Consider the following 57,671-nt stretch of genomic DNA (forward strand, 5'->3'; position numbering starts at 1 on the left):
GCACGCTCGCTGCGTTGTCGGGCTCGCCCCGATACGCCCAGTATCGGGGCGACCCTCCGCCTTGCGATCGCACGCACCAGACGCCGCCCGGCCCGCCCTACGGCCGGACGACGCCACTTTCGAAACACGCCCTAGCGGACCTCACAGCGAAGGCTAGCGCCTGCCCTACCCGGCGCGACCCGCAGGACCAGGCGGCGGCCCGTGGCGCGCACCTCGATCCCCGGGTCGGTGGAGACAGCCTCGCGCACCGGACGCTCCCACACCACGTCCACGGGCGCCCCGCTCCGGTCGGGCCCGCTCACGCACACCGTCGACGAGTGACGCCTCTCCCGTACGAGCACGCTCGCCGGGGCCGTGACGGAGAGCGGGCCCGCCGTGCCCGGCTGCCAGAAGTTGGCGGCGGTCAGCCCCAGCGAACGGACGGCGACGCCCTGCCGGTCCGCGGTGTTGGCCAGGACGGTCAGCCATGATCGGTCCGCCGCGCGGGCGGCGAGCGTGCGGCGGGAGGCGCCCGGCATCAGCAGATAGAGGTACGTGGCGTCGGTGGGGTCGGTGCCGTGGTCGAGCCAGAGGGTCTGCCAGTGGCGGGTCCGCTGCTCGGTGGAGCTGGTGGTGTTGATGTCGGACCAGGCTCCGGTCCTGGCCTCCCGCAGCGTCCGCAGGGCGGCGCCGCCGGGCAGCACCCAGCCGCCGTGTCCGTCGAGGTGTGCCCAGCGCGGACGGGTCCCGCCGTCGAGGGTGAACGCGGCGGAGGGTTCAGGACCGAGGTTGCGGTTGTCGACGATCGTCTCGACCGGGACCCCGTCGGCGGCGCTGATGCCCGCGCCGAGACAGATGACCGTATCGGCGGTGCAGAACCAGGATTTGCGGGCCTGCAGGGTGGATCCCAGGCCCTTGACGTGCTGTCCGACGGCGGCGAACTCGCCGTCGTGCGTGCCGCCGACCCACTGGACGGCGGGCCGGGGTTCGCCCCATTCGCCGCCCGCGCGGTCGGTGAGGCGCTTGGTCGAGACGGTGGTGCCGGGCAGGCGGTACCAGTCGACGGTCGGCCAGAACCAGTCGGTGTACTGGTCGCCTCCCGAACGCCCCTGCCACCAATAGAGCATCCCGGCCCCGGTGTGCCAGCCGCGCGGGTTCTCCCCGTTGCCGCATTCGTACGAGCTGATCCGCTCCGACGCCATGGAGAGGCTGGCGACCCAGCCCGGGCGGCGGTGCACGGCCCGGTCCATGGCGGTGAAGAGCGTGTGCCCGACAGGTTCGGGGGCGGCGGGGACGGCGTCGGCGGCGACGGCCGCCAGCCGGGACAGATCGGCGACACCGAACTGCGGCGCGGTGAGGATCGGGGCGACGGTGTCCCGTTCGATCCACCCCTTCACCATGGCGTTCCACCGGTCGCGCTCGGCGGCTGAGGCGCCACCGGCGAGGAGCGCGATGGCGGCGATCAGCCCCTGCCCGTGGAAATGGTCGCTCCGCATGACCTTGCGCTCGTCGCTCTTGAGCAGCCCCCGGCTGATGGCGCGGCCGTTGACGCTGTCCATCATCAGTCCGTCGTGGATGAGTGGCGCGTAGGCGTGCTCGACACTGTCGAGGATGATCTGCCGGTTGGGGTCGGTGACGGCCCAGCTGGACCCGGCGAGCAGTGCGAAGAGCCGGCCGAGGCCGTCGAGCATGACCTGCCCGTACGTTCCCGAGTAGGCGACCCAGGTGTGCTGGACGAACGACCCGTCGGCGTAGAGGCCGTCCCCCTTCGTCACGTACGGGAAGACGGGCGAGAGGGCGTCGCGGGCCAGGGCGTTCTTCACGGGGTCGCGGCCGAGGATGCCGCGCAGGGCGACGGAACGGCAGAGGTCGACGCGGTTGGCGCCGGTGGACGTGCCGCTGTAGTCGCCGAGCATGGCATCGGGGATGAAGTGGTCCACCGCGGCGCAGGCGGCCTGCCGCTGTTCCTCGGTGAGGTGGTCGTGGAGGACGGCGACGATGTCCATGAGGAGACGTGGGCTGCCGATCTGCCATTCCCACCAGTTGCCGTACCGGGTGGTGGCGGGGCTGTAGATCGTCGCGGCGAGGTGGTCGAGGCCTCGGACGATGTCGGCGAGGAGCGCGGTGTCACCCGTGTGGCCGGTGCCCTGCTGGGCGTACGCCTGGGTCATCACCCACAGGCGGCTGTAGCTCGCGGTGATGCCGGACGGCGGGTCGAAGGGACGGTCGGCCCAGAGGGAGGCCGCGGCGGGGGCCATGGTGGCGCGGAACCCCGCGGCGAGTCCACCGGTCTCGGCGAGCCGAGAGGCGTAGGGCTCGGCTGCGGCGTCGTATCCGGTGCCGAGCGCGAGATCGACCCAGCGCAGCCGGAGGGTGTCGAACTCGTCGGCAGGTGCGTCGGTGGCGTGGGCCTGTCCAGGGAGGGCCAGGCCGAGTGCGGTGGCAGTACTGGTGGCCAGAAAGGCACGGCGTGACCAGGCGGGCAGGAGTGACACGACAAGACCTCCGGAACCTCAGTGGTATGGACCGGCCGCACGCCGGTTCAGATCGACCGGCACATGGGGGGCGGCGTCGCGAGCCCCATGTGCCGGTCGCTCTTGGCACGCGCCCGTGGGAACGGGAAGGGGGTGGGACCGAGACCGCCCCCACCCCCCTCGCCGCCTATTGCTCAGTACTCACCGATCGCCCGGTCAACTCCCACAGTGGAACCGCGCGTTGCCCCAGTCGGCGTGGTCGTTTCCATTACCGTCGCCGCCGTCCCCGACGACCAGCTCGACGTACTTCGCTCCGGTGACGTCCGCCGTGAGCGACCAGGCGGTGTCGGCCGCCCTGAGCACCGGTGACTTCACCTTCTCCGTGCCGTCGGCCGTGACGCTGAACTGCACGCTGCCCGCGCTCTTCTGGACATCGTCCACGCCGACCTCGGCGGTGAACGAGGTGCACTGGCCGCCCAGGTAGTAGCGGATCTTCGCGGGGGCGTGGCTGCCCAGGCCCTTGGCGTAGACGGTGCCACCGATCGTCAGCGGGGAACCGTCGCCGGCGCCCGTCTCACCGTTGGAGATGTCACGCTCAACCGGTCCCCAGCCGTTGCTGGCAGCGGTCCAGTCCAGGTCGCTGGCCCAGCTGTCCGTAGTGGGCGGCGGCGGCAGTGTCCGTACGGACGTCTGCGCGCCGAGGGTCCGCTGCGCGCTGCCGACCGTGTAGGACACCTCGGAACTCAGGTTGTACGTCTGATACTTGGCGTCCACCGGCGGAGTGACCCGCCAGCCGGCGGTGGCCTTGGCGCCCGCCGCGACCGAGTCGAAGGTGACCGCGCCCACGGGCTCCGCCTTCCAGCCGTCCGGGACGGTGAGGCCCACCGAGACGCCGGTGACCTGCGTCGCCTCGTAGTTGGTGAAGCTCACCTCGACGACGCCGGCGACGCCCGGCTCCAGGGTCTCCGCGGCCGGGTCGACGCTGAGCGTTCCGCAGGCGGCCATCTCACCGGCCGGGGCGGCGCCGAGGTCGGTCACGGTGAACCCGTCCAGGACGAAGTCGGCACGGTCGGGTGCGTCGTCACGCTTGCGCAGCCCGGTCCAGGTGTCACCGCAGCCCGCCGTGACGGTCTCGGAGAAGTGTCCCGTGGTGCGCTGCTGACCGATCGCCGTGGTGCGGGTCTCGACCGAGTCGGGGGTGCCGTCGGCCGAGATCCGGTCGTACCCGTCGACCCACTCGTAGGCGCCGGCGTGGCTGGACTGGTAGTCGTACTCGACCTTGTAGCGGTGGCCGTCGGTCATCGGTACGGTCCAGGGCGCGGTCCGGTAGACGAGCCCGCCGTTCTCCTCGTGGGCCTTGAGGGACTCCTTGCCGCCGATCACGTCGTCGACGAGCTTCCCGTTCCAGCCGGCCTGGGTGTACGGGGCGTGCAGCTGGGAGATGACGGTGCGGGGGTCGGTGGAACCGCCCGCGTCGCCCTTGAGGAAGGGGCCCCAGCCCTGGTCGACGTCCTCGAAGTCCTCGGAGACGACGGTGTTCTTCTTGCTCTCCGGGGCGTTGGCGACGATGCGTACGTCATCGGCCCGCACGCTCGCCGTACTGCCTCCGGCCGCTTCGATACGGAACATGGTGTGGCCGCTCGCGGGCGCGGTGAAGTTCACCTTGGCGCGCTGGAAATACGTGCCGTGCCAGTCGGACGCGGCGACGTAGTCCTTGGCGGTGGAGCGGTCCACGACGACGGACTTCCCGCCGGCCGTGAGCGTCGTGTGCCGGGTCTTTCCGGGCTGGACCTCGATGAGTGCGGACGCGGTGTAGCGCTTGCCGGGCGTGAGGCCGGAGATGCGCTGCGAGAGTGCCGCCGTGCCGGTGCCGGAGAGCTTGGCGCTGTTGCGGCCCCGGCCGTCGGTGTCGCGGGCGACGGTGCCGGTCTTCGACCAGGCGGTCAGCCCGTCGTCGTTGAAGCCCGGGTCGTGGACCGGGGTGCCCTCGCCCCACTTGGTGTCGGCGGCCTTCGGCGCCTCGTCCGGGTAGAGGACGTACGGCTGACCGGCCTCGGCCTTCAGCGTGATCCTCCCGTCGACGGGCTTGACCGTTCCGGCCTTGACTCGGCCGTTGTCGGTGAGCTTGTAGACGGTGTACGCCCCCGTGGACGGCACGGCCCAGCTGCTCGTACCACCGGACTTGCTGTAGTGGTAGAGCTTCTTCCCGCCGTCCCACGGAAGCAGGTAGTCGGTGCCGCTCAGCACCTTGCGGCCGTGGTCGTAGAAGGTCCGCTTGCCGTCCTCGACGGTGCCCCGGACATCACCGGTGAAGGTGATGTCGTTGCCGTCCCAGCGGGTGATCTTCTGGTGCTGGAGGTACTTGGCGGGCAGGTTGCGCTGCCAGATGTTGTCGTAGAAGGCGTTCCAGTCGGTCTCGCCGGTCCAGCCCTCGAATTCGCTGATGGCGGTCTGGCCGAGGACCGGGTTGTTGTTCCAGACGTCCTTCTCGCTGTTCCGGATGAACCGGATGATCTGCGAGTTGAGGCCCTTGTTGGCGGCGCCGCCGTAGTCGAGGTCGTTGGCCCAGTGGGACCAGAGCGTGCCGCGCTCGAACTTGTCGGACCACTCACTGCCGACGTTCCAGCCCTGCTTCTGCAAGGTCTGGAGGGTCTTGTCAGCGATCCAGCCGTGCGTGTAGTAGACGTCGACGTAGAGGAAGCTCAGGTTGCGGTCGGTCTCGTCGCGCAGTTGCTGGAAGCGCTTGGCCAGGTCGCCGCTGTTGATGTCGCGGCGCTGGTCGATGTAGTAGCTCTGGCCGAGCCAGTTCCAGCCGGGCCTGGTCTTGTCGACGAGCTTCTCGTCGAAGGCGTTGGCCTCCGGGTACGCCTCGGTGGCGTTGACGTGGACGCCGAAGGTGGCACCCCACTTCTTGCCGTCCTTGAGGAGCTCGTTGAGGTCCTTCAACCCGCCGCCGCGCTTGTTGTAGTTGCCGCCGTAGTCGGGGTGGGCGGAGTCGTGCCCCTCGGAGGCGTACCCCTTGAGGATCGCCCTCTGCCCGAGACCGTCCGTGGACAGCGAGACCCGCTTGACGTCGTCGAGGGTCCGCAGGAAGGGGTGGGTGGCCTGGCTGGCGAAGTTGAACGGAATGTGGGTGATGACCCGGTCCGCGGTGTCGTCGCTGCCGGGAGCGATCACGCCGATGGTGCGGAACGCGACCGCGCCGTCCTGCCAGTCGACAGTCTTGTCGCCGTTGGCGTCGGGCGTGATGACGACCTTCGCCCAGGGGAGGTTGTCCCCGCTCTCCGGCTCCGGTGCTCCGGCGCCGCGGTAGGTCCACTGCCCGGACCAGACACCGACCCGGACGCTGCCGTCGTCGGCCTTGCGTGCCTGGTGCCAGAACCGGGCGCCGTCGCCGCCGGTGGCGCCGGACGGCTTGTCGTACGAGGAGTTGGACTCGATGGCCGCCGCGAGCGAGCCAGTGTTGACGATCGCGTACGAGGCACCGACCGGCGCCTTGTCGGCGGCGGTGTCCGCGGTGACCTTGGCGAAGACGTCGGCGGACCGCGTGGAGTTCGTGTCGAGCCGGGTGAACGCGGTGGCGGCGCCGGTGTCGGTGGATCCGACGGAGACCAGGTCGTGGCCGGGGATGTCGAGGGTGCCGACCCGGAACGCCTCGGTGTCGCGGACGGCCGTCACCTTGAAGGTGGTGGCGCGCCCGGAGACCGAGAGCGAGGCGTCGATCTCGACGCCGGGCAGATCGGGGAAGGTCAGCGTGTACCGGGCGGTCGAGTCGGTGACCTCGGGCGCGTCCTTGAGCTTCACGGCGTGTGCGGTGCCGTTGAGGGTGACCTCGGTGACCGGTTTCGTGGAGCCGGACAGCTGGTTGCCGCTGGCCCGGTCGGTGTACGACAGGACGCGCGGGAAGTCGTCTGCGACGGCGACCGAGAGCTGCGGCGATCCGATGACGCCGGCGTCCGCGGGAACGGCCGCGCCGACTGCGGCGGGTGACTGGGTGGCGGCTGTGGCGGGGAGCACGGTCCCCACCAGCGCCAGGACGGCGGCTGAGGCGGCGGCGACAGCGCCCGCCGAAGTGAATCTTCGCGACATGTGCCCTGAGTAGTCCCCGTGTCGGCACACCGTCAACGACGTATGGCCCCGTGGGGCCCTCCAGTCCAACAACCGCGATGCGTAAGTCCAAGTGGACGGTTGGCATCCACGCGGGGCGGCGCCCCTGTGCGTGATGTGCGGGACGCTCACTCCGCCGCGCATGACCTGGCCCCATGTCGGGCGGCTTGGCGAGATTGCGGGGTTTCCCGGCCGTGACCAGCGACCACCTGCGCAACTTACGGAATCACACTTTCCAGAAGTACGTTTCCGTTAACGATTGCGTCTGGCTCGGGACTTGGGGCCGGCCCGCGCACCGCGAATTCGCACCACACCACTTTGCCGGGACTCCGCTCCCCCGTACGGCAGGCAGGCCAGCATCGCCAAGCTGATCGCCACCGACGCCGCGATGCGGGTGACCACCGAAGCGGTCCAGATCTTCGGGGGCGCCGGCTACACCCGCGACTTCCCGGTCGAGCGCTACATGCGGGAAGCCAAGGTCATGCAAATCTTCGAGGGCACCAACCAGATCCAGCGCCTGGTCATCAGCCGGGACCTCGCTCGCGGCAACTCCGGACCGGCCGCACATGTTCTGTCCGCTGCGCACACAAAGGTATGCCCATGAACCCCACCGCATCAGTCGCCCTGGTGACCGGCGGCGCCAGTGGTCTCGGCCGTGCCGTCGCCACGGAGCTCCTCACCGCGGTAGCCCACGTCGTCGCGCCGCGCTGACCCGACCGAGGTCCCCTGCGCCCAACAGGCACGACAGAAAGCCTGTGCCGCGCCTCGCTATCGGGGCGCGGCGGCACCCGCCTCGCCCGGGTGGATGACACGGGCGAGGAAGGCGCGGGTCCGCGGATGCTGCGGGGCCCCCAGTACCTCATCGGGGCGGCCCTGCTCGACGACCACGCCGCCGTCCATGAAGACCACGCGGTCGGCGACCTCCCGTGCGAAGCCCATCTCGTGGGTGACGACCATCATGGTCATGCCCTCATCAGCGAGACCACGCATCACGCTCAGCACATCGCCGACGAGTTCCGGATCGAGTGCGCTGGTCGGCTCGTCGAACAGCATCAGCTCCGGTCCCATCGACAGCGCCCGGGCGATCGCCACCCGCTGCTGCTGTCCGCCGGAGAGCTGCGCGGGGTAACTGTCCGCTTTGTCGGCGAGTCCGACCCGGGCGAGGTTCTCCCGTGCCACGCGTACGGCATCGTCCTTCCCGCGCCGGAGCACCCGTCGCTGAGCTATCGTCAGGTTCTCCAGCACACTCAGGTGCGCGAAGAGGTTGAACTGCTGGAAGACCATGCCGATGCGGCGTCGTACCCGGTCGATGTCCACATCCGGGTCGGTGGTGTCCGTGCCGCCGACGACCACCCGTCCCTCGGTCGGCTGTTCAAGGAGGTTCGCACAACGCAGCAGTGTGGACTTCCCCGACCCCGACGGGCCGATGACGCAGACCACCTCGCCGGATTCGATGGTGAAGTCGACGCCCCGCAACACCTCCAGATCACCGAACGACTTGTGCAGTCCTTGGATCTTGATCGCTGCCGTCATGTGTGTGCCTTCGCCTCTTCCGGTTGTGGTATCGCTCAGGGCCTGCGTGGCTTTCACCGGTCATCTGGCTTTCGCGTGGCGCGCCTCCAGGCGACGCACCACATATCCCAGGGGGATGGTGATGAGCAGATAGCACAGACCGGCGATGAAGATCGGAGTGGTGTTGGCGGTTTCACTGGCCAGATCACGCCCGAACTTGGTGAGTTCACGGGTCTCCAGCGTGACGCCCAGAAACAACACGAGAGAGGAATCCTTGAACAGCAGCACCAGTTCATTGGTGAGAGGCGGCACGATGATCCGGAAAGCCTGCGGAATGACGATCGAGCGCATGGCCAGGCCGCGTGACATACCAAGTGTCCGCGCCGCCTCCATCTGGCCGCGCGGCACGGCCTGGATGCCGGCCCTGATGGTCTCGGCCATGTAGGCTGCCGCGACCAGGCCGAGAGCGACGGCCACCTGCCCGTAGGCGCCGCCGGGAATCATCACGCCGGGGAAGGCGAGCGGAACGCCGACTCCGATGAAGATGAAGATCAGCAGGGCGGGCAGGCCGCGGAAGAACTCGATGTAGACGCAAGCCAGCCAGCGGTACGGCGCCACCGAGGACAACCGCATCAAGGCGATCACCAGGCCGAGGACGAGACCGACCCCGAATCCGGACAGGGTGTACGCCACGGTGTTGGTCAGCGCCACGGTGATCAGGTCCGGAAACATCTGCCGGGCCACGGAGAGTTCGAGGAACTGGTGCTGCAGCTGGTGCCAGTCGGCGAGGGTGCCGACGAGGAGCACGGCGACGGCCAGGAGCGCGTACTGGATCCCGCGGACGATGCGGCGCCGGAGGCGTGGGGACAGTGCGGGCCGCGGCGCGGTCTGCTTCTCCCGCCGGGTCGGCGTGGTGGAGGTCTGGGCGGCGCTCACCGGGTCATCGTCTCCTCGGACATCGGGCCGATCCACTGCTCGTAGAGTTTCTTGTACGTCCCGTCCTGTTTGGCCTTCTCGATCGCCTTGTCGATCGCCGCGAGCAGCTTGGGATTGCCGCCCTTCTTCACCGCGAAGCCGTACCGTTCGCCGGTCTGCACGGTGCCGACCAGCTTGAGCCGGGCTGCGATCGCGGGGTCCTTGAGCCAGTTCTCAACCACCGGATAGTCCTGGATGACCACATCGACCTGCCCGGTGCGCAGCCCGTTCAGCACGGCGTCGGAGCTCTCGAACGACTGGGGGTCCAGACCGTGCGCGTGCGCCTGGTCCTCGCCGGTCGTGGCCGACTGGGAACCCAGCTTCACCTTCCCGGCCTTGATCTCGTCCAGTGACCCGGCGGTCACCCCCTTCCGCGCGAGCAGCGCCTGAGTGGCGTTGAAATAGGGGGTCGAGAAGTCGAGGTTCCGCTTGCGCTCGTCGGTGATGGTCATGCCGGCGGCGGCCACATCGCAGATGCCGGCATTGAGGTCGGCACCCGTCTTGATGGTCTCGAAGGACTTGTCGACGATGGTCTGCTTGACGCCGAGGTCCTTGGCGACCAGGTCGATCATGGCGACGTCGAAGCCGACGACCTTGCCGTTCCGCTCCGACTGGAAGGGCGGGTAGGGCAGGTGGGTGCAGGTGGTCAGTTGGCCGGCCTTGACCAGCTTCACCCCGCCCGCTGTGGTCGCTCCCCCGCTGCCGCCGCTGCAGGCCGTGGTCGCCAGGGCCAGGCAGGCGACGAGTGCGAGGGGGGCGGAGCGGCGGGCGAGTCTTCCGTACGAGTTCACAGGGCTTCCCCTTGTGCGTGGAGGGACGGTCACGCTGCTGGTAAGGAGCCGCAGCCAGACGTGGGCAGACATGGACGTACCGAGAGCGCACGGATCGGAGTGGCGACCCGATGCCGCGATCTCGAGGCGAGCGGTAGGTCGGCCCACCGTGGCGCAGGTCAGAAGGAAAGTCCAGCGTTGATCTTCTTTACCCCTCCCCAAACTCTCCTTACTGTTGGCGCATGTTTGACTCACGGCACGTCCAGACGTTCGCCGAGGTCGTGCGCACCGGCTCCTACGCGGCAGCGGCCCGGAGTCGGGGCTACACCCAGCCGGCCATCAGCCAGCAGATGAAGGCCCTTGAACGAGCCGTCGGAACGCCGCTGTTCGTCCGAGTGGGCCGCAAACTGCGGCTGACGGACGCCGGCGAGGTGCTGGCGCGCCACGCCTCAGGCATCCTGGGGCAGATCGAGGCCGCGCACGAGCAGATGAACGCGATCACCCGCCTGAAGGCCGGGCGGATACGCGTCTGCGCGTTCCCCAGCGCCAACGCGGCCCTGCTGCCCGCTGCGGTCGCCCGCATCACCGCACACCACCCGGGGATCCGCATCGAGCTGCAGGAACAGGAGCCGCCGCTGTCCCTCAACGCGCTCGGCCGCGGCGACTGCGACATCACCCTGGCGTTCTCCTACGGCGGCGCGGCCGAGCAGCAGATCGAACAGGACCTGATCGAAGTGCCGTTGCTCGACGATCCGTTGGTGGTGTTGCTGCCTGCCGGGCATCCGCTCGCACGGCGCCGCACCGTGGAGCTGCAGCAGTTCACGCACGAGCGTTGGATCGCGGGATGTCTGCGCTGTCGCGGTCACTTCGTGGCGGCCTGCGCCGAGGCGGGTTTCGAGCCGGACATCGCGTACACCACCGACGACAACCTCGCGGTGCAGAGCCTGGTGGCCGCGGGAACGGGCATCGCGCTCATGCCCGGCATGGTGCTGTCGTTCATGCGCCACCCCAAAGTCGCAGGACGTCCGGTCGTCCCCGCGGACCACCGCAGAGTGTCCGCCTACACCCTTGCCGGCCATCAAGAAGTACCGGCCATCAGGGTCATGCTGGACGCGCTGCGACACGCCGCGGCCGAGCTTCGCCCCGGCTGCCGGATCACGCATCAATAAGCAGATTCTTGATGGATCGCAAAACTCCCTCACTAGACCGTATAGATGCGGGCAGGCACGCTGCTGAGCATGGATCAGCCTCATGCCTTCGAAACCCTGGCCATTCACGCCGGTCAGGCCCCCGACCAGACCACGGGAGCAGTGGTCCCGCCCATTCACCAGACCTCGACCTACCAGCAGGACGCGGTCGGGCGGCTGCGCGGCGGCTACGATTACAGCCGCGCGGGCAACCCCACTCGCACCGCTCTCGAGGAGTGCCTCGCCGCCCTGGAGTCCGGCACATGTGCGACGTCCTACGCCAGCGGACTCGCGGCCGAGGACACCGCGGTCCGCGCCGTCTGCGCACCCGGCGACCATGTGGTCATCCCGGACGACGCCTACGGCGGCAGCCTGCGGCTGTTCCGCAAGGTGCTCGCGGGCTGGGGGCTGTCGTACACCCCCGTCCCGCTCCGCGATCTCGACGCGGTACGGGCCGCCGTGCGCCCCGAGACCCGGCTCATCTGGTGTGAGACCCCCACCAATCCGCTGCTCGGCGTCAACGACATCGCCGCGCTGGCCGGCATCGCCCATGAGGCGGGCGCGCTGCTCGCGGTCGACAACACCTTCGCCTCGCCGTACCTGCAGCAGCCGCTGACGCTCGGCGCGGACCTCGTGATGCACTCCACCACGAAGTACATCGGCGGCCACTCCGATGTGATCGGCGGGGCAGTGGTGGTACGAGACGAGGAACTCGGGGAGAAGATCCGCTTCCACCAGTTCGCGGTCGGGGCGATCCCCGGTCCCTTCGACGCCTGGCTGACGCTGCGTGGCGTCAAGACCCTGGGTGTACGCATGGACCGGCACTGCGACAACGCCGAACGGGTGGCGGCGATGCTCGCCCAGCACCCGCGAGTGACGCAGGTCCTCTACCCCGGGCTGCCCGGCCACCCGGGCCATGAGGTCGCGGTCAAGCAGATGCGCCGCTTCGGCGGCATGGTCTCCTTCCGTCTCGCCGGAGGTGAGCGTGGCGCGCTCGACGTGTGCGAGCGGACACGGCTGTTCACGCTGGCGGAGTCCCTCGGCGGCGTGGAGTCGCTCATCGAGCACCCGGCCCGTATGACGCATGCCTCCGCGGCCGGGACCCCGCTGGAGGTTCCGGCCGACCTGGTGCGGATCTCGGTGGGCATCGAGAACGCCGACGATCTCATCGCCGACCTGGCCCAGGCGCTGTCCTGAGCCGCGAGGGCGCCGGTCCCGCAGCCGCCCACACCGCCCATCGTGTCCGAGCCACTCCCCCCAACAGCCCCAAAGGAGAGGGACAACATGGCATTCCCCATCGCCACTGCGCCTTCGACGCGACTGGACGAGCTCGTCGAGGCGGTACGCGACACCGTGCGGCTGGAACGCACCCCGGCCGAGACCGCACACCTGGTCGCGGCTCGGCTCGAGCCGTTCCTGGCCCTGCCCGACCTGGTGCCGCCGCAGTTCCGTGCCGGCGACCCCGACCACTATCGCCAGCATGTGGTGCACGCCGAGGACGACGGAAGTTTCTCTCTGGTCGTACTCGTCTGGGAACCCGGGCAGCGCACCCCGATCCACGACCATGTGGCGTGGTGCGTCGCCGGGGTCCACGAAGGCGCCGAGACCGAGGAGCGCTACGAAATGCGCGGCCTCGACGGACCCATCCGGCTCGTGCCCGCCGGGCGGACGGTCAACCCGGCCGGTACCGCCGCCGGTTTCGCACCGCCGGGTGACATCCACTCGGTGCGCAACTCCGGTGACTCCACGGTCATTGCCATCCACGTCTACGGCGCCGATATCTCACGGCTCGGTACCAGCGTGCGCAGGCTGTACCGGTACCCGGTAGGAGATGCGGGGGTGCACGACGAGTCCTTCGGATAAACCGCATCCGGTATGCCGCCGACGGGCCGCGTCCGGCTGCGAACCCGCCAACCACGGTTTCACCGAACCGTGGGCCGTTGACCGGCAGGTTTCGGTCATGGTCAACGGTTGCCTCGTCACAGGGTTCGCCCCGGGTTCCAGGTTTGTGCGTCGGAGGGCGCGGCTATGGTCTGGCCTTCGACTACGCGAGCAGGCCGCGACCGACGCCGCGCTGGCCGAGCACGCGGATCTGAGCGAGCGTCTGGGGAAGGACGAGATCGCGCTCCGGGAGTTGATGGTGCATCGGGTCGAGGAATACGCCTGTCACTGCGGGCACGCCGACCTGTTGCGCGAGTGCGTCGACGGAAGGGTGGGCCAGTGACGAGGGCGAGCGTGAGAGCCTGAGCCCGGGTCGGGGCGGCCCGCGGTGCCCCGCCACCGGAGCACCGCTCGCCCGCCCCGGCCCCGGTGGCGGCGCGGACCAACGGGCCGGGCGAGGGCGACCCAGCGACCTGGTCGCTGTGCCCGAGCCCTCTCCTCAGCGCTCCCGCGTGTACGTCACGATCCACGCAATGGTGAGAAAAACTCCGAGAACCCCCACGCCGAAGATGCCGAAGGACGTCCAGATCCCCTTTCCGTCCACCGCGGAGCGCACCCCGCCGGCGAGCCCGCCGAGGGCCATGCAGATGCCGAGGACGAATGCCCGTGAACTCCGGGGGCGCAGCCAGTGCCACAAGTCCGGACGGCGGCGACCGGGCGGCGGCGGGCCTGCGGAGTGCTTCACCGGTACCTCACCTTTCCTGGTTCTGCTGGTGCTACCACATGGGTGTCACCGGGTTCCTTCTTCGACGGGGTGTAGGAGAAGTCGATTCCCGTCGCCACCACGGCGACCGGCGCACCGAATATCTTCCCCCGAACTTACCGATCGTGTTGATGAACGTGGGGCGATGGCGTTTCCCCTTTACGTCGCTCGGGATCGATCCCTTCTCAAGGTGCTTGCTGGCCTCGCCGACGGCGTACGCGGGCGTGCCACCGGTGAATCCCTGCACCGCGCCGTTGATGTCTCCGCGCACGAGTGCCTCACCGCCGCTCATCCAGGATCGGTAACTGAGGAACTCGGCAATGGGCTTGATGGTGCCGCTGCCCCACTTCTTGGGGGGCTCGCACTCCGTCTTGCCCAGCTTCGCCGAGCCCGGCGCACGACCGCCCCCGTTCCGGTGGAACGGGGGCACCCGTGCAAGCAGATACAGTGCGCGGTCAGCAGCCGCCGCAGTTGTAGTACGTCACGTCCCAGTGATTGCCCTCGTCCGCGTAGATGTTGCCGGAGGCGGACTTGTACTGGGGGGCGCCGTCACCGCGGAGCCCTATGTAACTGAAGACACCATGGACGTAGTTGGTGAGACAGGTGGACTTGCCGAAGTCGAGCTTGTAGCCGTTCCAGTGCGAATACGTACCGCTGGCGTGCCCGGTCTCGGTGCCGCCGGTGATGTTGAGGGCGCAGCCCGTGGCGCTCTTGAGGGTCTGGGCGCCCTGGGCGGTGGCCAGGTTCAGCTGTTCGAACGAGGTGCAGGTGGAGTTGTTCCGGTCGGAGCAGCCGCCCGAGGACGACCAGGTGATGCCCGACGCGCGGAACATCGACGTCGCCTGCGCGTGCGTGAGCTTGGTGACGGCGTGCGCCTCGGTGGCGCCGCTGCCGAGGGCGCCGACTCCGGGGGCGAAGAGGGCGCCGAGGACGAGGGCGAGGGCGGTCAGGACGGGGCGCAGGGTCATACGGGACACCATGGGGAACTCCTCCTGCTCATGACAACTAGGGCAGGGAGATAGTGCCCGAGTTCTACGCGCGTCCGCCAGAGGGCCTCGCGTGACCGCGAGGTGAACGTCGCCCTTCCGGAAACGGATCGGCTCCTCGATGTTGAACTTTGAACAAGATGGGTCTACAGTCAATCTCGTTGAAGGTTAAACATCCACTTCGACCGCCGCTCGATCACGCCCCCCGAGGAGGAGCCATGGCTCTGTTCAACCGCAAGGCCACCGCCGCCCCGTCCGCCCCCGCCACCGTCGCCGTGGACCCGGCCCTGGCCGCCCTGACCGGCGAGTACGCCATCGACCCGGCCCACAGCAGCATCGGCTTCACCGTGCGTCACGCCATGGTCACCAACGTGCGTGGCTCCTTCGGGGAGCACGAGGGCACCCTGAAGCTGGACGGTCACAATCCCGCGAACTCGGCCGCCTCCATCGACGTCAAGATCGCCAGCGTCGACACCGGCATCACCGACCGTGACGGCCACCTGGTCAGTGGCGACTTCTTCGACGCCGAGAAGTTCCCCCTCATGACGTTCCGCTCCACGCAGGCCGAGCAGCTCGGCGGCGACAAGTACCGGATCACCGGCGACCTCACCATCAAGGACGTCACGCGCCCGCTCGCCATCGACCTGGAGTTCAACGGCTCCGCCACCGATGTCTACGGCAACGAGCGCGTCGGCTTCGAGGGCAGTGCGGACATCCTCCGCTCCGACTGGGGCCTGACCTGGAACGCGGCGCTGGAGACCGGCGGCGTGATGGTCAGCGACAAGGTCAAGCTGAACTTCGACATCTCCGCGATCAAGGCCGCCCCGCAGGCCTGATACCCGGAAGTCCTCGGACCCGAGCGCGCCCGCCTTCCACTTCCCCGCCGGGGAGGAAGGCGGGCGCTCGGCTTTTCCTTCCGCTGCGGGTCTGACGCCGTCCGGGCCGGGAGCAAGAGGATCTGCGGCGTGGCCGAGCAGTCCCATCTGCGCGAAACCCGGGCGTCGTGCGACACCGTTGCTGTCGACCATGCCGAGTTCGTACGCCCCGCGTTCGAGGGCGATCTGCTGGGGCGCGCGATGCTGGGCGCATTCGCCGAACTCGTGCAGGCCATCGGCGGCGGCCCGGTCACCGGCCACCGAACCCTCCGCCGTCCCTCTCCCAAGGGGACACGGGGAACGACACGGGATTCGCCGGGAAGTTGACCCCATTGGGCTCTCTGGAGTCGCTGATTGCCCGCACACAGTGTGATCTGGCATTGCGCACCGCGACGAGAAGCGGGCGCCGGACGGGGCAGCCCGGGCTGAAGAGCCGGGGCGGCCCTTGCCAGTCAAGATCGAGAAGTGGAGAAGTCAATGCAGCACAACGAGGGTCAGCGCGTGGAGTACCGGGACGCGGACAACAAGAAGTGCCAGGGCGAGATCACCAAGGTCAGCGGCACCGGCCCGTCGACGACGTACACCATCAAGAACGACAAGACGCACCGTGACGACAAGGTCCGGGAGATGCAGATCGACCAGAACCTGTAGGTGCGACTCCCCGCTGATCCGCTGCCCCTGCCCCCCGTAGGCCGGGCTCGGGCAGGACGCTGATCCAGGGAGTACAGGGGCGCCCGCCACCGCGGCAAAGCGGCCGTGCGGGCGCCCTCACTGCTGCGCAGCAGGTGGTCCGCGTCGGACCGCGCAACTACTCCGTGGGCTCGACCCCGGCCCGCAGCAGGCCGTAGGTGTACGCGTCCTCCAGCGCCTGCCAGGACGCGGCGATGACGTTCTCCGCGACACCGACAGTCGCCCAGTCACCGGTGCCGTCGCTCGTGGTGATCAGCGCGCGAGTGGTGGACTCGGTGCCGGTGCGGCCCTCCAGGATGCGGACCTTGTAGTCGACCAGCTCCAGCTTGGCGAGCTGCGGGTAGATCCGCTCCAGGCCGACGCGCAGCGCCCGGTCGAGGGCGTTGACCGGGCCGTTGCCCTCGGCGGTGGCGACGATCCGCTCGCCCTTCGCCCAGAGCTTCACGGTCGCCTCGTTGGCGTGCGTGCCGTCGGGTCGGTCCTCGACGATCGCGCGCCAGGACTCCGTACGGAAGTAGCGGCGTACCCGGCCCTCGGCCTCGGCGCGCAGCAGCAGTTCGAAGGAGGCGTCCGCGGCTTCGTACGTGTATCCCTTGAGCTCACGTTCCTTGACCCGCTCCACGACCCGGCCGACGAGCTCGCGGTCACCCCCGAGGTCGATGCCGAGCTCCTTGCCCTTGAGCTCGATGGAGGCACGGCCCGCCATGTCGGAGACGAGCATCCGCATGGTGTTGCCGACGAGCGCCGGATCGATGTGCTGGTAGAGGTCGGGGTCGACCTTGATGGCGGAGGCGTGCAGTCCGGCCTTGTGGGCGAAGGCGGAAACACCCACATAGGGCTGGTGAGTGGAGGGCGTGAGGTTGACGACCTCGGCGATGGCGTGCGAGATACGGGTCATTTCGGCGAGTGCGCCCTCGGGGAGGACGCTCTTGCCGTACGTGAGTTCCAGGGCGGCGACGACGGGGAAGAGGTTGGCGTTGCCGACCCGCTCGCCGTACCCGTTGGCGGTGCACTGGACGTGCGTGGCGCCCGCGTCGACGGCGGCCAGGGTGTTGGCGACGGCGCAGCCGGTGTCGTCCTGGGCGTGGATGCCGAGCCGGGCGCCGGTGTCCGCGAGGACGGTGGAGACGACGGCCTGGACTTGGGCGGGGAGCATCCCGCCGTTGGTGTCGCAGAGGATGACGACATCGGCGCCGGCCTCGTGGGCGGCCCGGACGACGTCCTTGGCGTACTCGGGGTTGGCGCGGTAGCCGTCGAAGAAGTGCTCGCAGTCGACGAAGACCCGGCGGCCCTGTTCGCGCAGGTAGGAGACGGTGTCGCGGACCATCTCCAGGTTCTCTTCGAGGGTGGTGCGCAGGGCGAGTTCCACATGCCGGTCGTGCGACTTGGCGACCAGCGTGATCACCGGGGCTCCGGACTCCAGCAGCGCCTTGACCTGGGGGTCATCCGACGCCTTGGCACCGGCCCTGCGGGTCGCGCCGAAGGCGACCAGCTCGGCGTTCTTGAACTCGATCTCCTGCTGGGCCCGGGCGAAGAACTCCGTGTCGCGGGGGTTGGCGCCGGGCCAGCCGCCCTCGATGAAGCCCACGCCGAAGTCGTCCAGGTGCCGGGCAATGGTCAGCTTGTCCGCGACCGTCAGGTTGATGCCTTCACGCTGTGCACCGTCGCGCAGTGTGGTGTCGAAGACATGGAAGCTGTCGTCGGTGGGCTTGGCCTTGGTGGTCATGCTGGTCTGACTCCTGTCGGATGAGTGGATCCGGACGATTGGGCTCCACTTGCCCCCATCATCCCGCGCGCATCGCCCCGGCCGAGGTGAGGGCCGGAAAACGAAAAAACCCCTCGCGTGTGCGAGAGGTCTGCGCGCGGGTCTGGGGCACGGTGGCCGCTCCGTATCTGGTGGTACGGGACGGTCACTGCGGACCGGCGCGCCTGTTGCCAATAATCATGACGAACGAGGACACGGAGGCAGTCTCGCACAGCACTGCCTCCGCGCCCTCGACCGTCTCAGGATGCGGGCGTGACGCTCGTCGCTCCGGCCGGCTCCGTCCGCCCGCCCTCGGCAGCCATCGCGCCGCCCCGGCCCAGGTCGATGTCGCGGGTCTCACGCATCGTCAGATAGACAACCAGGGAGATCGCGGCGCACCCCGCCACGTACCAGGAGAAGCCGGACTCGATGCCGGCCTTCTTGAACCAGAGCGCCACGTATGGGGCGGTGCCGCCGAAAAGGGCGTTGGCGAGGGCGTACGGGAGGGCGACACCCAGCGCGCGGATGCCGGTCGGGAAGAGCTCGGCCTTCACGCAGGCGTTGATCGAGGTGTAGCCCGTGACCACGACCAGGGCGAGCAGCGCCGGCCCGAACGCAGGCCAGAAGTTGCGTACTTACGTGCGCTTCGTTCACGGTCGGGGGGAACGGCCGCTTCGGTACGGGCAGTCCGCCGCACCCGATCGGCGGCGGGATGTTGCCGGACGCGCTCGCGCTCGGCGATGGTGGCCATGGCTGCGGCCGGCACATCCTCGCGGGGCGGGGCGGTGTTGCGGCGGCGCGGGACGTCCAAGAGGAGCTCACAAAGGTGGGGCGGCGTCGCGCGGCTCGTCGAAGGCGCACAGCATGACGCCGTCGTAGCAGAGGCAGGGGGACCGTCTCGCGGGTGATCTCGAGCTCGGGGTGGGCCGGGTCCGGCTGCACGTGGGCGACGACGGTGCCGGGTCGGGCGAAGGCGGCGACGATGCCGACCGGCCGCCAGACGTCCGCGCACGACATTCAACCGAGCGTCTCGTCGATGAACTCGCCGATATGGGCGAGGACTTGGGACCGGTCGGAACCAGGGAGACCCATCGCCACATGGGTGCTGAAGCCGTCCAGCAGGGCCCGTATCCGAGTGGCGTACCTGTCCGCGTCGACCGCGCGCAGCTCGCCGCGGGAGGCTCCCTCGACAAGGAGGGCGACCAGGTCGCGGTGCCAGGAGAGCTCGATGTCGAAGAGGCGGTTGCGGGACTCCTCGTCGACCCCGTGGGCCCGGTTCCACAGCTCCAGCCAGAGCGTCCAGTGCGGATCGCGGGGGCCGTCCGCGACGTACAGATCGATGTACGAGTCGAGACGCTCGCGGACCGGGACCTGGCGGGCGAGGGCGGAGCGGCGCTGCGCCCCGAGCTGTTCCTCGCTCCACTCCAGGGTCTGGAGCAGCAACTCGTCCTTGGTGCGGAAGTAGTAGAGCAGGTGCCCGCTGCTCATGCCGACCTCGCGGCCGAGGCCCGCCATGGTGAGCTTCTCCAGCCCGTGCTGGGCGATGTTCTCCATCGCGGCGGCCAGCACAGTCTCCCGCGGCGGGGCGGCGTTCCGCCGCCGCGTGGTGCGGGCGGGCTCGGGCATGGGATTCTCCGTGGTCGGCGGGGATCTCAGCATACGGGCAGGCGGTACAGCGCCGCCGGGGCCGGACGGGGTGAGGACCCCGTCCGGCCCCGGCGCTGTGCCGTGGGGGTGATGGGCGTGTCAGACGCGCGGCTGCTGCTGGGTGATGCAGTGGATACCGCCACCGTTGGCGAAGATCGGGCGGGCGTCGACCGACGTCACCTCGCGGTCCGGGAAGAGGCCGCGGAAGATCGCCGCCGCGTTCTCGTCGCGCTCGGCGTCGCCGAAACCGCACAGCACCACGCCGCCGTTGCAGATGTAGTGATTGATGTACGAGTAGTCGACCCAGTCGCCGTCCTCCTTCAGGACGGTCGGTGCGGCCACCTCGATGACCTCCAGCGTGCGGCCCTTGGCGTCCGTCCGGGTGCGCAGGAAGGCGGCAATCTCCTTGCAGACCTCGTGGTCGGGGTGGGCCGGGTCGGGCTGGGTGTGGACCAGGACCGTACCGGGGCGAGCGAAGGAGGCGACGATGTCGACGTGGCCCAGGGTGCCGTATGTGCCGTAGTCCGCGGTCAGGCCGCGCGGCAGCCAGATGGCCTTGGTGGTGCCGAGGTGGGCGTGGATCTCGGCCTCGACCTCCTCCTTGGTCCAGTGCGGGTTGCGCTCGGGGCCGAGCTGGACGGTCTCGGTCAGCAGGACCGTGCCCTCACCGTCGACATGGATGCCGCCGCCCTCGTTGACGAGCTTGGAGGCGTACGAGGCCACGCCCGCCCGGTCGGCGACATACGCGGCAATCTTGGAGTCGTGCTCCCAGTCGGCCCAGTCCTGGGCGCCCCAGCCGTTGAAGATCCAGTCGACCGCGCGCAGTTCGGTGCCGTCGGTGACGAAGGTGGGGCCTATGTCGCGCATCCAGGCGTCGTTCAGCTCTCGCTCGACGATGTCGATCCCGTCACCGAGGTAGGGACGGGCGTTGTCGGTCTCGCCGGGGCCGACGACCACGGTGACCGGCTCGAAGCCGCGGATGGTGCGGGCGACCTCGGCCCAGGCGGTGCGGGCCGAGTCCAGTTCCTCGGCGTCGGTGAAGGTGGCGTTGAGGCTGGGCCAGGCCATCCAGGTGCGCTCGTGCGGAGCCCACTCGGCGGGCATGCGGAAGCCGTCGGCGACGGGGGTGCTACTCATGCGGGGAGGGTCCTCACAGGAAGTACAGGCGGTTGAGGGAGACGGATTCGGCCGGCTCGGAGCGGATCGGGTCGCCGTCGAGGGAGACGAGGCCGGTGCGGCCGTCCACCTGGACGTCTCCGATACGGGAGTTGAGCATCAGGTCGGCGGGGCCGATGCCACGGGTGCCGCGGACAGCGACCCGACGGCGGCGCGTGAGCATCCGGTCGTTGCCCTGCTCGAGTGCGGCGCCGGCGACGAATGCGACCGATATGTCGGCGGCGGTGGCGCCGTGGCCGCCGATCTGCGGGCCGAGGACGAGCGGCTCGCAGGTGTCGGTGGCGGCGTTGGGGTCGCCGGTGACGCCCCAGGCGGGGAAGCCGGCCTTCAGCACCAGCTGCGGCTTGGCGCCGAAGTACTCCGGACGCCACAGCACGATGTCGGCGAGCTTGCCGGCCTCGATCGAGCCGATCTCGTGGGAGAGGCCGTGGGCGATGGCCGGGTTGATGGTGAGTTTGGCCATGTAGCGCAGCACACGCGCGTTGTCGTCGTGCTCGCCGTCGCCGGCCAGCGGGCCCAGCTCGGCCTTCATCTTCCCGGCCATGGCGAAGGTGCGGCGCACGGTCTCGCCGGCGCGGCCCATGCCCTGGGCATCGGAGGAGGTGATGCCGATCGCGCCCAGGTCGTGCAGGACGTCCTCGGCACCCATCGTGCCCGCGCGGATACGGTCGCGGGCCATGGCGGCGTCGCCGGGCAGGTCCGTCTTCAGGTCGTGGACGGAGACGATCATTCCGTAGTGCTCGGCGACCGCGTCCCGGCCGAAGGGCAGGGTGGGGTTGGTGGACGAGCCGATGACGTTCGGCACGCCCGCCATCTTGAGCACGTTCGGTACGTGCCCGCCGCCGCAGCCCTCGATGTGGAAGGCGTGGATCGTACGGCCGTCGAGGACGCGCAGGGTGTCCTCGACCGAGAGGCACTCGTTGAGGCCGTCGCTGTGCAGGGCGACCTGGACGTCGTGCTCCTCGGCGACCCGCAGGGCGGTGTCCAGGGCACGGGTGTGCGCGCCCATGTCCTCGTGGACCTTGAAGCCCAGGGCGCCGCCCTCGGCGAGGGCCTCGACCAGTGGCGCCCCGTGCGAGGAGGAGCCGCGGCCGAGGAAGCCGATGTTGACAGGCCAGGCGTCGAAGGCGTTGAAGGCGTGGTTCAGGGCCCATGGCGAGTTGACGCCCACGCCCCAGACCGGGCCGAACTCCTGGCCGATGATCGTGGTGACGCCGGAGCTGAGCGACGCCTCCATGATGCGCGGCGACAGCACATGCACATGGGTGTCGATGGCGCCGGCGGTGGCGATCATGCCCTCGCCGGAGACGATCGAGGTGCCGGTGCCGACGACGACGTCGACGCCGTCGAGGGTGTCGGGGTTGCCGGCCCGGCCGATCGCGTGGATGCGGCCTTCCCGGATGCCGATGGACACCTTGCGGATGCCCTGCACCGCGTCGATCACCAGGACGTTGCTGATGACGACGTCGCAGGTCTCGCGGACCGCGGCGGCCTTCAGGTGCAGTCCGTCGCGGGCGGTCTTGCCGAAGCCGGCCAGGAATTCCTCGCCCGGCTCCTGGGCGTCGGACTCGACACGTACCACGAGGCCGGAGTCGCCGAGGACGACCCGGTCACCGGCACGGGGGCCGTGTACGGCGGCGTAGTCACGAGGGTCGATGGTGGTCACCCCTCAGCTCCTTTCCGCTCGGACTGGTCGGCACCCAGGTATCCGCAGGCCACTGCCCTGCGCAGGGCCTCCTCCTTGGCGCCCGGCGCGTCCAGCGGGCCGTCGACGAGGCCGGCGAAGCCGATGGCGACGCGCGCGCCGCCGATCGGCACGAGGCCGACCTCGGCCTCGCCGCCCGCGTCGAAGCGGGCGGAGGAGCCGGCCGGGATGCTCAGCCGCATGCCGTAGGCAGCGGCACGGTCGAAGTCGAGGCGGGGGTTGGACTCGAAGAAGTGGAAGTGTGAGGTGACGCTGACCGGGACGGCCGCGGTGTTCCGCACGACGATGCGCGCCTCCGGCTCCGGCTCCTCGTGGGCCGGTCCAGGCAGCACCGCGCCGGGGGCGGCGTCGCCGAGGGAGCCTCCGCCGATCGGGGCGGAGACGACCGCGAGCCGGGAGCCGTCGTCGAACACGGCCTCGACCATCACCTCGGTCACCACGTCCGCCACACCGGGCAGCACGTCGTCGGGGCCGAGCACGTTGCGGGCCGCCTCGATGGCCTCGGCGAGCCGACGGCCGTCGCGGGCCGCCTCGCAGACGGTGTCCGCGATGAGAGCGGTCGCCTCGGGGACATTGAGCTTCAGCCCGCGAGCACGACGGGCCCGCGCCAGTTCTGCGGCTCCGAAGAGCAGAAGCCGGTCACGTTCCGTGGGGGTAAGTCGCACGCCACCACACCTCCTGTTTAGAGCATCACTCTAACAATCTCGTTGATCGAGCGGAACCATTGAATTCCAGTTTGGCTTGCATCACATTGAACGTCGCTCAAACTTTCGTCCGCCCGGCCCGTGTCGGCCGTCGAGGGGGCCGAGGCCGTCGTCGAGGACGAGGCGGCGGCGGTCAAGGCCGGCTGATCCGCGCCCCCACGCGTGAGGGCCGCCCCGTTCCGTACGGGGCGGCCCTCACGTGTTCCGGAATGCCGTTCGCGTCAGCCGAGCTTGTGCGTCCATCCGTGCTTGTCCTCGGTCACACCGGTCTGGATGTCGAGCAGCGCCTTGCGCAGCGACATCGTCACCTCGCCGGGCTGCCCGTTGGCCTGGGTCCATTCGCCGCGCTTGGACTTGACCGTGCCAACCGGGGTGATCACGGCTGCGGTGCCACAGGCGAACACCTCGGTGAGGCTGCCGTTCTCGGTGTCGGCCTTCCACTGGTCGATGGAGACGCGGCCCTCCTCGGACTCGTAACCGAGATCACGGGCGACCGCGAGCAGCGAGTCGCGGGTGATGCCCGCGAGGAGGGAGCCGGTGAGCTCCGGGGTGACGATCTTGTTCCCGTACACGAAGTACAGGTTCATGCCGCCCAGCTCCTCGACCCACGTGTGCTCGACGGCGTCGAGGTACGCGACCTGGTCGCAGCCCTTGGCCGCGGCCTCGGCCTGGGCGAGCAGGGACGCCGCGTAGTTGCCGCCGGTCTTGGCGTCACCCATGCCACCGGGGACGGCGCGCACGCGGTCCTCGGAGAGCCAGATCGAGACGGGCTTGACGCCACCGGGGAAGTAGGCGCCGGCGGGGGAGGCGATGACGATGAAGAGGTACTCGTTGGCGGGCTTCACACCGAGGCCGACCTCGGACGCGATCATGAACGGGCGCAGGTACAGGGACTCTTCGCCGCCGTGCGCCGGAACCCATGCCTTGTCCTGCTGGACCAGCGCGTCGCAGGCCGCGATGAAGGTCTCGACCGGGAGTTCCGGCATGGCCAGCCGGTGCGCGGAGGCCTGGAAGCGGCGGGCGTTGGCATCGGGGCGGAACAGAGCGACCGAACCATCGGGGTGGCGGTAGGCCTTCAGCCCCTCGAAGATCTCCTGCGCGTAGTGCAGGACGTTGGTGGCGGGGTCGATCGACAGCGGGCCGTAGGGAACGAGCTGGCCGTCGTGCCAGCCGCGGCCTTCGGTCCACTTGATGATCACCATGTGATCGGTGAAGTAGCGGCCGAATCCGGGGTTGGCCAGCATCGCCTCGCGCTCCGCGTCGGACAGCGGGGTCGAAGAGGGCTTGAGCTCGATCGTGGGCGTCGTCATGTGCATGTCCTTCACCGGTTTTGTGTGTGATGGACCGCGCTCACGCCGGCTCCTGTCAGACAGGTGCTGGGATGTCCGAGCTATACCGCAAGCCACGGCCCGTTCGATTATCTCTCGCGGGGACCCGTGCACGAAATGACGTGAATGCGGTCCAGGGTTCGATGGTGGCACCCGGGACCACACAGGAGAAGCCGCCGGGTGCGGTGGCGACCCGGCGGCTTCGAAGTGGAGTCGTCGGGTCAGCTCGCTACGCGTACCGCGAGCGCGTCACCGATTTCCGAGGTCGTACGAGAGGTGTCCCCGCGCTCCGCGAGGTCGGCGGAGACGGCCTCCTCGATGCGCACGGCCTCTGCCTCGTAGCCCAGATGGCGCAGCAGGAGGGCGACGGAAAGCACCGTGGCCGTGGGGTCGGCCTTGCCCTGCCCCGCGATGTCCGGGGCGGATCCGTGGACCGGCTCGAACATCGAGGGGAACTCGCCGCTCGGGTTGATGTTCCCCGAGGCCGCGACGCCGATGCCGCCGGAGACGGCCGCGGCGAGGTCGGTGAGGATGTCGCCGAAGAGGTTGTCGGTGACGATCACGTCGAAGCGCTCGGGCTGCGTGACGAGGAAGATCGTCGCCGCGTCCACGTGCAGGTAATCGGTGGCGACGTCCGGGAACTCGGTCGCGACCTTGTTGAAGATGTTGGTCCACAGGTGCCCGGCGTAGGTCAGCACGTTGTTCTTGTGGACCAGCGTCAGCTTCTTGCGCGGGCGGGCCTGGGCGCGGGCGAAGGCGTCACGGACCACGCGCTCGACACCGAAGGCGGTGTTGACCGAGACCTCGGTGGCGACCTCGTGCGGGGTGCCGGTACGGATCGAGCCACCGTTGCCGGTGTACGGACCCTCGGTGCCCTCACGGACCACGACGAAGTCGATCTCCGGCTGCCCCTTGAGGGGGGTCGCGACACCCGGGAGGAGCTTCGACGGCCGCAGGTTCACATGGTGGTCGAAGAGGAAACGGAGCTTCAGCAGGAAGCCGCGCTCCAGGACTCCGGACGGGACCGAGGGGTCACCGATCGCGCCGAGCAGGATCGCGTCGTGCTGCTTGAGCGCCTGGACATCGGCGTCGGTGAGGGTCTCACCGGTCGCATGGTAACGCTTGGCACCGAAGTCGTATTCCTTGGTCTCCAGCTTCACATCCTGCGGGAGGACAGCGTGGAGGACCTTGAGGCCCTGAGCCACGACCTCCTGGCCGATACCGTCACCGGGGACCACTGCGAGATTGATGCTGCGAGTCATGTCGGCACCCTACTGCCCGTCCCACTCAATGACATTTCACGTCCACCATACGGACGCAGGGCATGGTCAACGGCCACAACCACGTGTACGAGCGCACCGAGGCGATACCGAAGGACACGGTCGCACGGAAGGTGCCGATCGGCGAGCGCACCGACCCCTTCGAGATCAGCCGCGGCTGAGCACTGCCGGACGGACCGGCCTCAATGGCCGGTGGAGCCGCCGTTGTCCCTGCGGTCGAGGGCTCGCTGCAGGGCGGCGGCGGCATTCTGGCGCTCCGACTCGGTCGGGCGGTGGGTGTGTCGGACGCGGCGGACAGTCGTCTCGGCCATGGTGGATCGACTCCTTGAGATCGCGAGGATTTCGAGATCGAAAAGACGTGAGCGTGATGTCGAGATCAGGATTTCGAGGCGCCGGAAGGGGCGGGGAGCGGGTGCCGCAGGGGTTGCCTGCACAGGGGCACGCGCTCACGACCGCCAGTCGCTGGATCTAGCGAGACGTTCGGCTTCTACAAAGCTAGGACAGCCCGGCCGGTCTGTCTCCACAATTACTCGGACTTCCTACTATCTGAGACGGGGGTTTACGGCCTGCTGCCCCCGGTTTCGGGATCAGAGCCCGGGCGGCGAGGGATTGCGCCTGCTCAGGGGACGTGACGTAGCCGACGGCGCGGGTCGGCCGCTGCGGTCCGAGATCTGTGATCCCGCCGTTGTCGGGTACTCCTTCGAGGGGAGATTTCACGACGTTCACGGCCGCCGCGCCTGGCGGCGCGCTGCACGACCGCGGTATGGCGTCCGGGCCGGGACACCACCTGGTCACGCGGGTACACAGGCCGCGTCGAGACGGGCGCGGCGAGCGTCAGCGGCTGACGGGTCCGGTCCTGACATCAGGTCCTGACCGGTCACGGCCCGACGGTCAGGTCCTGAAGGCCCACCACCCGCAGCAGCTGCAGCCGTTCGTACGCGTCCGTGCCAGGCCGGGCCGTGTGAATGACCAGCACCTGTCCGTGGTCGGCGCTGAGCAGCACCTCGCATTCCAGGTCCAGCTCCCCGACGACCGGGTGCACGAACCGCTTGTGCTCGGCGCGCCGCACGGCGACCACGTGCTCGGCCCACAGCAGATCGAACTCCTCGCTCGCCGCACGCAGTTCGTCGACGAGGGCGACGAGCGCGACATCGTCGGGGCGGGCGGCGAGCACCGCGCGGAGCTGGCCGACATGGGTGCGGGAGTGCGACTCGTGGTCCTCGGCCGGGAAGAGCGCCCGCCCTTCGGGGGCGGTGAACCAGGACCGGATGATGTTGTACCCCGGCTGGTGCTCACCGGTCAGCGCCACGGCCATGGCGTTCTGGGCGAGGACCTCCCCGCGGTCGCTCAGGACCTGGGCGGGTGCGTCGTGCAGCCGGTCGAGGACCATCAACAGCCCGGGGCGCACATGCTGGGTGGGGCCGTGGCGGTCGCTCGGCGGTTCCTCCCCGGCCAGCCTGAAAAGGTGGTCGCGCTCGTCCTCGCTCAGCCGCAACGCCCTGGCCACCGCGGAGAGCATCTGACGCGAGGGGCGTGAGCCGCGGCCCTGCTCCAGGCGCGTGTAGTGGTCCACGGAGGCACCGGCGAGATGGGCGACCTCTTCCCGCCGCAGCCCCGGGGTGCGTCGCCGGGAGCCGGCGGTCAGCCCCACGTCGGCCGGTTCGAGGCGGGCACGGCAGCGGCGCAGAAAGTCGGCGAGTTCCGATCGGTCGAGGTCCACGTCCTCAGCATGGCTCAGGCACGGATCCGTATCCAGGGAGTGCCGGTCCTTGGATAACCGCGTCTCTCCCGCCGTCCGGCGACCCGTCGCAGGGTGATGGGCATCGGAAGCGACGAGAGGAACCGATGATGCTGATTCTGGTGACGGGTGCCACGGGTGAGGTCGGCCGACGTTTCGTACCGCGGCTGCTGCGGCGGGCCACCGCCGGTGACACGGTGCGGGTGATCGTGCGGGACGAGGAGCGGGGTACGCCCTTCGCGGCGCTGGGGGCCGAGGCCGTCGTCGGTGACCTGCGGGACCCGGAGGACATGCGGAAGGCGCTGGCCGGAACGGACGCGGTGGTGAACATCGCGGCGGCGTTCCGCGGGGTGCCGGACGAGGAGGCGTGGGCGGTCAACCACGCCGCCGCGGTGGCGCTGGGCCGGGCGGCCGTGGAGGCGGGCACGCAGCGGTTCGTGCAGGTCGGCACGAACCTCGCGTACGGCGCGGGGCGCGGCAGGCCGCTGACGGAGGACGACGCCCCGGTGCCGGGCGGGCAGCTGTGGGGTGCGTACACCGAGTCCAAGGTGGCGGCCGAGAAGGACCTGCTCGCGCTCCACCGCGACCACGGGCTCGATGTCCGGATCGCCGTCCTGGCCTTTGTGTACGGCGAGGGCGATCCGCACCTCGCGCAGTCGATGGCCTGGGCCGGGCAATGGGCGGCCACGCAGCGGCTCGCGATGGTGCACCACGCGGATGTCGCGCAGGGACTGCTGCGACTGTTGTACGCACCGGGCCTGGCGGGTCGCCGCTACAACTTCTCGGACGACGCGCCGGTGACGGCGGTGGAGCTGCACCAGCTCAACGGCGTCGCGTTGCCGGCCGAGTCGGCGGGCCGGGTCGACCCCGACCCGTGGTACGGAATCACGTCGACGCTGCGGGCCCGGGACGAGCTGGGCTTCCGGCCGCTGTATCCGTCGGTGTGGACGGCGCGGGACGCGGGGGCATTGTAGGGATCAGAGCACGTCGCCGTCGCGCCAGTCGAAGATCAGCATCCGGGACGGGGAGGGCAGTGGTCGGCTGCCCGCCGCCCTGACGTACGTGCTGCCCTCCTCGTCCGGCAGCAGCTCCACCCGGCTCAGCCCCTGCACGCCGATCCGCCCCTGCCACACCTGCCAGCCACGCGTCGCGTACAGGCCGGCCCCCGTGGCGGAGGCGGACAGCGCGCCAAACGTGTATGCCCCGTCGATGACGCGTTCCAGCGCAGCCATCACCCGGCCGCCGAGCCCCTCGCGACGCCGGTCGGCACGGACGGCCACGCCCTCGACATAGCCGATGCGGTACGAGCGGTGGGCGTGGATCACCCGGCGCTGGACGACACTGCCGTGGGCGAGGAGACTGCCGCTTTCGCGTGCGTAGGCGTGGATGCCGCCCAGGGTGTGGTCCCAGTCGTCGTCGCTGAAGTCGCCCTCGAAAGCGGTGTCGAGGAAGGTGCGGATCCCGTCGCGGGCGGTCGGGGTCAGCTCGTAGGTGTGCGCGATGTGCCACAACGGCTCAGTCATGTCCCCCAGCCTCTCAGCACCTGTGTCATCAGGGCTCAGGACGCATCCGTTCGACGAGCTGTGGCGCGCCGCCGCCGGTGGCGTCGCCGCGCACTGGGGTCTGCCGGAGCCCGAGGTCCGCGATGTCCTCTTCCCACCACTACCGGCGGGTGCTGGACTTCTGTGAACGGGCCGCGGATTCGGGCGACGCGGTGGTGAAGCGGTTCTGCACTTCTCTGCCGTGCGGCCGGAGGGGCCGACATGGAAACCGCCTCCCGCCCGGCAGGGGAACCGGGCGGGAGGCGGGAATCAAGGCGGGACGCCGGTGGGCGGCGTCCCGGAGGGCGTCAGCCCTGGTGGGGGTAGGTGTAGTCGGTCGGCGGGACCAGCGTCTCCTTGATGGCGCGGGTCAGCGTCCAGCGCTGCAGGTTCTGCGGGGCGCCCGCCTTGTCGTTCGTGCCCGAGGCGCGGCCGCCACCGAAGGGCTGCTGGCCGACGACGGCACCGGTCGACTTGTCGTTGATGTAGAAGTTGCCCGCGGCGTACCGCAGCTTCTCCATCGTGTGCGCGGCCGCGGCGCGGTCGTTCGCGATGACGGAACCGGTCAGGGCGTAGTCGGAGACCGACTCCATCTGCTCCAGCATCTCGTCGTACGCGTCGTCCTCGTAGACGTGCACGGCGAGGATCGGGCCGAAGTACTCGGTCGTGAAGACCTCGTTCGAAGGGTCGCTGCACTCGATGACGGTCGGGCGGACGAAGTAGCCCACCGAGTCGTCGTACGTGCCGCCCGCGATGATCGTGCAGGACGGGTCGGACTTGGCGCGGTCGATCGCGGCCTTGTTCTTGGCGAACGAGCGCTCGTCGATGACGGCACCGATGAAGTTCGACAGGTCGGTGACGTCACCCATGGTGATGGAGTCGACCTCGGCCGCGAACTTCTCCTTGAAGCCGGAGTTCCAGATGGAGGCCGGAACGTACGCGCGGGAGGAGGCCGAGCACTTCTGGCCCTGGAACTCGAAGGAGCCACGGGTCAGCGCGGTCTTCAGGACGGCGTGGTCGGCCGACGGGTGGGCGACGACGAAGTCCTTGCCGCCGGTCTCGCCGACGAGCCGCGGGTAGGTGCGGTAGTTGGCGATGTTGTTGCCGACCGTCTTCCACAGGTGCTGGAAGGTGGGGGTCGAACCGGTGAAGTGGATACCGGCCAGGTCGCGGTGGTTCAGGGCCACCTCGGAGACGGCGATGCCGTCACCGGTCACCAGGTTGATGACGCCCTTGGGCAGACCGGCCTCCTCCAGGAGCTGCATCAGCAGCACTGCGGAGTGGGTCTGCGTCGGGGACGGCTTCCACACCACGACGTTGCCCATGAGGGCGGGGGCGGTGGGCAGGTTGCCCGCGATGGCCGTGAAGTTGAACGGCGTGATCGCGTAGACGAAGCCCTCCAGCGGGCGGTGGTCCATGCGGTTCCACACGCCCGGCGCGTTGGCCGGGGGCTGCTCGGCGAGGATCTGGCGCGCGTAGTGCACGTTGAAGCGCCAGAAGTCGACGAGCTCACAGGGGGTGTCGATCTCGGCCTGCTGGGCGGTCTTCGACTGGCCGAGCATCGTGGACGCGGCCAGCGTCTCGCGCCAGGGGCCGGACAGCAGCTCGGCGGCGCGCAGGATGATCGCGGCGCGGTCGTCGAAGGACATCGCACGCCACGCCGGGGCGGCGGCGAGGGCGGCGTCGATCGCGTCCTGGGCGTCCTGCTCGGTGGCGCCGGCGAAGGTACCGATGACGGCCTTGTGGTTGTGCGGCTGCACGACGTCGAAGCGCTCGCCGCCGCCCATCCGCTTCTCGCCGCCGATGGTCATCGGCAGGTCGATCGGGTTCTCGGCGAGCTCCTTGAGCTTCACCTCCAGGCGGGCACGCTCCGGGGAGCCCGGGGCGTAGGAGTGGACCGGCTCGTTGACCGGCGCGGGGACCTGGGTCACAGCGTCCATGAGTGCCTTGTCTCCTTGCTTCAGCGGGGTGGGGGGCAGCGGGGCGGGCGGGTCAGCCCTTGGTGAGGATGGAGCGGGCGAAGAACAGCAGGTTGGCCGGCTTCTCCGCGAGGCGGCGCATGAAGTAGCCGTACCAGTCGGTGCCGTACGCGGTGTAGACACGCATCCGGTGTCCCTCGGCCGCGAGCCGGACGTGCTCGTCGCTGCGGATCCCGTACAGCATCTGGAACTCGTACTCGTCCAGTTTGCGCCCGGCCTTGCGTGCCAGCTCCTGGCTGATGGCAATCAGCCGCGGGTCGTGGGACCCGATCATCGGGTAGCCCTCGCCGTCCATCAGGATCTTCAGGATGCGGACGTACGCCTTGTCGATCTCGGCCTTGTCCTGGTACGCGACGGAGGCGGGCTCCTTGTAGGCGCCCTTCACGATGCGGACGCGGCTGCCTGCGGCGGCGAGGCGGCGCGCGTCCTCCTCGGTACGGAACAGGTACGCCTGGATGACACAGCCGGTCTGCGGGTAGTCCTTCCGCAGCTCCTCGTGGATGGCGAACATCGAGTCGAGGGTGGTGTGGTCCTCGGCGTCCAGGGTGACCGTGGTGCCGATCGCCGCGGCGGCCTCGACGACGGGTCGGACGTTGGCGAGCGCCATCTCGTGGCCGCCCTCCAGCGCCTGGCCGAACATCGACAGCTTGACGGACATCTCGGCCCTGGTGCCCAGGCCGAGGTCCTTGAGGCGGTCGATCAACTCCAGGTAGGCGTCGCGCGCGGCGGTGGCCTGCTCCGGCGTGGTGATGTCCTCGCCCACGACGTCGAGGGTGACCTCCAGGCCCTTCCCGGTGGCGTCCTTGATGATCGGGACGACCTGCTCGACCGTCTCACCGGCGATGAACCGGTCGACGACCTGCTTGGTCCCCGGGGCGGCCGAAATGAATCGGCGCATCTTGTCACTGCGCGACGCAGCGAGAATCACGGGAGCCAGCACGGGGCACCTCCAACGGAAAGGTATGTGTGAGGGCCGTATCGGCAGGAACTGAATCAGACCGGTACAGCACGGAGAACCACCGTGAAATCTAAGGATCTCGCCGATCCTGTGCCATCGACAGCTGTCACGCATCCGTGCACTCGATCTCAGACATATGTCTGAACGGGGTGCGAGAATGGCCGGGTGAAGGGCGATTACCAGGAGCTGGTAGACGAGATCTCCGCGCTGCTCGGGGTCCCCGCCACGCTGGAGGACCGGGACTTCGGCCTGGTCGCCTTCGGGGCGCACGACAGTGACGACGACACGGCGATGGATCCGGTCCGCACCCGGTCGATCCTGACCCGGCGCTCCACCCCGGCGGTCCGCGCGTGGTTCGAGGGATTCGGTATCGCCCGCGCCACCGGCCCGGTCCGGATCCCGGCCGCCCCGGAGGCTGGTGTGTTCCGGGGCCGGATCTGTCTGCCGGTGCGGCATCGGGGTGTCGTGCTCGGATACGTATGGCTGCTCGACGCGGACCCCGGGCCGACCGACGAGCAGCTGACCGCGGCGATGGACGTGGCGGCCCGGATCGGGGCGCTGCTCTCCGACGAGGCGCGGGCCGGCACGGACCTGTCCCGGGAGTTCGGCGCGGTGCTCACCGCCGGGCGGGGGTGGCAGCGCGACATGGCGATCGCAGCGCTCCGGGAGGCGCTGGGCCCGGACGCGGACGGCCTGCACACGGTGGTCTGTGTGACGCCGTGGCCGGACGAGACCCCGTCGGCCCGTACGGTGCCGTCGGCTGCGGCACTGTCCACCGTCCCGTCACCGGCGAGGGCGGGCACCCTGTCGCTGGCCGCGCTGGTCCGGCTGCGCTCCTCCGACGTGCTCGACCCGGCTGTCACGGCCGCGGACCGGCTGCGGACGACCGCGGGCCGCACGGCGACCGCAGGAATCGGAGTCCCCCGCCGAGGCCTGCCGGAGCTGGCCTCGGCCTGGCACGAGGCCGCGGCCGCGGCCCGCGCGGCGGCCGCGGAGTCCCGCCTCGGCCCGGTCGCCGAGTGGTCGGCCATCGGCCCGTACCGTCTGCTGACCTCCCTCCCGCCGACCACGGACACCGCCCCGGACCTCACCGTCCGGACGCTGCTCACCCCGCCCCACGCGGAGCTGGCCCGCACTGTCGAGGTGTTCCTCGACTGCGCGGGCCAGGCGAGCCGGACGGCGGCCGAGCTGGGCGTCCACCGTCAGACGCTCTACTACCGGCTGTCCAGGGTCGAGCAGCTCACCGGCCTGGACCTCAACAACGGCGAGGACCGGCTACTGCTGCACATGGCGCTGAAGGGTGCCCGGCTCTGAGCCCCGGCCGCCCTCAGTGCGCCGCCCGCTCGTCCGTGCCGGCCACCTTGGCCGTGCTCAGTGCGATGCGGTTCCAGGTGTTGATCGTGAAGATCAAGGCGAGCAGCCCGGCCAGTTCGGCCTCCTCGAAGTGGGCGGCCGCGCGGGCGTAGACCTCGTCCGGGACGCCGCCTCTGGAGACCAGGGTGACGGCCTCGGTGAGGGCGAGCGCCGCCTGCTCCTTCTCCGTGAAGAAGTGCGCGGCCTCCGGCCAGACGGCGACCATGTGCAGCCGCTCCTCGCTCTCACCGGCCTTGCGGGCGTCCGTGGTGTGCATATGGAGGCAGTACGCGCATCCGTTGAGCTGCGAGGACCTGATCTGGACCAGCTCGACGAGTGCGGGGTCCAGGTCCTGGCGGGCGGCGGCGTCGAAGCCGATGAGGGCCTTGAACGCCTTTGGCGCGGCCTTGGCGAAGTTGATCCGAGGGGTGCGGGTGACTGCGTCGTTGTTCGTCATGACCACTACGCTACGGAGCCGGGCGACCTCGCGTAGGGTGCATTTTCATGGCGCAATCATGGGTCAATTCGGCGGAACGGATCGGCAGCGACCTGCTGTTGGAGCTGACCGGTCCCGGCAGTCGCCGGACCGTTCTCATCCGCGCACTGCGGGACGCCGTACGGGAGGGCAGGCTGGCCCCGGGCACCCGGCTGCCGCCCTACCGCTCGCTCGCCGCCGACCTCGGCCTGGCCCGCAACACCGTTGCCGACGCCTATGCCGAGCTGGTCGCCGAGGGCTGGCTGACCGCCCGGCAGGGCTCCGGCACCCGGGTCGCGCACCGCGCTGCCCCGGTGGCCCCGGTCCGCGTACCGAAGAGGGCGCCGACCCGCCCGGCCCCTCCCGTGCACAACCTCCGGCAGGGCCAGCCGGACGCGGGCTCCTTCCCCCGTACGCCCTGGCTGGCCGCCTCCCGACGCGCCGTGAACGCGGCACCGAACGACGCCTTCGGGCCCGGAGATCCGCAGGGCCGGATCGAGCTGCGCCGGGCGCTGGCCGGCTATCTGGCACGCGCGCGAGGGGTGCGCTGTACGCCCGAACGGATCGTGATCTGCTCCGGCTTCGCGCACGCGCTGCGACTGCTGTTCGGCGGCGGGGTGCTGCGCGGACCGCTGGCAGTGGAGTCGTACGGGCTCGGTTTCCACCGCTCCCTGCTGGCTGCCGCCTCGGTGCGCACGGTACCGCTGGCGCTCGACGAACACGGGGCACGCACCGGCGAGTTGACCGGACTGCCGGGCGTGCGGAGTGTGCTGCTCACCCCGGCCCACCAGTTCCCGACGGGCGGTCCTCTGCACCCGCAGCGGCGCACGGCCACGGTCGACTGGGCGCGCACCCGCGGCGGGCTGGTCCTGGAGGACGACTACGACGGGGAGTTCCGCTACGACCGCGAACCGGTCGGCGCCCTCCAGGGGCTCGACCCGGAACGGGTCGTCCACCTCGGCTCCGTCAGCAAGAGCCTCTCCCCCGCGGTCCGGCTGGGCTGGATGGTGCTCCCCGAGCAGCTCGTCGACGCGGCACTGGCCGCCAAGGGCGAACGCGAGGGCTGGGCGAGCGTCCTGGACCAGCTCGCGCTCGCCGAGTTCATCGAGTCCGGCCACTACGACCGGCACATCCGCCGGATGCGGCAGCACTACCGGCGCCGCCGCGACCAGTTGGTCGCCGCACTCGCCGAACACGCCCCGCACATCACGCCCACCGGCATCGCGGCAGGCCTGCACGCCGTTCTGCGGCTGCCGCCCGGCACTGAGCGCTCCACCGTCAAGGCCGCGGCCTGGCAGGGGCTCGCTCTGGACCCGCTCGCCGACTTCCGGCATCCGGCCGCCACGATGTCCGCCGAGGACGGCCTGGTCGTGGGCTATGCGACGCCACCGGACCATGCGTACGGCGCGGCCCTGGAGGCACTGTGCCGGGCCCTTCCGCCACCTTCCGCCTGACCGGTCCCGCGCATGACCGGGCCGGGGCCGCGGGGGACGGACCCGCCGCCGCCCCTGGCGCTGGGCGTCCTGCCGACGATACGTCAGGACGAACTGGGCCATCGCGCGGGCGAGATCACCGAGCTGGACGGTGCGTACCGGGAGGCGACCGGGCGGCGCAACGACGGCGGTGGCCTGGAGGTGCTGCACGGCCGCGACACACGCTCGCACACCGCTTCCTCCAGCTTCAGCAGGGCGCCCGCACCGAGTTGCTCCGCCTGATGGAGGGCCGGGCGGTGGCGGTGTCGTCCCGGAACCCCCTCCGGCAGACAGCGCTCGGCGCCGCGGGGCGGACTCTCACGGCGCCCCACGACAGCAGCGCACCCGACATGCAGACGTCCGTTCAGGACGCCCGTATGCCGGGTGCGGCTGAGAAGGCGGCGGAATCAGTCGGTGAGGTTCACCGAACGGGCCGAGGTCGCGCCGATCTCCTCGGCGATCTCGCTGAGCACCGTCTGCGGGACGTTGTCGTCGACGGTGAGCACGACCAGCGCCTCTCCGCCCACGTCCGCGCGCGAGACCTGCATGCCCGCGATGTTCAGCCCGGCCTCGCCGAGGATCTTGCCGACCGTGCCGACGACACCGGGACGGTCCTCGTAGCTGAGGACGACCATGTGGTCGGCGAGCGCCAGGTCCACATCGTGCTCACCGATCGCGACAATCTTCTGCAGGTGCTTGGGCCCGGCCAGCGTGCCGGAGACCGCGACCTCCTCGCCGTTGGCGAGCGTGCCACGCACGGTCACCACATTGCGGTGGTCCGGCGACTCGGAGCTGGTGGTGAGGCGGACCTCGACACCGCGCTCCTGGGCGAAGAGCGGGGCGTTGACGTAGGACACGGTCTCGTCGACGACGTCCTCGAAGACACCCTTGAGCGCAGAGAGCTCGAGCACCTTCACGTCGTGCTGGGTGATCTCGCCGTACACCTCGACGTCGAGGCGGGCCGCGACCTCGCCCGCGAGCGCGGTGAAGATACGGCCGAGCTTCTCGGCGAGGGGCAGCCCGGGACGTACGTCCTCGGCGATGACGCCACCCTGGACGTTGACCGCGTCCGGCACGAGCTCACCGGCCAGCGCGAGGCGCACGGACTTGGCGACCGCGATGCCCGCCTTCTCCTGGGCCTCGTCGGTGGAGGCACCGAGGTGCGGGGTGCAGACGACCTGATCGAACTGGAACAGCGGGGAGTCCGTGCAGGGCTCCTTCGCGTACACGTCCAGACCGGCGCCGGCGACGCGGCCCTCCTTGAGGGCGGAGGCGAGCGCTTCCTCGTCGACGATGCCGCCGCGCGCGGCGTTGACGATCCGCACCGAGGGCTTCACCTTGTGCAGCGCCTCGTTGCCGATCAGGCCGAGCGTCTCGGGGGTCTTGGGCAGGTGCACGGTGATGAAGTCGGAGACTCCGAGCAGCTCGTCCAGCGTGAGGAGCTTGACGCCCATCTGCGCGGCACGGGCCGGCTGCACATAGGGGTCGTACGCGACGATCTTCATGCCGAAGGCCGACATGCGCTGCGCGACCAGGACACCGATGCGGCCGAGGCCGACGACACCGAGGGTCTTCTCGCTCAGCTCGACGCCGGTGTACTTGGAGCGCTTCCACTCGCCCTTCTTGAGGGCGGTGTTGGCCTGGGGGATGTTGCGCGCGGTGGCGACCAGCAGACCGCAGGCCAGCTCGGCGGCGGTGACGATATTCGAGGTCGGGGCGTTGACGACCATCACGCCGGCCTTGGTGGCCGCGGAGACGTCGACATTGTCCAGACCGACGCCCGCGCGGGCGACGACCTTCAGCTTCTTCGCGGCGGCGATGGCCTCGGCGTCGACCTTGGTGGCGGAACGCACCAGGATGGCGTCGACATCGGCGATCGCGGGGAGGAGCTCGGCGCGGTCCGCGCCGTTGCAGTGCCGGATGTCGAAGTCCGGGCCCAGCGCGTCAACCGTGGCAGGCGACAGCTCTTCAGCGATGAGTACGACAGGTTTCGAGCTCACGTGAGTCCTCACAGGTCCAGTGCGGACGGCCGTCCCGACGGCCGCAGGCGGTGGAGGTGCTTGCCGCGTGGAAGACGCACGACACTGTGGGCCTGACGCGTGTATGTGCAGAAGTGTAGTCATGCGTGAGGGCGCATTCTGCGCCCCGTTGGAAGGATCACCCACACGGGGCTGGACGACTTGTACACACGTACGACGCCGCTTCTTCCAGCGGTGTTGCGATGGATACGCTGCGGGGCAGGTCCGAAGACCCGCCCCGCAGCGAAGGACTTACGCGTCCTCGTCGTTGACCCAGCTCATGAGCTTGCGCAGCTCACGGCCGGTGGTCTCCAGCAGGTGGTCGCTGTCGGCCTTCTTGTACTCGTTGTACTTGGGCAGACCGTTGTGGTACTCGGCCATCCAGTTCTTGGCGAAGGTGCCGTCCTGGATCTCGGCGAGGACCTTCTTCATCTCGGCCTTGGTGGCGTCGGTGATGATCCGCGGGCCGGTGACATAGTCGCCCCACTCGGCGGTCTCCGAGATGGACCAGCGCATCTTCTCCAGGCCGCCCTCGTACATGAGGTCGACGATCAGCTTCAGCTCGTGGAGGCACTCGAAGTACGCGATCTCCGGCTGGTAGCCGGCCTCGGTGAGGGTCTCGAAACCGGCCTTGACCAGAGCGGCGGTGCCACCGCAGAGGACGGCCTGCTCACCGAACAGGTCGGTCTCGGTCTCCTCGGTGAAAGTCGTCTTGATGACGCCGGCACGGGTACCGCCGATGCCCTTCGCGTACGAGAGGGCGAGCGCCAGGCCGTTGCCCGAGGCGTCCTGCTCGACGGCCACGATGCACGGAACGCCGCGGCCCTCCTCGTACTGACGGCGGACCAGGTGGCCCGGGCCCTTCGGGGCGACCATGCAGACGTCGACGTTGGCCGGCGGCTTGATGAAGCCGAACCGGATGTTCAGACCGTGGCCGAAGAACAGCGCGTCGCCGTCCTTGAGGTTGTCCTTGATGGACTCCTCGTAGACCTGGGCCTGGATCGGGTCCGGGACGAGGATCATGATGACGTCGGCCTCGGCGGCGGCCTGAGACGGGGTCACCACGCGCAGGCCCTGCTCCTCGGCCTTGGTCTTGGACTTGGATCCCTCGTGCAGACCCACACGGACGTCGACACCCGAGTCACGCAGCGACAGCGCGTGGGCATGGCCCTGGCTGCCGTAGCCGATGACCGCGACCTTGCGGCCCTGGATGATGGACAGGTCGGCATCGTCGTCGTAGAACAGCTCGGCCACTGGGTCTTCTCCTTGGTGTGCAGGTGGTGCGTCCCACCGTACGGCGGGGTGCGTCAGAAACGTTTTCGGGTCTCGCCATGCGAGCGGCGAGGGGGTGGCGGCTAGGGCGTTTTTCGAAAGGAGCGTCGTCCGCCCGTAGGGCGGGCCAGGCGCCGCCTGGCAGACGGGACTTTCGAAACGCGCCCTAGGAGTTTGCTGAAGATCTTGCTTCGACTGCCTGACTTGCCCCGCTTCGCCAGTAAATGTTGATCGGGGCAATCTGGTGCAAGTCGGGCGCGATTCCAAGATCGTCAGCGCACTCCTAGGCCGTACGGTCGAGGGCGCGCAGGGAACGGTCGGTGATCGAGCGCGCGCCGCGCCCTATGGCGATGGTGCCGGACTGGACGAGCTCCTTGATGCCGTACTGCTCCAGCATCTTGAGCATGGCCTCCAGCTTGTCGGCGCCGCCGGTCGCCTCGATCGTGACGGCCTCCGGAGAGACGTCCACGGTCTTGGCGCGGAACAACTGAACGATCTCGACGATCTGGGAGCGGGTCTCGTTGTCGGCGCGGACCTTCACCAGGACGAGCTCGCGCTGGATCGCAGCGGAGGGCTCGAGTTCGACGATCTTCAGTACGTTGACCAGCTTGTTGAGCTGCTTGGTCACCTGCTCGAGGGGCAGGTCCTCGACATTCACGACGATGGTGATGCGGGAGATGTCGGGATGCTCGGTGGTACCGACCGCAAGTGAGTCGATATTGAAGCCGCGGCGGGAGAACAGGGCCGTGATCCGGGCGAGGACACCGGGCTTGTTCTCGACCAGGACGGAGAGCGTGTGCTTGCTGGACATGGAGTCGGTCTCTCTCTGTCTCTCAGTCGTCTTCGTTGTCGCCGAAGTCGGGGCGGACACCGCGGGCGGCCATGACCTCGTCATTGGAGGTGCCGGCGGCGACCATGGGCCAGACCATGGCGTCCTCGTGGACGATGAAGTCGATCACGACGGGGCGGTCGTTGATGGAGTTGGCCTCGGCGATGACCTTGTCCAGGTCGGCCGGGTCCTCGCAGCGGATCGCGTAGCAGCCCATGGCCTCGGACAGCTTGACGAAGTCCGGGACCCGGGTCCCCTTCGCCGGGGTGCCCTCGGTGTCGGCGCCGGAGTGCAGCACGGTGTTGGAGTACCGCTGGTTGTAGAACAGGGTCTGCCACTGGCGGACCATCCCGAGCGCGCCGTTGTTGATGATCGCGACCTTGATCGGGATGTTGTTGAGCGCGCAGGTGGTCAGTTCCTGGTTGGTCATCTGGAAGCAGCCGTCGCCGTCGATCGCCCAGACGGTACGGTCCGGCATGCCGGCCTTCGCGCCCATCGCGGCCGGGACCGCGTAGCCCATCGTTCCGGCGCCGCCGGAGTTCAGCCAGGTGGCGGGCTTCTCGAACCGGATGAAGTGCGAGGCCCACATCTGGTGCTGGCCGACGCCCGCCGCGAAGATAGTGTCCTCGGGGGCCAGCTCGCCGATGCGCTGGATGACCTGCTGCGGCGAGAGGCTGCCGTCCTCCGGCAGGTCGTAACCGACGGGGTAGGTCTCGCGCCAGCGGTTGAGGTCCTTCCACCAGGCGGAGTAGTCGCCGACGTGACCGTCGGTGTGCTCGGCCTGGACAGCCTGGACGAGGTCGGCGATGACCTCGCGGGCATCACCGACGATCGGCACGTCGGCGTCGCGGTTCTTGCCGATCTCCGCCGGGTCGATGTCGGCGTGGACGATCTTTGCGTACGGGGCGAAGCTGTCCAGCTTGCCGGTGACGCGGTCGTCGAAACGGGCTCCGAGGGCGACGATCAGGTCGGCCTTCTGCAGCGCGGTGACGGCGGTGACCGAACCGTGCATGCCCGGCATTCCCACGTGCAGCGGGTGGCTGTCGGGGAACGAACCGAGCGCCATCAGGGTGGTGGTGACGGGCGCTCCGGTGAGCTCGGCGAGCACCTTCAGTTCGGCGGTGGCGCCGGCCTTCATGACGCCGCCGCCGACGTACAGCACGGGGCGCTTGGCCTGGGTGATGAGCCGGGCGGCCTCGCGGATCTGCTTGGCGTGCGGCTTGGTGACCGGGCGGTAGCCGGGCAGGTCCTGGGTCGGCGGCCAGCTGAACGTGGTCTGTGCCTGCAGGGCGTCCTTGGCGATGTCGACGAGGACGGGGCCCGGACGGCCGGTGGAGGCGATGTGGAAGGCCTCGGCGATCGTGTGCGGGATGTCCTCGGCGCGGGTGACCAGGAAGTTGTGCTTGGTGACCGGCATCGTGATGCCGCAGATGTCGGCCTCCTGGAAGGCGTCCGTACCGATCGCCTTCGAGGCGACCTGGCCGGTGATCGCGACCAGCGGGACGGAGTCCATGTGCGCGTCGGCGATCGGGGTGACCAGGTTGGTGGCGCCGGGGCCCGAGGTGGCCATGCAGACACCGACCTTGCCGGTGGCCTGCGCGTAGCCGGTGGCGGCGTGGCCGGCACCCTGCTCGTGGCGGACCAGCACATGACGGACCCGGGTGGAGTCCATCATCGGGTCGTACGCCGGAAGGATGGCGCCGCCGGGAATGCCGAATACCGTGTCGGCCCCCACCTCCTCAAGAGACCGGATGAGGGACTGCGCACCCGTGACGTGCTCAACGGTGGCGGGGGACGATCCGCCGCTACGGGCCCGCGGCTGCGGATGGTGGGCCCCGGTGGCCTGCTCGGTCATCGGCATTCTCTTCTCGAAGCTGAGGGTTTTTGCGGGGTTTTGGGGTGTACCGGTGCAACAAAAAACCCCTCGTGCCGTGAGGCAAGCGAGGGGAGCGCGTCGGTGTGGTCTGCAGAGTGCCAACGAGGGTCTCTGCTTCAGCCGACGCGCTTTCCAAGTACGAGAATTCGGGTGCGCATGGCATTGACCCTCTCTCCGACGCGTGCGGCGTGTCAAGTTGGTGGGATGGGCGTCTCACCATGTGAGCCACTGAGGAGTGGGATCGAGCCGCCTGCCAGGACGGGCTGTGCGACCGGACCGCCGGGCACCGGGAACTCGCCGCGGGCCAGTGCGCGGCGCAGCCGGTACTCGTCCAGTGGCCCCGAGAAGGCCATTCCCTGCCCATGCGTACAGCCCATGGCGCGCAGCGCGAGGACCTGCTCCGGTACGTCGACACCATCGGCGACGGACTGCAGACCGAGATCGCAGGCAATCCTCAGCAGCCCGCTGGTGATCTTGTGCAGCCGGGCCGATTCCACGACACCCTCGACGAGACCGCGGTCCAGTTTCAGTACGTCGATGGGGAGCCGGCGCAGCGCGTTGATCGCGGCGTAACCACTGCCGAAGCCGTCGAGCGCGATCCGTACGCCGAGCCGACGCAGCGCGACGAGGCGCTGCTCGAGCTCGTCGAAGGAGACCCGGGGGTCGCTGTCGGATACCTCGATCATCAGTGCCCCTGAAGGCAGGCTGTAGCGGGTGAGGAGGGCCTCGACGGAACCGAACGGCATCGCCTTGTCCAGCAGTCTGCGGGCGGAGAGCCGGACGGCCACGGAGACGTGGTGCCCGGCCCTGGCCCGGTCCGCGGCCTGCTCGACGGCCTCCTCGAGGAGCCAGCGGCCTAGCTCGGCGGTGCGGTCGCTGTCCTCGGCAACACGGAGGAACTCGGCGGGGGTGAACAGGATTCCCTGGGCGGAGCGCCAGCGGGCCTGTGCGGCGACGGCGGCGACATTGCCGGTGGCGAGATGGATCACGGGCTGGTGGAGCAGGGCGAACTCGCCGTCCCGCAGGGCGGTGCGCAGCCGGGCCGCGAGTTCCGAGCGGCGTACCACGTCGGCCTGCATCTGCGGGGCGTACAGCTCGACGCGGTCCTTGCCGCTCGCCTTGGCCCGGTACATGGCGAGATCGGCGTTGCGCATGAGGTCGGTCGGGGTGATGGCGGGCTCGGCGAAGGCGACGCCGATGGAGGCGGCGACGCGGACGTCGCCGCCGCCGATCCGGTAGGGCTGGGACAGCGTGAGGCGCAACCGGTCGGCGATCTCGTGGACCTGGTACTCACGTGCCGACTGGTCACGGGTGCCGTCGCCGAGGATCAGCGCCGCGAACTCGTCGCCGCCGAGGCGGGCGGCGGTGTCCCCCACTCGTACGGACTCCTGGAGGCGGCGGGCGGCCTGGATGAGCAGTTCGTCGCCCGCCTGATGGCCCAGCCGGTCGTTGACCGCCTTGAAGCCGTCGAGGTCGATGAAGAGCACCGCGGTGCCCGGGTCACCGGAGCGGCGTCCACCGAGGGCCTGCCGGACCCGGTCGGTGAACAGGGCGCGGTTGGGCAGGTCGGTGAGCGGGTCGTGCTCGGCGTTGTGCTGCAACTGGGCCTGGAGCCGGACCCGTTCGGTCACGTCCCGACTGTTGAGGATCAGGCCACCCTTGTGACGGTTGACGGTGGACTCGACATTGAGCCAGTCACCGGTGCCGGACCTGAACCGGCACTCGATCCGGGTGGTGGGTTCCTCGCTGGGCGGGGCGGCCAGGAACCGCCGCACCTCGTGGACCACGCGCCCCAGGTCCTCGGGATGGATGATCGAGGCGAGCTCGGCGCCGATCAGGTCGTCGGCCTCACGCCCGTACACCCCCGAGGCGGCGGGGCTGACGTACCGGAGTATGCCGGTGGGTGCGGCGATCATGATGACATCGCTGGAGCCCTGGACCAGGGAGCGGAAGTGGTTCTCCTTCTGCGCCAGCTCCTGAGTGAGGGCGATGTTGTCGACGAGCATGATGCCCTGCCGGACGACCAGGGCGAGCACCACCGTGCACCCGGTGAACACCACGACGCGGTCCACCCTGTGGCCCTCGATGACGTTGTAGAGGATGCCGAGGGTGCAGACGGTCGCGGCGAGATACGGCGTCAGGGCGGCCAGCGAACCGCCGATCGGGCGGCTGGTGGTCCGCGCGGCGGGGCGCTGTTCGACGGCGTTGGCCGATGCCCGGTTCGCACCCCAGGGGGCATACGCGAGGAGCAGCGATCCGGCGAACCAGCCGGCGTCCAGCAACTGGCCGGAATGGTAGGTCTGACGGAGCAGCGGCGAGGTGAACAGCGCGTCCGACAGGACGGTCAGGGCGAGCGCGGCGATGGCGGTGTTCACCGCGGAGCGGTTGACGTTGGACCGCCGGAAGTGCAGGGCGAGGACCATGGAGACCAGCACGATGTCGAGCAGCGGATAGGCGAGCGAGAGCGCCACGCGGGCCACGCTCGTCCCCCCGGCGTCCGCGAGGTGCGCGGTGTGGGCGAGGGCGAGGCTCCAGGACAGGGTCAGGAGCGATCCGCCGATCAGCCAGGAGTCCAGTACGAGACAGACCCAGCCGGCCCGGGTGGCGGGGCGTTTGGCGAGGACGAGCAGTCCGACGATCGCGGGCGGGGCGAAGCAGAGGTAGAAGACGTCGGCGAGGGACGGGGTGGGCACCGGGAGCCCGAGCACGACCTCGTACCACCCCCAGACGGCGTTTCCCCCGGCAGCCATCAGCGAGGAGAGTGAGAACAGCAGCCAGGCGGGCCGGAATCGGTTCTCCGCGGCGCGCGCGTAGAGGAAACAGGAGACAGTCGCGATCAGGGCGGCACCGCTGAGGCCGAAGTCACCCATGACGAGTGCCAGTTCGGACGAGCCCCAGCCCAGCGCCGCCCCCACGGCGTAACCACCGCAGACCAGGCCGAGGAGGATCTGCGAGACCAGCCCGGAGGCCCCGCCGACGGTCGGTTGCCGGGAGAGGAGCGCCCCGAGTGCGCTTGCCGGGGCGCTCACCGGGGTGCCCCCGATGTCATCGGATGGGCGCGGGCCCGGCGGGGCGGCCGGCCCGGCGGTCGCCGTCGACCGCCCTGTCGCGTCGGATCGTTCGTCCATCGGCCATACATCGCCCGTCGCCCCCCTCGCGTTCCGCTGCCACCCCGGTGCCGCCCCTTCCACAACGCAGCCCCCCATCCGGGACGATACACCAGACCCGTCACGCAGCGACATAGCCCCTCTACTCAGCGTGACGATCTGGGGAGTTGTCGACACAGTGTGCTGCGGAACGGATCCGCAGCGTGGTCAGCCGGTGGTGAGTACGACGTTCTGCACCGGCTTCCCCGCCGCGAACCGGGTGAGCTGGTCGGCCAGCAGGCGTTTGGCACGCGGCAGGAATGCCGAGGTGCTGCCTCCCACATGTGGCGTGATCAGGACGTTCGGAGCGTGCCAGAGGGGATGGCCGGCGGGCAGCGGTTCGGGGTCGGTGACATCGAGGGCGGCGCGCAGTCGGCCGGACTCGAGTGCGGACAGCAGGGCCTTGGTGTCCACGACGCCGCCGCGCGCGACGTTCACGAGCAGCGCGCCGTCCGCCATCGCGGCCAGGAAGTCGGCGCCCACCAGCCCTTGTGTGGAGGCGTTCAGCGGAGTGGACAGGACGACGATGTCGGCCTCGGGCAGCAGTGCGGGCAGGTCGGCGAGCGCGTGTACGGGGCCGCGCGCAGTGGTCCGTGCGGAGCGCGCGACGCGCGCCACCCGCGCACACTCGAAGGGCACGAGCCGGTCCTCGATCGCGGCGCCGATCGATCCGTACCCCACGATCAGTACGGACTTGTCCGCGAGCGCCGGGTAGAAACCGGAACGCCACTCCTCCTTGTCCTGTCCGTGGACGAATCCGGGGAAGCCGCGCAGCGAAGCGAGTATCAGGGCGAGGGTGAGCTCCGCCGTCGAGGCCTCGTGGACGCCCTTGGCGTTGCACAGCCGCACCCCGGTGGGCAACTGACCGAGCCCCGGCTGGACATGATCGATGCCCGCGGACAGCGTCTGCACGACCTGCACGGCCGCCATCCCGGCGAGCGGGCGGACCGCGATCTCCATGCCCTTCATGTAGGGAACAACGTAGAAGGCACAGTCCGCGGGATCGGCGGGGAAGTCCTGCGCACCGTCCCAGAACCGGTAGTTGAGCCCCTTGGGGAGCCCTTCTATCTCGTCGGCCGGAATCGGCAGCCATACGTCGGGAGTCTTCGTAGAAGTCATGGTCAGGAGGCTATGCGAAGGCCGGCGGGCGGCAGAGGTTACTTTTGGGTGCGGTGCGGTCCCCTGACGGCGGGGCCGAGTGCCTCGCCGGGCGGGGTACCAAGGAGGGTTCGGGGAGTTGGAGCGCAGGAGTCTCGGGGCGGCGGCGCTCGGCGTGGGTGCGGTCGGACTCGGCTGCATGCCTATGAGCTGGGCGTACACCGCGTCGCAGCAGCGTGGTGACCGTGCGTTGCGAGCGGTGCACGCGGCGCTCGACGCGGGTACCGACCTGCTCGACACGGCCGACATGTACGGCCCCTTCACCAATGAGCTTCTGATCGGCAGGGCGTTGAAGGGGCGCCGGGACGAGGCTTTCGTCTCCACCAAGTGCGGGCTGCTGGTGGGCGATCAGCACATCGTTGCCAATGGCCGTCCCGGCTATGTGCGCCGGGCCTGTGACGCGTCGCTGCGCCGGTTGCAGACCGATGTGATCGATCTGTACCACCTGCACCGGGCCGACCCCGAGGTGCCGGTGGAGGAGACCTGGGGGGCGATGGCGGAGCTGGTCACCGCGGGGAAGGTGCGGGCGCTCGGGCTGAGTGCGGTCGGGGCACGGGCCTCGCGCCGGCCGGGGGCGCGGATGCATGACGGAACGATCCGGCAGCTGGAGCGGGTGCAGCAGGTCTTTCCGGTGAGCGCGGTCCAGGCGGAACTCTCGGTGTGGTCGCCGGAGGCGCTGGACGCGCTGCTGCCGTGGTGCGAGGCGCGGGGGGTGGGTCTGCTGGCTGCGATGCCGCTGGGGAACGGCTATCTGACGGGCACGCTGACGCCGGGCCAGGGCTTCGAGCCTGACGATCTTCGGGCCAGGCATCCGCGGTTCACCGCCGAGATGATGGCGGCGAACCAGCCGCTGGTGGTGGGACTGCGCCGGATCGCCGAGCGGCACGGGGCGACTCCGGCCCAGGTGGCGCTGGCCTGGGTGCTGCGGCAGGGCCCGCATGTGGTGCCGGTGCCGGGCACGAAGCGGGAGCAGTGGGCGGTGGAGAACGCGGCGGCGGCCGGGCTGGCGCTGACAGCGCAGGATCTGGCCGAGATCGCGCGGTTGCCGCGGGCACGGAGGTCGTGGGACTGAGAGCGGGGGTGCGCGGGTCCTGCACCTGCCGAGAAAGTTCGTGGGCTTGCGGAACCCGGGGCCGGGCTGCGGTGTAGGAACAGTAGTCAGGCAGCCGTCGAAGGGACCGGTGCTGTGCGCATTGCTGTATTCGGATCGCCGAGAACCCCTGCGGGACACCCACGCGTCCTCCCGGGCGCGCGCCGCGCGGCGGTGGCCGCGCTGGCTGCGGGCTCGCTGCTGCTGTCCGCGGGATGCTCGTCGAACGACGACTCGGGAAACACGCGGGTCCGCTCCACGGGCGCACCCGCCAGGGTGTCCTCCTCTCCACCGTCAGCGAAGGGCTCGGTGAAGGTGGTGTCGACGCTGACGGAGGGGCTCGCTTCTCCATGGGGGCTGGCGGAGCTGCCGAGCGGCGATCTGCTGGTGTCCTCGCGCGACCGGAGAACGATCACCCGGATCGACGGCAGCACGGGGAAGCAGACGCTGGTGGGCACCGTGCCCGGCGTGTCGCCCGCCGGGGAGGGCGGGTTGCTGGGAATCGCGGTCTCCCCGGCGTTTGACACGGACCATCTGGTGTACGCGTACTTCACGACCGCGTCCGACAACCGCATCGCCCGCATGCGGTACGACGGGACCGGCAGGGCTCCCGGCCGGCAGCTGGGTGCACCGCACACGATCCTGCGGGGCATCCCGAAGGGCTACATCCACAACGGCGGCCGGATCGCCTTCGGCCCGGACGGCATGCTGTACGCGGGCACGGGCGAGACAGGGCAGACCAGGGAGCTCGCACAGGACAAGAAGTCCCTGGCGGGCAAGATCCTGCGGATGACCCCGGACGGCAGACCGGCACCGGGCAACCCCGTGCCCGGCTCGCTGATGTATTCGTACGGGCACCGCAATGTGCAGGGTCTGGCCTGGGACGGGCAGAAACGGCTGTGGGCGTCCGAATTCGGGCAGGACACCTGGGACGAGCTGAATCAGATCGTGCCCAGGGGGAATTACGGCTGGCCGAAATACGAGGGCAAGGTGGGCAAGGCGGGCTTTGTCGACCCCGTGGCCCAGCGGAGACCGTCCGAGGCATCCCCGAGCGGGATCGCCTTCGCCCAGGGCTCGATCTGGATGGCGGCCCTGCGCGGTGAGCGGCTCTGGAGGATTCCGCTGTCCGGCACCCCGGGCAGGGAACCTCTGGCGGCCCCGCAGTCGTTTCTGCAAGGGCAGTACGGCCGTCTGCGCACGGTGCTCGCAGCGGGCAGCGACAGACTCTGGCTGGTCACCAGCAACACGGACACCCGCGGCACCCCGAAACCGGGAGACGACAGAATCCTGGTGCTTCAGGTGCGGTAGCGGCGACAGGCGACAGAAGGTGAAAGGGTGCGAGCCGGTGTTCAACTTCTTCGAGGAACTCTTCGCCCCGAGCCGTAAGCACGCCGCGGAAGAACAGAAGCGGCTGGAGCTGACCCGGGTGGATCTGGGCACGGGTGACCCCGCCCGCGGCCCGGTGGACCTGAGCTCGGGAAAGGTGACGGTGCGCGTCCCCGGTCCTGAGGGGACCCCGCCACCCCCGCCGCCGGCCCCCCGTCAGGACCCAGAAGACACCGAGGCCCCCTCAAGCCGCTCAGGCCCGTCCGGCGATTGAGGACGAAACGGTCACCGGACGGCCCGGGTACCCGCTCCCCGCACCGGCCCCGCTCCTTCGCCCCCCATGTGCCGGTTGGTCTAAGACGCCCCGTTGCCCGGGTACAGGCGGAGGCGGTGCGCCAGGGCCGCAGCCTCGCCGCGGCTGGAGACACCGAGCTTGGCAAGGATGTTCGAGACATGCACGCTCGCGGTCTTGGGCGAGATGTACAGCTCCTCGGCAATCCGCCGGTTCGTATGCCCCGCAGCGACAAGCCGGTGCACGTCCTGCTCGCGCCTCGTCAGCCCGAACGACTCCACTGCCGCGACGGCCGCGTCCTGGAGCTGGTCCTCGGAGTGCCCCCGCTCCGGGGCCCCGCCCCTGGAACCCGCCTCGGCCGGGACGGTGACGGCGACCGGAATCTCGTCGGGCGAGGGAGCGAGCGGGATGCGCGCGCGGCCGGCCAGCAGCTCGATGGTCTCGGTCAGCGGGCGCGCGCCGAGCCATTCGGCGATGCTGTGGGCGTCGCGCAGGAGACCGGCCGCCGTGGCACGGTCACCGGAGGCGACGAGGATGGCCTCCGCCCAGCGGTGGTGGACCTGGGCCCGTTCGTACGGGCGGGAGAGGGGGGCGAAGGCGTCAGCCGCGCGGGACCAGTGGTCGGGAGTGTCGGCGCCCTCCGCCCGGGCCAGCTCGGCGTTGATCAGCAGACCGTACGCGGCCCAGACCGGGACGAACATGGGCAGCTGCCCCAGGTGCTTGCGGATGAGGGCGAGGACCGCAGGCCGGCCGGGCTCCGCGGCGGGCAGCCCGCGGGCGTCCGCCTCCGCCGTGGCAGCGGTATGGAGGAGCGGCAGGGCGTACCGCTGGGTGCCGGGCGGGAAACCCTGCTCCGCCTGCGCCTCGAAGGCGGCCCGCGCCTCCAGGAGGCGCCCCTGCTGCACGGCGAGGGTCATGGCATGACGCACGGGATTGATGAGGTGCTGGGGCTGCGGGTCGCGTGAACCGAAGTTCCGCCGAGTCAGCGCGAGCTGGACCTCGGCCTCGGCGAAGTCGCCTCGGGCGAGGGCCAGCTCGGTGCGGATCGCGGCCACGAAGCCCTGCGCCTTGCTGGACTGTGCGGTGCGGGCCGCCGCATCCGTGGTCGCCCGGCTCTCGTCCCAGTGGCCGAGGGAGAAGTACGACGTCGCCTGGTTGGCGCGGACCCACGCCTCCATGTCGGCGACACCGTGGCTGTGGCAGACCTCGATGCCGTGGTCCGCGGCGGCGACCGCTTCCAGGGAGCGGCCCATGGCTTCGAGCGTCGAGGGGAGGTTGATGCTGGCGCGGCCCATGAGGCCCACGAGGTGGAGTTCATCGGCCCGGTCGCGGACGGCGTACATCTCGGCGATGCCCTCCTCGATACCGCCCGCATCAGCAGTGAGCCAGCCGCGGGTGAGCCGTGCGTGAAGTTCGATGTACTCGTCGCCGACGAGCTGCGCGTACTCCACGGCCCGGTCGACTGCGGCGAGCGTCTCCTCGCCCGGGCGGTGCATGGCACCCCATCCGGCCACGCTCATGAGGACATCGGCGTGAACGGCGGACGGGGGCAGGCCACGGACCAGGTCCTGGGCGATGGCCAGTTCCTGCCAGCCGTCGCCCCGGGCGAGGTCCTGCGTCAGCCGGGAGCGCTGCACCCAGAACCAGGCGGCCCGAAGCGGGTCGGGGTCGTCCTCCAGGACCCGTATGGCCTTCTTGGAGATGGCGAGGGCGCGTTCGCGTTCGCCGCCGAAACGGGCAGCAACGGTGGCTTCGGCCATCAGGTCGAGATAGCGGAGCGGGGTGGTCTCGGGGTCACAGCCACAGGCCGGGTAGACCTCTGCGTAGTCGATGGGGCGCAGGGTGCGGCGTATCTCGTCGGGGACGTCGTCCCACAGTTCCATCGCGCGTTCCAGCAGCCGGAGTTGCTCGGTGAAGGCGTAGCGGCGGCGGGCCTCGACGGAGGCCTTCAGTACGGCGGGAAGGGCCTTGGCCGGATCGTGGGCGCCGTACCAGTAGCTGGCCAGGCGCGTGGCGCGTTCGCCTGTGCGGACGAGCGTGGGGTCGGCCTCCAGCGCCTCGGCGTAGCGGCGGTTGAGGCGGGAGCGTTCGCCGGGCAGCAGGTCGTCGCTGACGGCTTCGCGGACCAGCGAGTGCCGGAAGCGGTAGCCGTTGCCCTCCCCTGTGGTGAGCAGCAGGTTGGCGCCGACGGCTCCGCGCAGCGCCGCGATGAGTTCGTCCTCGGCCAGTCCGCAGACCGCGGCCAGCAGTTCGTACTCGACGGTGGAGCCGCCTTCGGCGATGATCCGGGCGATCTTCTGGGCATCCTCGGAGAGCGCTTCGACGCGGACGAGAAGGAGGTCGCGGAGCGAGTCGGAGAGTCTGGCGCTGTCGCCGCACTCCAGGCTGCAGGCGAGCTCTTCGACGAAGAAGGCGTTGCCGTCGGAGCGTTCGAAGATCTCGTCCACGAGGGCGGGCTCGGGGGTGGCCGCGAGAATGCCGGTGAGCTGACGGCGGACTTCGGCGTGGCTGAACCGGGCGAGCTCGATCCGGCGGACGGTGCGGAGGCGGTCCAGTTCGGCGAGGAGGGGGCGCAGGGGGTGGCGGCGGTGGATGTCGTCGGCCCGGTAGGTACCGATGACGACGAGGCGGCCGCTGCGCAGCGTGCGGAAGAGATAGGCGAGGAGGTGCCGGGTGGAGGCGTCGGCCCAGTGCAGGTCCTCCAGGACGAAAACGACGGGCCGGTCCGCGGAAATGCGTTCCAGCAGCCGGGCGGTGAGCTCGAAGAGTCGGGCGGTGCCGTGCTCGTCGGTGGCGTCCCGGTCGGCCTCGCCGAGTTCGGGGAGGAGCCGGGCCAGTTCACCTTCCTGCCCGGCGCAGGCTGCGGCCATCTCCTCGGGCAGAGTGCGGCGCAGGGCGCGCAGGGCCGTGGAGAACGGGGCGTACGGCAGCCCGTCGGCGCCGATCTCCACGCAGCCGCCGACGGCGACGACTGCCTCGCGGCGGCCGGCCGCGATCAGGAATTCCTCGACCAGCCGCGTCTTGCCGACGCCGGCCTCACCGCCGATGAGCAGCGCCTGCGGCTCCCCGGCGCCGTCGGGGTGTCCGCCGGTTGCGCGGACGAGCGCATCGGTGAGCAAGGTGAGTTCGCCTGCGCGACCGACGAACACGGGACTGACAGACCTGGTCTCCACGCCGCCGAGCATCGCACATGGGTGCGACACCACGACGGCGGGAGGGAATTCGGTGGTCATCTCACGCCCGTTACGCGGCGTGGACGAACCTGTTCCGTAGCGAACTCACCGCCCCCTCGTCCTCCTTGTGTCCGGACCGGCGAGCGGCGCGGCGGTCCCGGCGGACCTGCCGGAGGACGCGCTCGTGCTCGGCCCGGTGCAGGAGTTCGGCTTCCCTGATCTTGTGGAGGTCGTACGCGTACATGTGGTTCTCCTGGATGTCGACGGCCCGGTGGGGCCTGGCGGAGGGGCAGTTGGTGCGACGGTCCCGGTTCTGCCGGGCTCGTTCTCTGCCGTGCCTCCACTTTCGTCTTCCAGGGGGTGTCGCCACATCGGGCGACTTCCGCATCTCTACGGGGCGGGGGGCCTTAGGCGCAGGCGACAGGTGCCGCATGCGGGCCAAAGCCCCCCGGGCAGATGCCTTACGGCCTGCCCCACGATAGGGAGTGGGCTCCCAACGCCCTGCGACGCCGCTCGCTGATCCACTCCCTATCGTGGGGCAGGCCGATAGACCGACCGGCACGCACGCTCGATCGGCCAGCTCTGGCCGGGCCGATCACCCGCCCCAGCTGCGGCCCGATCGCCTGTCTCAGCCGGCGGCGCCCGCGGTCGGCAGGGGAACGATGAGGTCGAAGTACATGCCGGCGGAGATCAGTACGCCGAGGACACCGAGTGCGATTCCGGCGGTCGCCACGGCGCGGACCCAGCCGGGCTGCGGGTCCCTGGCAGGTGCGCCGAAGGCCGGGCGGACCAGGGCGAAGACGCCGACCAGCAGGGCGAGGAGCGCGAAGAGGCCGTTGACAAGGGCGGTGGAGTGCCAGGCGTCGCCGTAGATCTCGGAGATCTGCTGGGCCACGGAGCCACCGGAGGCAGTCTTTATCTGGCCCAGCAGGGTCTCCCGCTCGGCGGCGACCCGGCCCGGCCATGCCCCGGTGAGGCCGACGACGCCGAGGCCGACGGCGACGACGGCCGCGGCGGCCGCGCCGAGCCCGGACGGCGCCCGGCGGAAGTCGTCGTCCTTCGGATCGAAGTCGAGGTCCGGATCGGAGTCCGAGTCGGCGCTGCTGCCGTGCCCGGGACCGTCGCCCGGCGCCCGTCCGCCCTCGGCTTCGCCCTCCGCCTCGTCGGACACATCGGAAGCGTCCGACGCGCCCTTCACAAGCGTCGTGGACGTCGTGTCCGTGGCTTCGGGTTCCTCGGTGGCAGGGGCTTCGGTGGTCTTGGACGTTGTGGTGTTCATGCGCCGCACGCTAGGCGGCCTGGATGAGAACCCTCTTAACGTCCGCGGCCGGTCCGGTACCGCCCGGCCCGGAGCGGACCCGCACCGGGCAGCAGTCCCGTCTCAGCCCCGCTGAGCGCGCCACTCGGGTGCCAGCACGGACCAGATCTCCGAGTCGTGCCGTGTCCCCCGGTACGGGTAGCTCTCGCGGAGCACCCCGTCGCGCGTCATGCCGAGCCGCTTCGCGACCGCGACACTGCGGGTGTTGGCGGAGGACGCCACCCACTCCACGCGGTGCATCCCGCGCTCCTCGACCGCCCAGTCGATCAGCTTGCGCACCGCCCGGGTCACCAGACCGCGCCCCTCTCCCGCGGACTCCAGCCAGCAGCCGACCTCGCAGTTCCCGGACTCGGTGTCGAAGATCCGGAAGAGGACGCCGCCGACGAGCGTGCCGTCCAGCCAGATGCCGTACAGCCGGCCCGTGTCGGCCGCCTGCTTGTCGGCGTACCGCTGCAGCAGGGCGCGCGCCGATTCGAGATCGGTGGCGAAGGCCGCGAACGGGATCCACGGGTCGACGAGCTCGCGGGCCCGGTCGATATGCGCGAGGAACTCCTCCGCCTGCCAGACTTCCAGCGGGCGCAGTTCCGCACCGTCGTCACCCAGGGATACCGCGAACATCGTGCTCCTCCAACTGCCGTGTCAGTGGACGCGCTGCGCGGCCGGTTCGTCGTCCTCGCTGCTGCGCGCCGAATGAATTTTCGCACGCGGGGCCCGGCAGTCGGGCGGCTCGATGCTGATGCGTGGCAGCCATGGGTCCAGCCGGCGCGGCAGCCACCAGTTGGCGCCGCCCAGCATGTGCATCAGGGCCGGAACCAGCAGGGTGCGCAGGACGAAGGCGTCCAGGGCGACCGCGGCGGCGAGTGCGATGCCGAACATCGCGATGACCCGGTCTCCGCTGAGGACGAAGGCGAGGAAGACGGAGATCATGATCACCGCGGCGGAATTGATCACCCGGCTGGTCTCGGCAAGGCCGACCCGGACCGCCCGCCGGTTGTCGCCGGTCTCCAGCCACTCCTCGTACATCCGGCCGACGAGGAACACCTGGTAGTCCATGGAGAGGCCGAAGAGCACGGAGACCATGATGACCGGGAGGAAGGGTTCGATGGGCCCGGCGCTGCCCAGCCCCAGCAGTTCGCTCCCCCACCCCCACTGGAAGATCGCGACGACGACGCCGAAGGAAGAGGCGACGGCGGCCACATTCATGACGGCCGCCTTCAGCGGGATTGCGATCGACCGGAACGCCAGCAGCAGGAGCAGGCAGCCGAGCCCGATGACCGCGCCGACGAAGAGCGGGAGTCTGCCGATGATGACCTGGGCGAAGTCGTCGTAGCCGGCCGTCACACCGCCCACGTACGCGTGCAGTGAGGTGTTCTCCTCGGTGTGCGGCAGGACGTCCGTGCGCAGCCGGTCGACGAGTGCGCTGGTCTCCCGCGACTGCGGCGACGAGGCCGGGACGACGGTGACGAAGGCCGCGTCGCCGCTGCTGTTGTACGTGACCGGGCTGACCGAGGCGACACCGTCGGTGGCCCGAAGCGTGGCGGGCAGACTGTCCATCGCGAGCCGGTCGTCGGCCCCGTCGAGCTGCGCGGCGATGGTCAGCGGGCCGTTGACGCCGGGCCCGAATCCATCGGCCAGCAGGTCGTACGCCTGCCGGGTGGTGGTCGACGCGGCGTTGTTGCCCTGGTCGGAGCTGCCGAGATGGAGCGCGAACGTGGGCAGTGCGAGGACGAGCATCACCACAGCGGCGACCGCGCCGAGCAGTTTGGGGTGGCGTTCGACAAACGCCGACCAGCGCGCGGCGAAACCGGTGGGCAGCTCGGGCCGCGGTCCGTGCTCGGCGAGCTGCTTGCGCTCGCGCCGGTTCAGCGCCCGCATCCCGATGAAGGAGAGCAGCGCGGGCAGCAGGGTCACGGAGGCGGCCACGGTCAGCACCACGGTGAGCGAGGCGGCGATCGCGACGCCGTTGAGGAAACCGAGCCGCAGGATGAGCATGCCGAGCAGGGCGATGCAGACGGTGGCCCCGGCGAAGACGACGGCGCGCCCGGTCGTCGCAACGGCGTTCTGCGCCGCCTCGGCGACCGTCATGCCGCGCCGCAGTCCTGTGCGGTGCCGGGTGACGATGAACAGCGCGTAGTCGATGCCGACGCCGAGCCCTATCAGCATGCCGAGCATGGGGGCGAAGTCGGCGACAGTCATCAGGTGCCCGAGCAGCACGATGGCCGCGTACGCCGTTCCGACCGAGACGAGGGCGGTGGCGATGGGCAGCAGGCTGGCGGCGAGCGAGCCGAAGGCGAGGAAGAGGACGACCGCGGCGACGACCACTCCGATGGCCTCGCTGAGATGGGCGGACGGTGCTTCGGTGAGGGCGACGGCGGAGCCGCCCAGCTCCACCTGGAGTCCGTCGCCGGCGGCCGCCTTCGCGGTGTCGACGACGGACCGGGCCTGCTGCACCGGGATGTCGTCGGCCTGATGGTCGAAGGTGATCGTGGCGTAGGCGGTGTGTCCGTCCGCGCTGATCTGCCCCGCGCCGGAGGCTCCGTAGGGCCCGGTGACGCCGCCGACGCCGGGCAGTTGCTCGATCGTGTGAAGCGTCCGGGTCATCGTCTGCCGGACGTCGGCGGCCCGGACGGTGGAGTCGGTGGTGTGCCAGACGACGGTGTCGGTGTCGCCGCCGAGGTCCGTGAATCCGCTCCCCAGCAGGTCGGTCGCCCGCCCGGACTCGGTGCCGGGCACGTCGTAGTTGTTGGAGTACGCGGACCCCGCGAACCCCGCCGCGGTGGCCGCGCCGCCGAGGGCGAGCAGCCAGATGAGGACGGCGAGGAGACGGTGCCTTATGCACCAGCGGGCGATGGCGGCCAACGGACGTGCTCCCTGGTGGTTCGTGGATCTTTTTCGGGAGATCTGATGAACAGCCCGCAAAGAACACATGACCTGAGGATCGTCACTCTTGCAGCCCTCAGTGATCCTTTGCCTGTTTCGTGGCGATGCTCACAAGGACTGATATTTCCGCTACGCGCACCGCCGGTTACTGACCCCGCGTCGCCCTCCGACGCCTCGTCGCCGCCTCCATGGATTCCTGCTGCTCCTCCTCCTCCGCTTCCTCCTCCGCCTGCGGCTCGTCCTCGTACTGCTCCTCGATCGCGGCGATGCCCTTCGCCACGCCTCCGCACGTTGGACGGGACAGATGCGCGGCTCGCTGCCGAAGCCGCCGTCGGTCCCGGGTGCGCTGCAGATGCCGGGGCGTAGAGGTGGGGTTCGCCTCGTCCGGGGCGGACCCCGTCGTGACGCCGGACCAGTTCTCGATCGGTTCAGTCGTGATCGCGAATACGTCCGTCGCCGGGGCACGGTTCCGCGTGTCCGCGGCGGTGCCCGGCGGTCAGCCGGAGACGCTCGCCCGGCCGTTCTCGATGTGCCCCATCAGTCGGCGGCGGAACACGTCGTCCCCGTCGACGGTGACGGACAGGTCGTACCAGCCGTGCGCGTCGGCGGCCGAGTGGACGACCGTACGACTCCGGCCGGGCTTGACCTTGATGGTCCGGGTCCAGTCGCGCAGGTCCGCCTCGTCGACGTACCCGAGCGGCCGGACGGTGAAGGTGAGCGTCCGCTGCCCCGTATTGCGCAGGGTGACGTGCAGATCGCGCTCGTGGGCATCGATCCAGGTGGCGACCTCGGGCCCGCCGGCGGCAGGTCCTGCGAACTCGCGCCGGAAGCCGTTCGGCCCGGTCACCGTGAACCGGTACGCGTCACCGGTGAGGGGGACCGTCCATTGCGCCGTGCCCCGTACATCCTGGTGCTGGGGTACGGGAAACTCGCCCGCGTACGGGTACAGCGCGAAGTGCGCCGACGAACGGCCCGTGTTGCTCAGGGCCACCCGCACTGCCCCGTTCGCCACGGTCGACTGGGCGTCCGGCTGGTACGGCAGCGGACGGGCGGGCCGGACACCGGGCTCCTGTACGGGCATCTGCTGGACGGCCGGCGGCTTCGGCTGCCAGCGTCCGCTGAACGGCGGAACGACGCCAGGCTGCTCGATCTCGGGCCTGCGCCGCCCGCGCGTGAAGTCGAACGCAGAGGTCAGATCGCCGGTGACGGTGCGCCGCCACTGACTGATGTTCGGCTCCTTCACTCCCGTCCACCGCTCCAGGAAGCGGATCACCGAGGTGTGGTCGAAGACCTCGGAGCAGACGTAGCCGCCCACGGTCCACGGCGACACGACGAGCAGCGGCACCCGTACGCCGAGGCCGGTGGGCTTGGACTCCCACTGTTCCTCGGTCACCTCGGGCGGTGCCACGGGCGGCGGGACGTGGTCGAAGAAGCCGTCGTTCTCGTCGTAGTTGATGATGACGGCGGTGTGCTGCCACACATCGGGGTGCTTGCCCAGCGCGTCCAGGACCTTGTAGACGATCGTCGCGCTGTGGATCGGGGAGGAGACGCTCGGGTGCTCCGAGTCGACCGCCGAGGGCACCAGGTAGGAGACCTCGGGCAGCGTGCCCGCCGCCACGTCCGCGGCGAACGCGTCGGCCAGCTTGCCGGTCTCGACCCGGCGCAGCGCCCGCTCGAACAGGCTGCGTTCCGTGTCCGTCAGCGTGGCGACACCGTCCTCCAGCAGACCGAGCAGCCTGGCCCGCTCGGCCGCGTCGTCCGTGTCACGGACGGCCGCGTAGAAGGACTCCATGTAGGTGTGTCCGCCGGTCTTCGCCAGCGCCTTGCGGGCGATCGCCTTGAAGGTGGCGAAGAACTCGATCTGGTTGTCGGTGAAGTTCTCCCACTCGGTGTACGTCTTCCAGCTGTGCCCGGCCTCCTCCAGCCGTTCCGCGTACGTGGACCAGTCGTACCCCCGATGCGTGCCCTCGTTGTACGCGTCGTTGCCGACCGCC

General features: G+C 69.9%; 46 protein-coding genes and 5 pseudogenes (1 of these 51 running past the window's edge). 16 read left to right on the forward strand and 35 right to left on the reverse strand.

Annotated elements, in window-relative coordinates:
- Positions 1-131: 131 nt before the first annotated feature.
- Both AB0N06_RS24270 and AB0N06_RS24275 read right to left on the reverse strand, forming a co-directional pair.
- Positions 132-2,408, reverse strand: a complete 2,277-nt coding sequence (locus tag AB0N06_RS24270; protein ID WP_366136812.1) for a polysaccharide lyase 8 family protein — start codon at positions 2,406-2,408, stop codon at positions 132-134.
- 261 nt (positions 2,409-2,669) lie between these two features.
- Positions 2,670-6,542, reverse strand: a complete 3,873-nt coding sequence (locus AB0N06_RS24275; protein WP_366136779.1) for an endo-alpha-N-acetylgalactosaminidase family protein — start codon at positions 6,540-6,542, stop codon at positions 2,670-2,672.
- 355 nt (positions 6,543-6,897) lie between these two features.
- Here AB0N06_RS24275 and AB0N06_RS24280 point away from each other — a divergent pair.
- Positions 6,898-7,164, forward strand: a pseudogene (locus tag AB0N06_RS24280) (acyl-CoA dehydrogenase family protein); the annotation flags it as partial.
- A 164-nt stretch (positions 7,165-7,328) separates the two neighbouring features.
- Here AB0N06_RS24280 and AB0N06_RS24285 read toward each other — a convergent pair.
- From AB0N06_RS24285 to AB0N06_RS24295, 3 genes are all read right to left on the reverse strand, one after another.
- Positions 7,329-8,093, reverse strand: coding sequence for an amino acid ABC transporter ATP-binding protein (locus tag AB0N06_RS24285; protein ID WP_366136780.1), 765 nt, complete (start codon positions 8,091-8,093; stop codon positions 7,329-7,331).
- 60 nt (positions 8,094-8,153) lie between these two features.
- The gene (locus AB0N06_RS24290; protein WP_366136813.1) at positions 8,154-8,942 is read right to left on the reverse strand and encodes an amino acid ABC transporter permease; all 789 of its coding nucleotides are present in this window, start codon (positions 8,940-8,942) and stop codon (positions 8,154-8,156) included.
- Positions 8,943-9,004: 62 nt separating this feature from the next.
- Positions 9,005-9,781, reverse strand: coding sequence for an ABC transporter substrate-binding protein (locus tag AB0N06_RS24295; RefSeq protein ID WP_366136814.1), 777 nt, complete (start codon positions 9,779-9,781; stop codon positions 9,005-9,007).
- Between the two features lie 278 nt (positions 9,782-10,059).
- Here AB0N06_RS24295 and AB0N06_RS24300 point away from each other — a divergent pair, with 278 nt between their 5' ends.
- The 4 genes and pseudogenes from AB0N06_RS24300 to AB0N06_RS24315 all read left to right on the forward strand — a co-directional run.
- The gene (locus tag AB0N06_RS24300; protein ID WP_366136781.1) at positions 10,060-10,986 is read left to right on the forward strand and encodes a LysR family transcriptional regulator; all 927 of its coding nucleotides are present in this window, start codon (positions 10,060-10,062) and stop codon (positions 10,984-10,986) included.
- A gap of 69 nt (positions 10,987-11,055) precedes the next feature.
- Positions 11,056-12,201, forward strand: a complete 1,146-nt coding sequence (locus AB0N06_RS24305) for a cystathionine gamma-synthase (RefSeq protein WP_366136782.1) — start codon at positions 11,056-11,058, stop codon at positions 12,199-12,201.
- An 87-nt stretch (positions 12,202-12,288) separates the two neighbouring features.
- A complete protein-coding gene (locus tag AB0N06_RS24310) occupies positions 12,289-12,867 on the forward strand; it encodes a cysteine dioxygenase family protein (protein WP_366136783.1) in 579 nt (192 codons plus the stop codon).
- A 184-nt stretch (positions 12,868-13,051) separates the two neighbouring features.
- Positions 13,052-13,228, forward strand: a pseudogene (locus tag AB0N06_RS24315) (DUF664 domain-containing protein); the annotation flags it as partial.
- A 156-nt stretch (positions 13,229-13,384) separates the two neighbouring features.
- Here the strand turns inward: AB0N06_RS24315 and AB0N06_RS24320 are convergent.
- Together AB0N06_RS24320 and AB0N06_RS24325 are read right to left on the reverse strand one after the other, a co-directional pair.
- On the reverse strand, positions 13,385-13,630 hold the full coding sequence (locus tag AB0N06_RS24320) for a hypothetical protein (protein ID WP_366136784.1): 246 nt from the start codon (positions 13,628-13,630) through the stop codon (positions 13,385-13,387).
- Between the two features lie 473 nt (positions 13,631-14,103).
- On the reverse strand, positions 14,104-14,628 hold the full coding sequence (locus AB0N06_RS24325) for a hypothetical protein (protein ID WP_366136785.1): 525 nt from the start codon (positions 14,626-14,628) through the stop codon (positions 14,104-14,106).
- Positions 14,629-14,852: 224 nt separating this feature from the next.
- Here AB0N06_RS24325 and AB0N06_RS24330 point away from each other — a divergent pair, with 224 nt between their 5' ends.
- The 3 genes from AB0N06_RS24330 (at position 14,853) to AB0N06_RS24340 (ending at position 16,160) form a co-directional block, all read left to right on the forward strand.
- On the forward strand, positions 14,853-15,470 hold the full coding sequence (locus AB0N06_RS24330; RefSeq protein ID WP_366136786.1) for a YceI family protein: 618 nt from the start codon (positions 14,853-14,855) through the stop codon (positions 15,468-15,470).
- 129 nt (positions 15,471-15,599) lie between these two features.
- A complete protein-coding gene (locus tag AB0N06_RS24335) occupies positions 15,600-15,836 on the forward strand; it encodes a hypothetical protein (RefSeq protein WP_366136787.1) in 237 nt (78 codons plus the stop codon).
- Between the two features lie 150 nt (positions 15,837-15,986).
- A complete protein-coding gene (locus tag AB0N06_RS24340; protein ID WP_358862740.1) occupies positions 15,987-16,160 on the forward strand; it encodes a hypothetical protein in 174 nt (57 codons plus the stop codon).
- 157 nt (positions 16,161-16,317) lie between these two features.
- Here the strand turns inward: AB0N06_RS24340 and cimA are convergent, their stop codons facing one another.
- From cimA to AB0N06_RS24395, 11 genes and pseudogenes are all read right to left on the reverse strand, one after another.
- Positions 16,318-17,925 carry a citramalate synthase gene (gene cimA, locus AB0N06_RS24345; protein ID WP_366136788.1) on the reverse strand — a complete coding sequence of 536 codons (1,608 nt, stop codon included), beginning with the start codon at positions 17,923-17,925 and terminating at the stop codon, positions 16,318-16,320.
- Positions 17,926-18,203: 278 nt separating this feature from the next.
- Positions 18,204-18,572: pseudogene (locus AB0N06_RS24350) on the reverse strand (alpha-ketoglutarate transporter); the annotation flags it as partial.
- Between the two features lie 388 nt (positions 18,573-18,960).
- Complete coding sequence (locus tag AB0N06_RS24355) at positions 18,961-19,569, reverse strand: TetR/AcrR family transcriptional regulator (protein WP_358862738.1); 609 nt, start codon at positions 19,567-19,569, stop codon at positions 18,961-18,963.
- A gap of 120 nt (positions 19,570-19,689) precedes the next feature.
- The gene (locus AB0N06_RS24360) at positions 19,690-20,727 is read right to left on the reverse strand and encodes an agmatine deiminase family protein (RefSeq protein WP_366136789.1); all 1,038 of its coding nucleotides are present in this window, start codon (positions 20,725-20,727) and stop codon (positions 19,690-19,692) included.
- 13 nt (positions 20,728-20,740) lie between these two features.
- Positions 20,741-22,423 carry an urease subunit alpha gene (locus AB0N06_RS24365; protein WP_366136815.1) on the reverse strand — a complete coding sequence of 561 codons (1,683 nt, stop codon included), beginning with the start codon at positions 22,421-22,423 and terminating at the stop codon, positions 20,741-20,743.
- Positions 22,424-22,428: 5 nt separating this feature from the next.
- A complete protein-coding gene (gene ureA, locus AB0N06_RS24370) occupies positions 22,429-23,136 on the reverse strand; it encodes an urease subunit gamma (protein WP_366136790.1) in 708 nt (235 codons plus the stop codon).
- A 260-nt stretch (positions 23,137-23,396) separates the two neighbouring features.
- Positions 23,397-24,485, reverse strand: a complete 1,089-nt coding sequence (locus AB0N06_RS24375; protein WP_366136791.1) for a branched-chain amino acid aminotransferase — start codon at positions 24,483-24,485, stop codon at positions 23,397-23,399.
- Between the two features lie 239 nt (positions 24,486-24,724).
- On the reverse strand, positions 24,725-25,765 hold the full coding sequence (locus tag AB0N06_RS24380; protein ID WP_366136792.1) for a 3-isopropylmalate dehydrogenase: 1,041 nt from the start codon (positions 25,763-25,765) through the stop codon (positions 24,725-24,727).
- Between the two features lie 200 nt (positions 25,766-25,965).
- Positions 25,966-26,094, reverse strand: a complete 129-nt coding sequence (locus AB0N06_RS24385) for a hypothetical protein (protein ID WP_093772350.1) — start codon at positions 26,092-26,094, stop codon at positions 25,966-25,968.
- Positions 26,095-26,278: 184 nt separating this feature from the next.
- A pseudogene (locus AB0N06_RS24390) lies at positions 26,279-26,461 on the reverse strand (hypothetical protein); the annotation flags it as partial.
- A 199-nt stretch (positions 26,462-26,660) separates the two neighbouring features.
- On the reverse strand, positions 26,661-27,503 hold the full coding sequence (locus AB0N06_RS24395; RefSeq protein ID WP_366136793.1) for a helix-turn-helix transcriptional regulator: 843 nt from the start codon (positions 27,501-27,503) through the stop codon (positions 26,661-26,663).
- Positions 27,504-27,631: 128 nt separating this feature from the next.
- On the opposite strand from AB0N06_RS24395, the gene AB0N06_RS24400 reads away from it, so the two are divergent.
- Positions 27,632-28,495 carry an NAD(P)-dependent oxidoreductase gene (locus tag AB0N06_RS24400; protein WP_366136816.1) on the forward strand — a complete coding sequence of 288 codons (864 nt, stop codon included), beginning with the start codon at positions 27,632-27,634 and terminating at the stop codon, positions 28,493-28,495.
- A 3-nt stretch (positions 28,496-28,498) separates the two neighbouring features.
- Here AB0N06_RS24400 and AB0N06_RS24405 read toward each other — a convergent pair whose 3' ends face one another.
- Positions 28,499-29,044 (reverse strand): GNAT family N-acetyltransferase, encoded by a 546-nt coding sequence (locus AB0N06_RS24405; RefSeq protein ID WP_366136794.1) that lies wholly within the window; start codon positions 29,042-29,044, stop codon positions 28,499-28,501.
- 22 nt (positions 29,045-29,066) lie between these two features.
- On the opposite strand from AB0N06_RS24405, the gene AB0N06_RS24410 reads away from it, so the two are divergent.
- Positions 29,067-29,210 (forward strand): hypothetical protein, encoded by a 144-nt coding sequence (locus AB0N06_RS24410; RefSeq protein ID WP_366136795.1) that lies wholly within the window; start codon positions 29,067-29,069, stop codon positions 29,208-29,210.
- A 160-nt stretch (positions 29,211-29,370) separates the two neighbouring features.
- On the opposite strand, the gene pruA is transcribed toward AB0N06_RS24410, so the two are convergent.
- The gene (gene pruA / locus AB0N06_RS24415; RefSeq protein ID WP_366136796.1) at positions 29,371-31,002 is read right to left on the reverse strand and encodes an L-glutamate gamma-semialdehyde dehydrogenase; all 1,632 of its coding nucleotides are present in this window, start codon (positions 31,000-31,002) and stop codon (positions 29,371-29,373) included.
- 52 nt (positions 31,003-31,054) lie between these two features.
- Positions 31,055-31,981, reverse strand: coding sequence for a proline dehydrogenase family protein (locus AB0N06_RS24420; protein ID WP_327244201.1), 927 nt, complete (start codon positions 31,979-31,981; stop codon positions 31,055-31,057).
- Between the two features lie 183 nt (positions 31,982-32,164).
- On the opposite strand from AB0N06_RS24420, the gene AB0N06_RS24425 reads away from it, so the two are divergent.
- Entirely contained in the window at positions 32,165-33,313 is a 1,149-nt protein-coding gene (locus tag AB0N06_RS24425) for a helix-turn-helix domain-containing protein (RefSeq protein WP_366136797.1), read from the forward strand.
- 13 nt (positions 33,314-33,326) lie between these two features.
- Here the strand turns inward: AB0N06_RS24425 and AB0N06_RS24430 are convergent, their stop codons facing one another.
- A complete protein-coding gene (locus AB0N06_RS24430) occupies positions 33,327-33,809 on the reverse strand; it encodes a carboxymuconolactone decarboxylase family protein (protein ID WP_358862170.1) in 483 nt (160 codons plus the stop codon).
- 47 nt (positions 33,810-33,856) lie between these two features.
- Between AB0N06_RS24430 and AB0N06_RS24435 the strand changes: the two genes are divergently transcribed.
- Both AB0N06_RS24435 and AB0N06_RS24440 read left to right on the forward strand, forming a co-directional pair.
- Positions 33,857-35,281 carry a PLP-dependent aminotransferase family protein gene (locus AB0N06_RS24435; RefSeq protein ID WP_366136798.1) on the forward strand — a complete coding sequence of 475 codons (1,425 nt, stop codon included), beginning with the start codon at positions 33,857-33,859 and terminating at the stop codon, positions 35,279-35,281.
- Between the two features lie 12 nt (positions 35,282-35,293).
- Entirely contained in the window at positions 35,294-35,542 is a 249-nt protein-coding gene (locus AB0N06_RS24440) for a hypothetical protein (RefSeq protein ID WP_366136799.1), read from the forward strand.
- A 164-nt stretch (positions 35,543-35,706) separates the two neighbouring features.
- Here the strand turns inward: AB0N06_RS24440 and serA are convergent, their stop codons facing one another.
- The 6 genes from serA to AB0N06_RS24470 form a co-directional block, all read right to left on the reverse strand.
- Positions 35,707-37,299 carry a phosphoglycerate dehydrogenase gene (gene serA, locus AB0N06_RS24445; RefSeq protein ID WP_366136800.1) on the reverse strand — a complete coding sequence of 531 codons (1,593 nt, stop codon included), beginning with the start codon at positions 37,297-37,299 and terminating at the stop codon, positions 35,707-35,709.
- A 270-nt stretch (positions 37,300-37,569) separates the two neighbouring features.
- On the reverse strand, positions 37,570-38,571 hold the full coding sequence (gene ilvC, locus AB0N06_RS24450; protein WP_358862173.1) for a ketol-acid reductoisomerase: 1,002 nt from the start codon (positions 38,569-38,571) through the stop codon (positions 37,570-37,572).
- Between the two features lie 301 nt (positions 38,572-38,872).
- A complete protein-coding gene (ilvN, locus tag AB0N06_RS24455) occupies positions 38,873-39,400 on the reverse strand; it encodes an acetolactate synthase small subunit (RefSeq protein WP_266981212.1) in 528 nt (175 codons plus the stop codon).
- A gap of 22 nt (positions 39,401-39,422) precedes the next feature.
- Positions 39,423-41,279 (reverse strand): acetolactate synthase large subunit, encoded by a 1,857-nt coding sequence (locus tag AB0N06_RS24460; RefSeq protein WP_366136801.1) that lies wholly within the window; start codon positions 41,277-41,279, stop codon positions 39,423-39,425.
- 206 nt (positions 41,280-41,485) lie between these two features.
- Positions 41,486-44,323 (reverse strand): EAL domain-containing protein, encoded by a 2,838-nt coding sequence (locus AB0N06_RS24465; RefSeq protein ID WP_366136802.1) that lies wholly within the window; start codon positions 44,321-44,323, stop codon positions 41,486-41,488.
- A 285-nt stretch (positions 44,324-44,608) separates the two neighbouring features.
- The gene (locus AB0N06_RS24470) at positions 44,609-45,559 is read right to left on the reverse strand and encodes a 2-hydroxyacid dehydrogenase (RefSeq protein ID WP_366136803.1); all 951 of its coding nucleotides are present in this window, start codon (positions 45,557-45,559) and stop codon (positions 44,609-44,611) included.
- 154 nt (positions 45,560-45,713) lie between these two features.
- Between AB0N06_RS24470 and AB0N06_RS24475 the strand changes: the two genes are divergently transcribed.
- The 3 genes and pseudogenes from AB0N06_RS24475 to AB0N06_RS24485 all read left to right on the forward strand — a co-directional run.
- On the forward strand, positions 45,714-46,670 hold the full coding sequence (locus AB0N06_RS24475; protein ID WP_366136817.1) for an aldo/keto reductase: 957 nt from the start codon (positions 45,714-45,716) through the stop codon (positions 46,668-46,670).
- A gap of 192 nt (positions 46,671-46,862) precedes the next feature.
- Entirely contained in the window at positions 46,863-47,996 is a 1,134-nt protein-coding gene (locus AB0N06_RS24480) for a PQQ-dependent sugar dehydrogenase (protein WP_366136818.1), read from the forward strand.
- Positions 47,997-48,033: 37 nt separating this feature from the next.
- Positions 48,034-48,183, forward strand: a pseudogene (locus AB0N06_RS24485) (DUF6191 domain-containing protein); the annotation flags it as partial.
- A gap of 185 nt (positions 48,184-48,368) precedes the next feature.
- Here AB0N06_RS24485 and AB0N06_RS24490 read toward each other — a convergent pair.
- From AB0N06_RS24490 to AB0N06_RS24520, 7 genes are all read right to left on the reverse strand, one after another.
- Complete coding sequence (locus tag AB0N06_RS24490) at positions 48,369-51,491, reverse strand: AAA family ATPase (RefSeq protein ID WP_366136819.1); 3,123 nt, start codon at positions 51,489-51,491, stop codon at positions 48,369-48,371.
- Between the two features lie 58 nt (positions 51,492-51,549).
- Positions 51,550-51,723 (reverse strand): hypothetical protein, encoded by a 174-nt coding sequence (locus AB0N06_RS24495; RefSeq protein ID WP_366136804.1) that lies wholly within the window; start codon positions 51,721-51,723, stop codon positions 51,550-51,552.
- Between the two features lie 384 nt (positions 51,724-52,107).
- Positions 52,108-52,758, reverse strand: a complete 651-nt coding sequence (locus tag AB0N06_RS24500) for a hypothetical protein (RefSeq protein ID WP_366136805.1) — start codon at positions 52,756-52,758, stop codon at positions 52,108-52,110.
- 102 nt (positions 52,759-52,860) lie between these two features.
- Complete coding sequence (locus AB0N06_RS24505) at positions 52,861-53,415, reverse strand: GNAT family protein (protein ID WP_366136806.1); 555 nt, start codon at positions 53,413-53,415, stop codon at positions 52,861-52,863.
- Positions 53,416-53,436: 21 nt separating this feature from the next.
- A complete protein-coding gene (locus tag AB0N06_RS24510; protein ID WP_366136807.1) occupies positions 53,437-55,656 on the reverse strand; it encodes an MMPL family transporter in 2,220 nt (739 codons plus the stop codon).
- 166 nt (positions 55,657-55,822) lie between these two features.
- A complete protein-coding gene (locus AB0N06_RS24515; protein ID WP_366136808.1) occupies positions 55,823-55,957 on the reverse strand; it encodes a hypothetical protein in 135 nt (44 codons plus the stop codon).
- 216 nt (positions 55,958-56,173) lie between these two features.
- Positions 56,174-57,671, reverse strand: the 3' portion of a protein-coding gene (locus AB0N06_RS24520) for a phosphocholine-specific phospholipase C (RefSeq protein WP_366136809.1). It continues 614 nt past the right edge of the window; only the last 1,498 of its 2,112 coding nucleotides appear in the window; its start codon lies beyond the right edge, outside the window — the gene reads right to left on this strand; the stop codon is at positions 56,174-56,176.

Origin of the sequence: Streptomyces sp. NPDC051020 (assembly GCF_040683105.1) — a bacterium.
In the GTDB taxonomy this organism is placed as follows: Bacteria; Actinomycetota; Actinomycetes; order Streptomycetales; family Streptomycetaceae; genus Streptomyces.

Coding starts and splice junctions, on each gene's coding strand:
- AB0N06_RS24380 (WP_366136792.1), bottom strand. CDS start 25,765: ATGACTCGCAGCATCAATCTCGCAGTGGTCCCCGGTGACGGTATCGGC.
- AB0N06_RS24300 (WP_366136781.1), top strand. CDS start 10,060: ATGTTTGACTCACGGCACGTCCAGACGTTCGCCGAGGTCGTGCGCACC.
- AB0N06_RS24435 (WP_366136798.1), top strand. CDS start 33,857: ATGGCGCAATCATGGGTCAATTCGGCGGAACGGATCGGCAGCGACCTG.
- AB0N06_RS24275 (WP_366136779.1), bottom strand. CDS start 6,542: ATGTCGCGAAGATTCACTTCGGCGGGCGCTGTCGCCGCCGCCTCAGCC.
- AB0N06_RS24305 (WP_366136782.1), top strand. CDS start 11,056: ATGGATCAGCCTCATGCCTTCGAAACCCTGGCCATTCACGCCGGTCAG.
- pruA (WP_366136796.1), bottom strand. CDS start 31,002: ATGGACGCTGTGACCCAGGTCCCCGCGCCGGTCAACGAGCCGGTCCAC.
- AB0N06_RS24340 (WP_358862740.1), top strand. CDS start 15,987: ATGCAGCACAACGAGGGTCAGCGCGTGGAGTACCGGGACGCGGACAAC.
- AB0N06_RS24490 (WP_366136819.1), bottom strand. CDS start 51,491: ATGCTCGGCGGCGTGGAGACCAGGTCTGTCAGTCCCGTGTTCGTCGGT.
- AB0N06_RS24400 (WP_366136816.1), top strand. CDS start 27,632: ATGCTGATTCTGGTGACGGGTGCCACGGGTGAGGTCGGCCGACGTTTC.
- AB0N06_RS24375 (WP_366136791.1), bottom strand. CDS start 24,485: ATGACGACGCCCACGATCGAGCTCAAGCCCTCTTCGACCCCGCTGTCC.
- AB0N06_RS24440 (WP_366136799.1), top strand. CDS start 35,294: ATGACCGGGCCGGGGCCGCGGGGGACGGACCCGCCGCCGCCCCTGGCG.
- AB0N06_RS24355 (WP_358862738.1), bottom strand. CDS start 19,569: ATGCCCGAGCCCGCCCGCACCACGCGGCGGCGGAACGCCGCCCCGCCG.
- cimA (WP_366136788.1), bottom strand. CDS start 17,925: ATGACCACCAAGGCCAAGCCCACCGACGACAGCTTCCATGTCTTCGAC.
- AB0N06_RS24325 (WP_366136785.1), bottom strand. CDS start 14,628: ATGGTGTCCCGTATGACCCTGCGCCCCGTCCTGACCGCCCTCGCCCTC.
- AB0N06_RS24385 (WP_093772350.1), bottom strand. CDS start 26,094: ATGGCCGAGACGACTGTCCGCCGCGTCCGACACACCCACCGCCCGACC.
- AB0N06_RS24495 (WP_366136804.1), bottom strand. CDS start 51,723: ATGTACGCGTACGACCTCCACAAGATCAGGGAAGCCGAACTCCTGCAC.
- AB0N06_RS24430 (WP_358862170.1), bottom strand. CDS start 33,809: ATGACGAACAACGACGCAGTCACCCGCACCCCTCGGATCAACTTCGCC.
- AB0N06_RS24470 (WP_366136803.1), bottom strand. CDS start 45,559: ATGACTTCTACGAAGACTCCCGACGTATGGCTGCCGATTCCGGCCGAC.
- AB0N06_RS24405 (WP_366136794.1), bottom strand. CDS start 29,044: ATGACTGAGCCGTTGTGGCACATCGCGCACACCTACGAGCTGACCCCG.
- AB0N06_RS24330 (WP_366136786.1), top strand. CDS start 14,853: ATGGCTCTGTTCAACCGCAAGGCCACCGCCGCCCCGTCCGCCCCCGCC.
- AB0N06_RS24360 (WP_366136789.1), bottom strand. CDS start 20,727: ATGAGTAGCACCCCCGTCGCCGACGGCTTCCGCATGCCCGCCGAGTGG.
- AB0N06_RS24460 (WP_366136801.1), bottom strand. CDS start 41,279: ATGCCGATGACCGAGCAGGCCACCGGGGCCCACCATCCGCAGCCGCGG.
- ilvN (WP_266981212.1), bottom strand. CDS start 39,400: ATGTCCAGCAAGCACACGCTCTCCGTCCTGGTCGAGAACAAGCCCGGT.
- AB0N06_RS24500 (WP_366136805.1), bottom strand. CDS start 52,758: ATGAACACCACAACGTCCAAGACCACCGAAGCCCCTGCCACCGAGGAA.
- AB0N06_RS24505 (WP_366136806.1), bottom strand. CDS start 53,415: ATGTTCGCGGTATCCCTGGGTGACGACGGTGCGGAACTGCGCCCGCTG.
- AB0N06_RS24285 (WP_366136780.1), bottom strand. CDS start 8,093: ATGACGGCAGCGATCAAGATCCAAGGACTGCACAAGTCGTTCGGTGAT.
- AB0N06_RS24310 (WP_366136783.1), top strand. CDS start 12,289: ATGGCATTCCCCATCGCCACTGCGCCTTCGACGCGACTGGACGAGCTC.